51 protein-coding genes (2 of these 51 cut by a window edge) are annotated in these 56,662 nt (G+C 63.4%); 24 read left to right on the top strand and 27 right to left on the bottom strand.

What is annotated here, in order from left to right; genetic code table 11:
* The 5 genes from rpoD to FNZ07_RS06505 all read right to left on the bottom strand — a co-directional run.
* A protein-coding gene (gene rpoD / locus FNZ07_RS06525) for an RNA polymerase sigma factor RpoD (RefSeq protein ID WP_091012696.1) crosses the window boundary here: on the bottom strand, positions 1 to 179 show its 5' end (the start). Its footprint begins 2,230 nt before the window's first position; 179 of the gene's 2,409 nt are visible here — the first part of the coding sequence; its start codon is at positions 177 to 179; its stop codon lies off the left edge, out of view.
* 78 nt (positions 180 to 257) lie between these two features.
* Positions 258 to 2,117 (bottom strand): DNA primase, encoded by a 1,860-nt coding sequence (dnaG, locus tag FNZ07_RS06520; protein ID WP_091012695.1) that lies wholly within the window; start codon positions 2,115 to 2,117, stop codon positions 258 to 260.
* Between the two features lie 70 nt (positions 2,118 to 2,187).
* On the bottom strand, positions 2,188 to 2,634 hold the full coding sequence (locus tag FNZ07_RS06515; protein ID WP_091012692.1) for a GatB/YqeY domain-containing protein: 447 nt from the start codon (positions 2,632 to 2,634) through the stop codon (positions 2,188 to 2,190).
* A gap of 252 nt (positions 2,635 to 2,886) precedes the next feature.
* Positions 2,887 to 3,099, bottom strand: a complete 213-nt coding sequence (gene rpsU, locus FNZ07_RS06510) for a 30S ribosomal protein S21 (protein ID WP_091012690.1) — start codon at positions 3,097 to 3,099, stop codon at positions 2,887 to 2,889.
* 68 nt (positions 3,100 to 3,167) lie between these two features.
* Complete coding sequence (locus FNZ07_RS06505; RefSeq protein WP_091012688.1) at positions 3,168 to 4,385, bottom strand: BaiN/RdsA family NAD(P)/FAD-dependent oxidoreductase; 1,218 nt, start codon at positions 4,383 to 4,385, stop codon at positions 3,168 to 3,170.
* Positions 4,386 to 4,488: 103 nt separating this feature from the next.
* Here FNZ07_RS06505 and tsaD point away from each other — a divergent pair, with 103 nt between their 5' ends.
* On the top strand, positions 4,489 to 5,514 hold the full coding sequence (gene tsaD, locus FNZ07_RS06500; protein ID WP_091012686.1) for a tRNA (adenosine(37)-N6)-threonylcarbamoyltransferase complex transferase subunit TsaD: 1,026 nt from the start codon (positions 4,489 to 4,491) through the stop codon (positions 5,512 to 5,514).
* Positions 5,515 to 5,581: 67 nt separating this feature from the next.
* Here tsaD and folE2 read toward each other — a convergent pair whose 3' ends face one another.
* From folE2 to FNZ07_RS06480, 4 genes are all read right to left on the bottom strand, one after another.
* Positions 5,582 to 6,388: a GTP cyclohydrolase FolE2 gene (folE2, locus tag FNZ07_RS06495; protein WP_091012896.1), complete on the bottom strand. Its 807-nt coding sequence runs from the start codon at positions 6,386 to 6,388 to the stop codon at positions 5,582 to 5,584.
* Positions 6,389 to 6,555: 167 nt separating this feature from the next.
* The gene (dxs, locus tag FNZ07_RS06490; RefSeq protein WP_091012683.1) at positions 6,556 to 8,466 is read right to left on the bottom strand and encodes a 1-deoxy-D-xylulose-5-phosphate synthase; all 1,911 of its coding nucleotides are present in this window, start codon (positions 8,464 to 8,466) and stop codon (positions 6,556 to 6,558) included.
* Between the two features lie 96 nt (positions 8,467 to 8,562).
* Positions 8,563 to 9,444, bottom strand: a complete 882-nt coding sequence (locus tag FNZ07_RS06485; protein ID WP_091012680.1) for a polyprenyl synthetase family protein — start codon at positions 9,442 to 9,444, stop codon at positions 8,563 to 8,565.
* Positions 9,441 to 9,749 (bottom strand): exodeoxyribonuclease VII small subunit, encoded by a 309-nt coding sequence (locus tag FNZ07_RS06480; RefSeq protein ID WP_091012678.1) that lies wholly within the window; start codon positions 9,747 to 9,749, stop codon positions 9,441 to 9,443. The genes FNZ07_RS06485 and FNZ07_RS06480 overlap by 4 nt, the downstream gene beginning before the upstream one ends.
* 290 nt (positions 9,750 to 10,039) lie before the next feature.
* Here FNZ07_RS06480 and FNZ07_RS06475 point away from each other — a divergent pair, with 290 nt between their 5' ends.
* Together FNZ07_RS06475 and FNZ07_RS06470 are read left to right on the top strand one after the other, a co-directional pair.
* Positions 10,040 to 11,149: an aromatic ring-hydroxylating oxygenase subunit alpha gene (locus tag FNZ07_RS06475; RefSeq protein WP_091012676.1), complete on the top strand. Its 1,110-nt coding sequence runs from the start codon at positions 10,040 to 10,042 to the stop codon at positions 11,147 to 11,149.
* A gap of 117 nt (positions 11,150 to 11,266) precedes the next feature.
* Positions 11,267 to 12,136 (top strand): sulfurtransferase, encoded by an 870-nt coding sequence (locus FNZ07_RS06470; RefSeq protein WP_091012674.1) that lies wholly within the window; start codon positions 11,267 to 11,269, stop codon positions 12,134 to 12,136.
* Positions 12,137 to 12,242: 106 nt separating this feature from the next.
* Here FNZ07_RS06470 and FNZ07_RS06465 read toward each other — a convergent pair whose 3' ends face one another.
* The 3 genes from FNZ07_RS06465 to polA all read right to left on the bottom strand — a co-directional run bounded on the left by FNZ07_RS06465 (position 12,243) and on the right by polA (position 17,485).
* The gene (locus tag FNZ07_RS06465; protein WP_091012672.1) at positions 12,243 to 13,115 is read right to left on the bottom strand and encodes a dienelactone hydrolase family protein; all 873 of its coding nucleotides are present in this window, start codon (positions 13,113 to 13,115) and stop codon (positions 12,243 to 12,245) included.
* A gap of 116 nt (positions 13,116 to 13,231) precedes the next feature.
* Entirely contained in the window at positions 13,232 to 14,581 is a 1,350-nt protein-coding gene (locus tag FNZ07_RS06460; protein ID WP_091012670.1) for an NAD(P)/FAD-dependent oxidoreductase, read from the bottom strand.
* Positions 14,582 to 14,731: 150 nt separating this feature from the next.
* A complete protein-coding gene (gene polA, locus FNZ07_RS06455) occupies positions 14,732 to 17,485 on the bottom strand; it encodes a DNA polymerase I (protein ID WP_091012667.1) in 2,754 nt (917 codons plus the stop codon).
* A 1-nt stretch (position 17,486) separates the two neighbouring features.
* On the opposite strand from polA, the gene FNZ07_RS06450 reads away from it, so the two are divergent.
* Entirely contained in the window at positions 17,487 to 18,239 is a 753-nt protein-coding gene (locus FNZ07_RS06450) for an LOG family protein (protein WP_091012665.1), read from the top strand.
* 28 nt (positions 18,240 to 18,267) lie between these two features.
* On the opposite strand, the gene FNZ07_RS06445 is transcribed toward FNZ07_RS06450, so the two are convergent.
* The gene (locus FNZ07_RS06445) at positions 18,268 to 19,149 is read right to left on the bottom strand and encodes a transcriptional regulator GcvA (protein ID WP_091012663.1); all 882 of its coding nucleotides are present in this window, start codon (positions 19,147 to 19,149) and stop codon (positions 18,268 to 18,270) included.
* Positions 19,150 to 19,247: 98 nt separating this feature from the next.
* On the opposite strand from FNZ07_RS06445, the gene FNZ07_RS06440 reads away from it, so the two are divergent.
* Complete coding sequence (locus FNZ07_RS06440) at positions 19,248 to 19,844, top strand: chromate transporter (RefSeq protein WP_091012661.1); 597 nt, start codon at positions 19,248 to 19,250, stop codon at positions 19,842 to 19,844.
* On the top strand, positions 19,841 to 20,371 hold the full coding sequence (locus FNZ07_RS06435; RefSeq protein ID WP_091012658.1) for a chromate transporter: 531 nt from the start codon (positions 19,841 to 19,843) through the stop codon (positions 20,369 to 20,371). The genes FNZ07_RS06440 and FNZ07_RS06435 overlap by 4 nt, the downstream gene beginning before the upstream one ends.
* Positions 20,372 to 20,379: 8 nt before the next feature.
* Here the strand turns inward: FNZ07_RS06435 and FNZ07_RS06430 are convergent, their stop codons facing one another.
* A complete protein-coding gene (locus tag FNZ07_RS06430; RefSeq protein ID WP_372342635.1) occupies positions 20,380 to 21,906 on the bottom strand; it encodes an AMP nucleosidase in 1,527 nt (508 codons plus the stop codon).
* A gap of 186 nt (positions 21,907 to 22,092) precedes the next feature.
* On the opposite strand from FNZ07_RS06430, the gene FNZ07_RS06425 reads away from it, so the two are divergent.
* From FNZ07_RS06425 to FNZ07_RS06400, 6 genes are all read left to right on the top strand, one after another.
* Positions 22,093 to 22,521 carry a hypothetical protein gene (locus FNZ07_RS06425; RefSeq protein WP_091012652.1) on the top strand — a complete coding sequence of 143 codons (429 nt, stop codon included), beginning with the start codon at positions 22,093 to 22,095 and terminating at the stop codon, positions 22,519 to 22,521.
* Positions 22,522 to 22,711: 190 nt separating this feature from the next.
* Complete coding sequence (locus FNZ07_RS06420; protein ID WP_091012649.1) at positions 22,712 to 23,707, top strand: homoserine kinase; 996 nt, start codon at positions 22,712 to 22,714, stop codon at positions 23,705 to 23,707.
* On the top strand, positions 23,698 to 24,480 hold the full coding sequence (locus tag FNZ07_RS06415; protein ID WP_091012647.1) for a BPSS1780 family membrane protein: 783 nt from the start codon (positions 23,698 to 23,700) through the stop codon (positions 24,478 to 24,480). Before FNZ07_RS06420 ends, FNZ07_RS06415 begins: the two co-directional genes overlap by 10 nt.
* A gap of 103 nt (positions 24,481 to 24,583) precedes the next feature.
* Positions 24,584 to 25,036, top strand: coding sequence for a MarR family winged helix-turn-helix transcriptional regulator (locus FNZ07_RS06410; RefSeq protein WP_091012645.1), 453 nt, complete (start codon positions 24,584 to 24,586; stop codon positions 25,034 to 25,036).
* A gap of 163 nt (positions 25,037 to 25,199) precedes the next feature.
* Positions 25,200 to 25,619, top strand: coding sequence for an organic hydroperoxide resistance protein (locus FNZ07_RS06405; protein WP_091012642.1), 420 nt, complete (start codon positions 25,200 to 25,202; stop codon positions 25,617 to 25,619).
* Positions 25,620 to 25,713: 94 nt separating this feature from the next.
* Complete coding sequence (locus tag FNZ07_RS06400) at positions 25,714 to 27,198, top strand: cryptochrome/photolyase family protein (RefSeq protein ID WP_091012640.1); 1,485 nt, start codon at positions 25,714 to 25,716, stop codon at positions 27,196 to 27,198.
* A gap of 19 nt (positions 27,199 to 27,217) precedes the next feature.
* Here FNZ07_RS06400 and FNZ07_RS06395 read toward each other — a convergent pair whose 3' ends face one another.
* Both FNZ07_RS06395 and FNZ07_RS06390 read right to left on the bottom strand, forming a co-directional pair.
* Positions 27,218 to 27,394, bottom strand: a complete 177-nt coding sequence (locus FNZ07_RS06395) for a DUF3563 family protein (protein WP_091012638.1) — start codon at positions 27,392 to 27,394, stop codon at positions 27,218 to 27,220.
* 112 nt (positions 27,395 to 27,506) lie between these two features.
* The gene (locus FNZ07_RS06390) at positions 27,507 to 28,679 is read right to left on the bottom strand and encodes an extracellular catalytic domain type 1 short-chain-length polyhydroxyalkanoate depolymerase (RefSeq protein ID WP_091012637.1); all 1,173 of its coding nucleotides are present in this window, start codon (positions 28,677 to 28,679) and stop codon (positions 27,507 to 27,509) included.
* A gap of 297 nt (positions 28,680 to 28,976) precedes the next feature.
* Between FNZ07_RS06390 and FNZ07_RS06385 the strand changes: the two genes are divergently transcribed.
* The 4 genes from FNZ07_RS06385 to FNZ07_RS06370 all read left to right on the top strand — a co-directional run bounded on the left by FNZ07_RS06385 (position 28,977) and on the right by FNZ07_RS06370 (position 31,982).
* Positions 28,977 to 29,678 carry a phosphatase PAP2 family protein gene (locus tag FNZ07_RS06385; RefSeq protein WP_091012636.1) on the top strand — a complete coding sequence of 234 codons (702 nt, stop codon included), beginning with the start codon at positions 28,977 to 28,979 and terminating at the stop codon, positions 29,676 to 29,678.
* A 127-nt stretch (positions 29,679 to 29,805) separates the two neighbouring features.
* Positions 29,806 to 30,582, top strand: coding sequence for a molybdate ABC transporter substrate-binding protein (gene modA, locus FNZ07_RS06380; protein ID WP_091012891.1), 777 nt, complete (start codon positions 29,806 to 29,808; stop codon positions 30,580 to 30,582).
* A 22-nt stretch (positions 30,583 to 30,604) separates the two neighbouring features.
* Positions 30,605 to 31,279, top strand: coding sequence for a molybdate ABC transporter permease subunit (gene modB, locus FNZ07_RS06375; RefSeq protein ID WP_091012634.1), 675 nt, complete (start codon positions 30,605 to 30,607; stop codon positions 31,277 to 31,279).
* A 1-nt stretch (position 31,280) separates the two neighbouring features.
* Positions 31,281 to 31,982, top strand: coding sequence for an ATP-binding cassette domain-containing protein (locus tag FNZ07_RS06370; protein ID WP_091012632.1), 702 nt, complete (start codon positions 31,281 to 31,283; stop codon positions 31,980 to 31,982).
* A gap of 132 nt (positions 31,983 to 32,114) precedes the next feature.
* On the opposite strand, the gene FNZ07_RS06365 is transcribed toward FNZ07_RS06370, so the two are convergent.
* The gene (locus FNZ07_RS06365; protein WP_091012630.1) at positions 32,115 to 33,776 is read right to left on the bottom strand and encodes a CHAD domain-containing protein; all 1,662 of its coding nucleotides are present in this window, start codon (positions 33,774 to 33,776) and stop codon (positions 32,115 to 32,117) included.
* Positions 33,777 to 33,947: 171 nt separating this feature from the next.
* The gene (locus FNZ07_RS06360) at positions 33,948 to 34,331 is read right to left on the bottom strand and encodes a tautomerase family protein (protein ID WP_091012628.1); all 384 of its coding nucleotides are present in this window, start codon (positions 34,329 to 34,331) and stop codon (positions 33,948 to 33,950) included.
* 100 nt (positions 34,332 to 34,431) lie between these two features.
* Here FNZ07_RS06360 and FNZ07_RS06355 point away from each other — a divergent pair, with 100 nt between their 5' ends.
* Positions 34,432 to 35,283, top strand: coding sequence for a LysR family transcriptional regulator (locus FNZ07_RS06355; protein ID WP_091012625.1), 852 nt, complete (start codon positions 34,432 to 34,434; stop codon positions 35,281 to 35,283).
* A 110-nt stretch (positions 35,284 to 35,393) separates the two neighbouring features.
* On the opposite strand, the gene FNZ07_RS06350 is transcribed toward FNZ07_RS06355, so the two are convergent.
* From FNZ07_RS06350 to FNZ07_RS06330, 5 genes are all read right to left on the bottom strand, one after another.
* Positions 35,394 to 35,861, bottom strand: a complete 468-nt coding sequence (locus FNZ07_RS06350; protein ID WP_143098084.1) for a hypothetical protein — start codon at positions 35,859 to 35,861, stop codon at positions 35,394 to 35,396.
* Between the two features lie 68 nt (positions 35,862 to 35,929).
* Positions 35,930 to 36,445 (bottom strand): HPP family protein, encoded by a 516-nt coding sequence (locus FNZ07_RS06345; RefSeq protein WP_091012619.1) that lies wholly within the window; start codon positions 36,443 to 36,445, stop codon positions 35,930 to 35,932.
* Positions 36,446 to 36,559: 114 nt separating this feature from the next.
* The gene (locus FNZ07_RS06340; protein WP_091012618.1) at positions 36,560 to 37,762 is read right to left on the bottom strand and encodes an NAD-dependent formate dehydrogenase; all 1,203 of its coding nucleotides are present in this window, start codon (positions 37,760 to 37,762) and stop codon (positions 36,560 to 36,562) included.
* A 186-nt stretch (positions 37,763 to 37,948) separates the two neighbouring features.
* Positions 37,949 to 38,866 carry a LysR family transcriptional regulator gene (locus FNZ07_RS06335; protein ID WP_091012616.1) on the bottom strand — a complete coding sequence of 306 codons (918 nt, stop codon included), beginning with the start codon at positions 38,864 to 38,866 and terminating at the stop codon, positions 37,949 to 37,951.
* A 47-nt stretch (positions 38,867 to 38,913) separates the two neighbouring features.
* Positions 38,914 to 39,588, bottom strand: coding sequence for a M24 family metallopeptidase (locus FNZ07_RS06330; protein WP_177228283.1), 675 nt, complete (start codon positions 39,586 to 39,588; stop codon positions 38,914 to 38,916).
* A gap of 187 nt (positions 39,589 to 39,775) precedes the next feature.
* Here FNZ07_RS06330 and FNZ07_RS06325 point away from each other — a divergent pair, with 187 nt between their 5' ends.
* From FNZ07_RS06325 to FNZ07_RS06315, 3 genes are all read left to right on the top strand, one after another.
* Entirely contained in the window at positions 39,776 to 40,249 is a 474-nt protein-coding gene (locus FNZ07_RS06325) for a hypothetical protein (protein ID WP_143098083.1), read from the top strand.
* A gap of 166 nt (positions 40,250 to 40,415) precedes the next feature.
* Positions 40,416 to 40,853, top strand: a complete 438-nt coding sequence (locus tag FNZ07_RS06320; RefSeq protein ID WP_091012611.1) for an MbcA/ParS/Xre antitoxin family protein — start codon at positions 40,416 to 40,418, stop codon at positions 40,851 to 40,853.
* Positions 40,850 to 41,551, top strand: a complete 702-nt coding sequence (locus tag FNZ07_RS06315) for an RES family NAD+ phosphorylase (RefSeq protein ID WP_091012608.1) — start codon at positions 40,850 to 40,852, stop codon at positions 41,549 to 41,551. The genes FNZ07_RS06320 and FNZ07_RS06315 overlap by 4 nt, the downstream gene beginning before the upstream one ends.
* A gap of 15 nt (positions 41,552 to 41,566) precedes the next feature.
* Here FNZ07_RS06315 and FNZ07_RS06310 read toward each other — a convergent pair whose 3' ends face one another.
* The 4 genes from FNZ07_RS06310 to FNZ07_RS06295 all read right to left on the bottom strand — a co-directional run bounded on the left by FNZ07_RS06310 (position 41,567) and on the right by FNZ07_RS06295 (position 46,172).
* Positions 41,567 to 42,298 (bottom strand): metallophosphoesterase, encoded by a 732-nt coding sequence (locus FNZ07_RS06310; RefSeq protein ID WP_407670676.1) that lies wholly within the window; start codon positions 42,296 to 42,298, stop codon positions 41,567 to 41,569.
* 156 nt (positions 42,299 to 42,454) lie between these two features.
* Positions 42,455 to 43,873 carry a cytochrome c gene (locus FNZ07_RS06305; RefSeq protein ID WP_091012604.1) on the bottom strand — a complete coding sequence of 473 codons (1,419 nt, stop codon included), beginning with the start codon at positions 43,871 to 43,873 and terminating at the stop codon, positions 42,455 to 42,457.
* Between the two features lie 22 nt (positions 43,874 to 43,895).
* On the bottom strand, positions 43,896 to 45,497 hold the full coding sequence (locus FNZ07_RS06300; RefSeq protein ID WP_091012601.1) for a GMC family oxidoreductase: 1,602 nt from the start codon (positions 45,495 to 45,497) through the stop codon (positions 43,896 to 43,898).
* Positions 45,498 to 45,590: 93 nt separating this feature from the next.
* Positions 45,591 to 46,172 carry a sugar dehydrogenase complex small subunit gene (locus FNZ07_RS06295; protein WP_091012599.1) on the bottom strand — a complete coding sequence of 194 codons (582 nt, stop codon included), beginning with the start codon at positions 46,170 to 46,172 and terminating at the stop codon, positions 45,591 to 45,593.
* Between the two features lie 289 nt (positions 46,173 to 46,461).
* On the opposite strand from FNZ07_RS06295, the gene FNZ07_RS06290 reads away from it, so the two are divergent.
* The 4 genes from FNZ07_RS06290 to glgB form a co-directional block, all read left to right on the top strand.
* Positions 46,462 to 47,124: a DUF1345 domain-containing protein gene (locus tag FNZ07_RS06290; RefSeq protein WP_091012596.1), complete on the top strand. Its 663-nt coding sequence runs from the start codon at positions 46,462 to 46,464 to the stop codon at positions 47,122 to 47,124.
* 399 nt (positions 47,125 to 47,523) lie between these two features.
* Positions 47,524 to 51,012, top strand: a complete 3,489-nt coding sequence (locus FNZ07_RS06285) for a maltotransferase domain-containing protein (RefSeq protein ID WP_091012594.1) — start codon at positions 47,524 to 47,526, stop codon at positions 51,010 to 51,012.
* The gene (gene treS / locus FNZ07_RS06280; RefSeq protein WP_091012592.1) at positions 51,009 to 54,491 is read left to right on the top strand and encodes a maltose alpha-D-glucosyltransferase; all 3,483 of its coding nucleotides are present in this window, start codon (positions 51,009 to 51,011) and stop codon (positions 54,489 to 54,491) included. Before FNZ07_RS06285 ends, treS begins: the two co-directional genes overlap by 4 nt.
* Positions 54,484 to 56,662 carry the 5' portion of a 1,4-alpha-glucan branching protein GlgB gene (gene glgB / locus FNZ07_RS06275; RefSeq protein WP_091012589.1) on the top strand. The gene runs 47 nt beyond the window's last position, so 2,179 of the gene's 2,226 nt are visible here — the first part of the coding sequence; the start codon lies at positions 54,484 to 54,486; its stop codon lies beyond the right edge, outside the window. Before treS ends, glgB begins: the two co-directional genes overlap by 8 nt.

The following is a 56,662-nucleotide window of genomic DNA, read 5'->3' as shown; positions in this document are numbered from 1 at the left end:
TCCGGTGCCGCTCGCGCGGCAGAAGTGGTCGAGGGTTTCTTCCCCGCAGCAGGCGTAACGCTTGTGGCCGACGCTTTTTTCGCGGGAGTAGCGGGTCTGGCCGATGTGACCTTTCTGGTCGGCTCCTCAGAGCCTTTGCCTGTACCTGTCGCTGTCTTTCCGCCTGTAGTCTTTGCCATTGCAATTCGCCTTTTGCCTTGGAAAACAAACCGCTGAAAACCTTTTATTATAGCACCTCGGTTTCAGCCCCTCTCTGCTTACAGCCCGAGCTGACGTTTCATGTCAGCCCGTTTCTGATTCAATTCCGTCAGTTCCACGAATTCTTCGGGGGTATGTTTCGACTGCCGCGACAGCTGTTCGAGCCGGTCGCAGTACGCGTCGTAACGCATCTTCAGGATCGCCGCCTTCAGTTCCTCGCCCGCCAGCCGCTCGTGCTCGCGGCGCTCTTCAGCAACGGCGGCGTCTTCCGGATCCTTTAGCAACAGATCCCGGACGTTTTCATCATAGTCCAGAATTTCGCGAAAGATTTCCTCGAAGGTGGGGGCGTTTTCCCCATTCCGCAACAGGTCCGAAAGCAACTGGAACTCAGCCGCTTCGCCCAGTGCGCGAGCATGTGTAGCCACTTCCTCGAACAACTCGCCGTGCCGGGTAATGGTCACCAGCGCGTGCTCAGTATCGTCATCGAGTGTCGCAACGATGCGCGGATGCATGACCAGATTGCGCAACGCCCGCTGCTCGATCCCGGTCACGCTGCGGCGGTCCTTACGGGCCGGCGCGCTGCGCGCTGCGGCGGCAATCCGCGCATCGACCTCGCACAACGCCGCCACTTCGTCGAACGGCACGTCGAGCCGGTCCGCGAACATGTGCATGATCTGCGCCCGCAGCGCGTTAGCGGGCAGCGCCTGCAGCAGCGGTTTCGCGTCGAAGAGCGCGCGTGCGCGGCCTTCCGGCTGGTCCAACTCCTTACCCGCCAGCACTTCGTTCAACATGAACTGCGACAGCGGCATCGCCCGTTCGACCTGTTCGGCAAAGCCTTCCGTGCCGAACTCGCGCACATAGCTGTCCGGGTCGTGCTCGGATGGCAGGAACAGAAAGCGGATCGTACGGTTGTCCGCCGCGTGCGGCAAACACGCATCAAGCGCACGCCTTGCAGCGCGCCGCCCCGCCGAATCGCCGTCGAAGCTGAAAATCACCGTCTCGGTCTGGCGCATCAGTTTCTGCACATGAATCGGCGTGCAGGCCGTGCCGAGGGTCGCCACAGCGTTCTGAAAGCCGAGCTGCGCAAGCGCCACCACATCCATGTAGCCTTCGACCACCAGCACATAATGCTGTTCGCGAATCGCAAGCCGCGCCTCGAACAGGCCGTACAGCTCGCTACCCTTGTTAAATAGCGGCGTTTCCGGCGAATTCAAATACTTGGGCTCACCGCCATCCAGCACCCGGCCGCCGAAGCCGATCACCTGGCCCTTCACATTGCGGATCGGGAACATGATCCGCTCGCGGAACCGGTCGTAGCGGCGCGCCTCGCCTTGCGTATCGGCCTTTTCACTGACGATAACGAGCCCCGCTTCGACCAGCGCATCGTCCCGATAGTTGGGGAATGTCGCTTCGAGGCTCTGCCATCCGTCGGGCGCGTAGCCGAGCCCGAAACGGGCCGCGATCTCGCCGGTCAGACCACGCTTCTTGAGGTACTCGATTGCGTTCGGCGCTCCGCGCAACTGCTTGCGGTAGAAGTCGCACGCGACCTGCATCACGTCCGACAACGCCGTCGTCACCGCTTTCGATGCCGCTGGCGCATAGCCAGCGCTACCGCGCGCCAGCGATTCTTCACGCGGCACCGTCAACCCCACCGATTGCGCCAGATCGTTGACCGCTTCGGGAAACGTCAGCCCCGCGTGCTCCATCAGAAAACCGATGGCCGTGCCATGCGCGCCGCACCCGAAGCAGTGATAGAACTGCTTAGTCGGACTAACGGTGAACGAAGGGCTCTTCTCGTTATGAAACGGGCACAGCCCCATGAAATTCGCCCCGCCCTTTTTCAACTGGACGTACTTGCCCACCACGTCGACGATATCGACGCGGTTGAGCAGGTCCTGCAGAAACGAGTGCGGAATCACGTTATACGACGATGCCCTGAAAACAGACAGGCCACGCGGCTCGCCTGAGCCGCATGGCCTGAAAACGGATTTACTTGCTGAGAGCCGCCTTAACCTGCGCGGAGACCGCCGTCATGTCGGCACGGCCGGCCAGCTTCGGCTTTAACACACCCATTACCTTGCCCATGTCCTGCGGGCCGGCGGCACCGGTCTGCGCGACGGCGGCCTGGATTTCGGCAGCGACTTCGTCGGCGGACAGTTGCGCGGGCATATACGCCGACAGCACGACCAGTTCGGCGTTTTCCTTGGCGACGAGATCGTCGCGGCCGGCCGCTTCGAACTGGCTAATCGAATCTTTCCGCTGCTTGATCATCTTGTCGATCACAGCGGTCACGGCTGCGTCGTCGAGCGTGATGCGCTCGTCGACTTCGCGCTGCTTGATCGCGGCCAGCAGCAGGCGGATCGTGCCGAGACGCTCGGTCTCGCGCGCCCGCATGGCCGCTTTCATGTCCTCAGTGATCTGTTCCTTGAGACTCATTGCTCACCTGATGCGTTGGAAGTTGCAAAAAACACGGAAAAGCACCGACAGACACGGAAAGCTTCATGCATCAACACAAAAACCCGCTTGGGAGTGTCCTCAAGCGGGTCGGCGCAATTGCGCGTAGTGGATGCGGCCTTACCATGACGGCCTCGCAGGCCTAGCTGTTCCGCTTGCGGCGCCGTGGGGTGCCGCCGGTTGCCGGTTGGTGGATCCGCCGCCGGAAGCCCGTGGGCTGCGGCAACGCCAGAATCAGTAAAACTTCTTTGGCAGCATCTGGCTGCGCAACCGCTTGAAATGACGCTTCACCGCTGCCGCCTTCTTGCGCTTACGTTCCGCCGTTGGCTTCTCGTAAAACTCGCGCGCCCGAAGTTCGGTCAACAAACCGTTCTTCTCGATCGTGCGCTTGAAACGGCGCATCGCGACTTCGAAGGGTTCGTTCTCTTTTAAGCGGACAGTCGTCATTTTTCAATAACGGAGCTTGGCAAAGATTGACGATTATAGCAGACGTTCTGCACAAAGACACGGTCTCGTCAAGCCCCGCGAACGTGCTCCGCGGCAGCCTGGCCCGCTGCTACGCCGGAAGCCCACGCCCACTGGAAGTTGTAGCCGCCGAGCCAGCCCGTAACGTCGACGGCCTCGCCAATAAAGTACAGCCCGGGCACCCGGGCGCTCATCATCGTCGATGACGACAGCTCCCGCGTATCGACGCCGCCTCGTGTGACTTCGGCCTTGCGGTAGCCTTCGGTGCCGTTCGGCGTGAGCGTCCAGCGCGACAGCGCCTCACCGATACCGCGCAAGGTGCGATCCGGTAGATCGGCCACTCGGGCGTCGGCGGCAACACGGTGGGTCTCCAGCCAGACATGGGCAAGCCGCGCCGGCACCCAGTCGGCCAGCAGGTTGGCGATCTGGCGCTTCGAGCCGGCCTTCGCCTCCAGCAAAGCAGTCTCGGCGTCATGCTCGGGCAGCAAATCCACGTGGATCGGCTCGCCCGGTTGCCAGAAGCTCGAAATCTGCAGCACGCCGGGGCCCGATAGCCCGCGGTGGGTGAGCAGCAGGTCCTCGACGAACTCACCGCCCGTCTTCTTCCCGCCGGTGCTGACCCGGACCTCAAGCGACACGCCCGACAACGCCGCAAACGGCGCCCAGTCGGCTGCGGCGAAAGTCAGCGGGACGAGCGCCGGGCGCGTATCGATCAGCTTGTGGCCAAACTGTTTTGCCAGACGATAGGCAAAGTCGGTGGCGCCGATCTTTGGGATCGAGAGACCACCGGTGGCGATCACCAGTGCGCGGGCGCCAATCTGGCCTGCACCAGTATCGAGCGTGAAGCTGTTGTCCGCGTTGCGCGTGACCTGTTCGACCGCGAGCGGCCGGCGCCATGCGATCCCGCCCGCGTCGCACTCGTTTTTCAGCACATCGATGACGGCATCGCTCGACTGGTCGCAGAACAACTGCCCCTTGTGCTTTTCATGCCATGTGACGTGATGGCGCTTGAGCAGCGCCATGAAATCGCGAGGCGTATAGCGGGCCAGCGCCGAACGGCAAAAATGCGGGTTCGCCGACAGATAATTGGCCGGCCCCGCGTGCAGATTCGTGAAGTTGCAGCGACCGCCGCCCGAAATGCGGATTTTCTCTGCCAGGCGAGGCGCATGGTCGATCAACACGACGCGCTGTCCGAGCTGGCCGGCAACCGCCGCACACATCATGCCCGCCGCGCCTGCGCCGATGACCGCGATATCGAAAGATTCCATGGCGCGCATTGTACCTGCGGCCCTTTTCCCCCACTGCTATACTTTCAGGCTTCTTTCTGACCTTGTAGACGCCCGCTCCGGCGCCCTGCTCCACCCACCGACCATGCTCGTTCTTGGCATCGAAAGCTCCTGCGACGAAACCGGCCTTGCGCTCTACGACACCGAGCGCGGTCTGCTTGCGCACGCGTTGCATTCGCAGATCGCCATGCATCGGGAGTACGGCGGTGTGGTGCCGGAGCTTGCGTCGCGCGATCACATTCGGCGCGCGCTGCCGCTGCTTGAAGAAGTGCTCGCGCAATCGGGTCGGGCGCGCGGCGACATCGATGCAATTGCGTATACGCAAGGACCGGGTCTTGCAGGCGCGCTGCTAGTAGGCGCCAGTATCGCCAACGCGCTCGCGATGGCATGGGACAAGCCGACCGTCGGCATTCATCATCTCGAAGGGCATCTGCTGTCGCCGCTGCTCGTGGACGAACCGCCGCCGTTTCCGTTCGTGGCGCTGCTGGTGTCCGGCGGACACACGCAGTTGATGCGCGTCACCGACGTCGGTGTTTACGAAACGCTCGGCGAAACCCTCGACGACGCCGCCGGCGAAGCCTTCGACAAAACCGCCAAGCTACTCGGCCTCGGCTACCCAGGTGGCCCGGAAGTCTCGCGAATGGCGGAATTCGGCACGCCAGGCGCCGTCGCGCTGCCGCGACCGATGCTGCATTCCGGCGATCTCGACTTCAGCTTCAGCGGCCTCAAGACCGCGGTACTCACTCACGTGAAGAAGCTCGGTACCAACGTCTGCGAACAGGACAAGGCCGATCTCGCGCGCGGTTTCGTCGACGCGACCGTCGATGTCCTCGTAGCGAAGTCGCTTGCAGCGCTCAAGCGCACGCAGCTCAAGCGGCTCGTCGTGGCAGGCGGTGTGGGTGCGAACCGGCAACTGCGCGATGCGTTGTCGGCGGCGGCGAAAAAGCGCGGCTTCGATGTCCACTACCCGGACCTGTCGCTGTGCACCGACAACGGCGCGATGATCGCGCTGGCAGGCGCGCTGCGGTTGCAGCGCTGGCCATCGCAAGCGGGCAAGGACTATGCGTTCACCGTGAAGCCGCGTTGGGATCTGGCGTCGCTCGCACGATAAACACCGCGCAGTAAACAAAAAAGCGGCCGCTATAGCGGCCGCTCTTCCACTAAAACGAACGCTACGACTAGCGCACGCGCTTGTCGTGTTCGATCAGTGCATACGCGCTGTGATTGTGGATCGACTCGAAGTTCTCGGCTTCAAGCACGTACGCGACAATGCGCGCATCCGCGTTCAACCGTTGTGCAACGTCACGCACCAGGTCTTCAACGAACTTCGGATTCTCATAAGCACGCTCGGTCACGAACTTCTCGTCCGGCCGCTTGAGCAGGCCCCACAGTTCGCACGACGCTTCCTCTTCGGCGATACGGATCAGTTCTTCCACTGCTACGTCGCCGGCAAGTTCCGCATCGATCGTCACGTGCGAGCGCTGGTTGTGCGCACCGTACTGCGAGATCTTCTTCGAGCACGGGCACAGGCTCGTCACCGGCACGAGCACCTTGAGAAACACGCGAGTCACGCCATGGCGCGTTTCACCGGTCAGCGTCACTTCGTAATCGAGCAGACTCTGCACACCCGACACGGGCGCCACCTTGCTGACGAAATACGGAAACGACACTTCAATACGCCCTGCTTCGGCCTCGAGCTTTTCGAGCATCGAGGCGAGCATCGTACGAAACGCTGTTGTATCGAGCGGCACGCGATTCTCTTCGAGCAGCGCAACGAAGCGCGACATGTGCGTGCCCTTCTGGTCGGCGGGCAGATGGACGTCGAGGTTCCATGTACCGACAGTAGGCTGCGCTTCGCCCGTTTGCGTGCGGACGGTGACCGGATGTCGCACCGCCTTCACACCGACCCGTTGAATCGGAATCTGGCGCGTATCGAGCGTGCTCTGCACGTCGGGCATCACAAAGGCGGGATTCATCTGGTTCATCTTCATGTCCTCACGAGTCGCGCGGCTATGAACATATAACGGCGCGAACGCCGCTCTATTCCATTGCTCATGCAACGGCAAACGCCGGCACATGCCGGCGCTGCATGATGGGCTGCGCAGCCCATCGATTCAAGTTGGAGTTTGCTATGACCGGGATAGCGAGCGCGTCACGCGACGCGTTTCACCGACTGGCCTGCAACGGCCCCGGCCGCATGATCCTGAAAACGTTCACGGATCGATTTCGCGATGCCTGCGCCGTCGAGGCCGCATTCGGCGAGCAGCTTCGCAGGATCACCGTGATCGATGAAGCGATCGGGGAGGCCCAATTGTAGTACGGGGCGGATAACCCCACTCGTCAGCAGGGCTTCCACGCAGGCCGAACCGGCGCCGCCCATCACGCAGCCTTCTTCGACGGTGACGATCGCATCGTGCGTTTCGGCCAGACGACGAACCAGATCGGCATCGAGCGGCTTCACGAAGCGCATGTTCGCCACCGTCGCATCGAGCTGCTCCGCTGCTGCGAGCGCCGGTGCCACCATCGTGCCGAACGCGAGGATCGCGATGCGCTTGCCGGCCGCCTGCGAGCTCTCGCGACGCACTTCACCCTTGCCGAGCGGAATCGCCGCCATCTGCTTGACGGTCGCCACTCCCGTACCAGCGCCACGCGGATAACGCACGGCACTCGGGTTCGGTTGCTGCAACGCCGTGTACAGCATCTGCCGGCATTCGTTTTCGTCCGATGCAGCCATCACCGTCATGTTCGGAATGCAGCGCAGGAACGCGAGATCGTACGCACCCGCGTGCGTCGCGCCATCCGCACCGACGAGACCCGCGCGATCGATCGCGAAGACCACCGGCAGGTTCTGCAATGCGACGTCGTGAATCAACTGGTCGTAGGCGCGCTGCAGGAACGTCGAATAGATCGCGACGACAGGCTTCATGCCGTCGGCGGCCAGACCGCCTGCAAACGTCACTGCGTGCTGCTCGGCAATGCCGACGTCGAAATAGCGATCCGGGAAACGCTTTTCGAATTCGACCATGCCCGAGCCTTCGCGCATCGCAGGCGTAATGCCGACTACGCGCGCGTCGAGTTCGGCGGCATCGCACAGCCATTCGCCGAACACAGTTGTATAGGTCTTCTTGCTAGGCGCTGTCGAAGGCTTGATGCCTTCAGCCGGATTGAACTTGCCGGGACCGTGGTACAGCACCGGATCGGCTTCGGCGAGCTTGTAGCCCTGACCTTTCTTCGTCACGACGTGCAGGAACTGCGGACCGCGCAGTTCCTTGATGTTCTGCAACGTCGGGATCAGCGAATCGAGATCGTGGCCATCGATCGGGCCGATGTAGTTGAAGCCGAACTCTTCGAACAACGTAGCCGGCATTACCATGCCCTTCGCGTGTTCTTCGAGTTTGCGCGCGAGGTCGAGCATCGGCGGCGCGACGCGCAGCACGCGTTCGACGCCGGCGCGCGCAGCCGCATAGAAGCGACCGGACATCAGACGCGCGAGATGGCGATTCAATGCGCCGACCGGCGGCGAGATCGACATGTCGTTGTCGTTGAGGATTACGAGCAGCGGTACGTCATCAGCGACACCGGCGTTGTTCATCGCCTCGAAGGCCATGCCCGCGGTCATCGCACCATCGCCGATCACGGCAATCGCGTAGCGCTCGTCGTTTTGCAGCTTCGACGCGATCGCCATACCGAGCGCGGCCGAGATCGACGTGCTCGAATGGGCCGTGCCGAACGTGTCGTATTCCGACTCGGTACGACGCGGAAAGCCCGAAATGCCGCCTTGCTGGCGCAGCGAATGCATCTGCTCGCGACGGCCCGTCAGGATCTTGTGCGGATAGGTTTGATGGCCGACGTCCCAGACGATCCGGTCGCGCGGCGTGTCGAACACGTAGTGCAACGCGATCGTCAGCTCGACCGTGCCGAGGTTGGACGACAGATGGCCGCCCGTCTGCGATACGCTGTCGAGCACGAAGGCGCGCAACTCGTCTGCAAGCGGTTGCAACTGGCGGCGATCGAGGCGGCGCAAGGCTGCCGGGTCGTCTATGGTTTTCAGCAAGTCGTACATCGTCGTTCCATTGTAGGAAAACTTGCGTGCCCGCACTTCATTCACGCACACCGTAGCGTGATGTGCGCGGCGGCGAGCTTTCGCGTTGATACTGCTTCAGCTCACCCGGTTTACAACCAGATCGGCAAGCTCGGCCAGACGCTGTGCGCGGGCGCCGAACGGCGCGAGCGCTGCATGTGCATCCGCGCGCAACTGCGCGGCCAGCGCACGCGACGCGTCGAGCCCAATGATCGATACGTAGGTCGGCTTGCCGTCCTTCGCATCCTTTCCTGCGGTCTTGCCGAGCGTCGCGGAATCGGTCGTGACATCGAGGATGTCGTCGACCACCTGAAACGCGAGGCCGACTGCGGCCGAGTATGCATCGAGGGCGCTCATTGCCGCGGCGTCGGGCGCCGTGCCCGCGAGAGCGCCCATGCGGACTGCCGCGCGCAGCAGCGCGCCGGTTTTCTTGCGGTGCATCGTTTCCAGTTGCGGCCGCGTCAGCGTATGGCCGACGCTCGCCAGATCGATGGCCTGACCGCCCGCCATGCCGACCGAGCCGCTCGCGAGCGCCAGTTCGCGCACGAGCGCCGCCTGCTGCGCGGGCGCCAGGACATCAGCCGTCAGCGCAACGAATGCCTGCGACTGCAGCGCATCGCCAACCAGCAGTGCCGTCGCTTCGTCATATTTGACGTGTACCGTGGGCTTGCCGCGGCGCAGTGCGTCGTCGTCCATGCATGGCATGTCATCGTGCACGAGCGAATACACATGGATCATTTCCAGTGCCGCCGATGCCGCTTCGACAGAGGCCGCCTGGGCACCGGTCAACTCGCCCGCTGCGTGACACAGCAACGGACGCACGCGCTTGCCGCCGCCCATCACGGCGTAGCGCATCGCTTCGTGCAGTTGCGCCGGCTCGATGCTCTGTGCCGGCAAATAGTGATCGAGCGCCGTCTCGACACGGTCGAGTACGGCACGCATCCATTCTTCAAAGGTCATAAATCGTCTCCGCTCTCGGCGGCGGTTGTTCCTGCGGGGTTCGTGGACAGCGGCTTCAGCGTCTCGCCATCGAGTACGCGCACTTGCTGTTCCACCTTCTCCAGTTGTTGCTGGCAAAACGCGACAAGCGTCGCGCCGCGCCGGTACGCGCTCAGCGACTCTTCGAGGCTCAGACTGCCGCCTTCCATACGCGCGACCAGTCCTTCCAGTTCCGCGAGCGCTGCCTCGTAATGCTCGGGCAGCGGTGTGCCGTCGACGCCCTGGACAGGCGGAGCAGCGGGGTCTTTCGTTGCGGTCTTCGCCATGAATCGTCGCAAATTTAAAACAAGTCGGACATTCTACGGCAAAAGCGACAATTCCGAGCCGCTCGGGGGCTCACGCCCATTCCACGGGGCTTGCAGAGCGGCGACGTAACATCGGAAGAAAATTCTCCATAAGGGCCGGAAGACCGCGAACTTCCTCGATAATTTTGACCCAAATCAGGGACTTAAGTATCCCCAGGAGGGGGAAACAGGTATAATCGCGGGCTCCCTAAATCAATCGAATCTTCGATGGTTGGGTTGTTCACTGCTTTCACGTCTTCACGGGAGTGGGAATGTCCAATCTGAGCAATGCATTGCAGCTGAGATCTGTTCATAGTCAGTTGCCAGTCACGGCTTACTTTGACGAAGCGCTTCTCAAGCGCGAAATCGACACCCTTTTCAAAAAAGGTCCTCGCTACGTCGGGCACGAACTCATGGTGCCGGACGCGGGGAATTATTTTGCCTTGCCCAGCGAGAAAGAGGGCCGGGTGCTCGTACGCAACCAGCAGTCGCAGGTCGAACTGCTGTCGAACGTGTGCCGCCATCGCCAGGCCATCATGCTCAACGGCCGCGGCCAGACGGAGAATATCGTCTGTCCCCTGCATCGCTGGACGTACGATCTGAACGGCCAGCTCCTCGGCGCACCGCATTTCGCGGACAACCCTTGCCTGAATCTCGGCGCCACGCCGCTGCAGAACTGGCAGGGCTTGCTATTCGAGGCGCAGGGCCGCGATGTCGCCAAAGATCTGTCGCGTCTCGGCACGAAGCAGCATTTCGACTTCTCGAGCTTCATGTTCGATCACGTCGAAGTCCACGAATGCAACTACAACTGGAAGACCTTCATCGAGGTCTATCTGGAGGATTACCACGTCGTTCCGTTCCATCCGGGTCTCGGCAGCTTTGTGTCGTGTGACGACCTGACCTGGGAATTCGGCGACTGGTATAGCGTGCAGACCGTCGGCGTGCATAACGAGCTCGCGCGTCCGGGTAGTCCGACGTACCGCAAGTGGCACGACGAAGTGCTGCGTTTCCGCGGTGGCGAGCCGCCCGAGTTCGGCGCGATCTGGATGGTGTACTACCCGGGCATCATGATCGAGTGGTATCCGCATGTGCTGGTCGTATCGTGGCTGATTCCGCGCGGGCCGCAACACACCACCAACGTGGTCGAGTTCTATTACCCCGAGGAAATCGCGCTGTTCGAACGCGAATTCGTCGAAGCCGAGCGCGCCGCCTATATGGAAACGGCCCGTGAAGACGACGAGATCGCCGAGCGGATGGACGCCGGCCGACGGGCGTTGATGGAGCGTGGCGAATCGCAGGTTGGTCCGTATCAGAGCCCGATGGAAGACGGTATGCAGCACTTCCACGAGTTTTTGCGGCGCGAACTCGGTGCGATCGCCTGAACCACGCGGCACGCAGACTGCATAGAACGACGGAAAGACGGGCTTCGGCCCGTCTTTTTTGTTTAGACTTGGAACAGGGTTCGGCTACGACCGAAACCGCCGTCTCCAGGAGCCGTCATGCCGCACACCCACTACACCACCCTGATCTCCGCAACGAATCTCGCCGAGCGGCTCGCCGCCGCGCCCGGCAGCGTCTTCGTTGCCGATTGCCGCTTCGATCTCGCCGCGCCGGATGCGGGCGAAGCCGCCTACGCCGCCGGTCATCTGCCCGGCGCGCATTATCTGCATCTCGATCGCGATCTTTCCGGGTCGAAAACCGGCGCGAACGGGCGCCATCCTTTGCCCGAGCGCGCGAAGCTCGTCGAAACGCTGGTTGCACAGGGACTGAAGCAGGGCCAGCAGGTTGTCGCTTACGACGCGCAAGGCGGGATGTACGCGGCGCGCCTGTGGTGGTTGCTGCGCTGGCTCGGACATGACGCGGTCGCGCTGCTCGACGGCGGACTGCAAGCCTGGCAGGCCTCCAGCGAGCCGCTGATGCAGGACGCGCCGACTCTGGTCCGCGGCGACTTCAAGGCCGGCGCGCCGCTGGCGGTGACGATCGATGCGCAGGCGGTCGAGCGCAATCTCGGCACACGCGAGCGCATCCTTGTCGACGCGCGAGCTGCCGATCGTTACCGCGGAGAAAACGAAACAATCGATCCAGTGGGCGGTCATATTCCTGGCGCGCTGAACCGCTTCTTCAAGGACAACCTCACCGCGGACGGTCGCTTCAAGTCCGCACACACGCTACGCGAAGAATTCGGCGCGCTGCTGCCCGGCACCGCACCGGAGAAGGTCGTTCTGCAATGCGGCTCGGGCGTCACCGCCTGTCATAACGCGCTCGCCATGGAGATTGCCGGGCTGCACGGGGCCGCGCTTTATTCTGGATCGTGGAGCGAATGGGTCGCCGATACATCGCGGCCAGTTGCGACGGGCGCGGCGCCCTGAGACTACGAGGCCCGCAGATAGCCTTCGAGCTAGCCGAGCAAGCAATAGCGGCAGACGCGACCATCGCGTCATGCCGCTGCACTCAACTCACAGCGCGCGTGCTCGCTCAAGCCACACCGTGCTGTTTAAACCACGCTAGCGCGCGCCGCCAACCGTCTTCGGCATCCGCCTTCTTGTAGCTCGGCCGATAGTCAGCGAAAAACGCGTGGCCCGCGTCGTCATACACGACAAACTGCGAGCCGCGTCCTTCACGCGGACCCTCGGCGATCGCCTGCTTCATCTGCTCGAGTGTGTCCTGCGGAATGCTCGTATCCTGCCGGCCGTAAAGGCCCAGCACCGGTGCGTGCAGATCGGCGACACGATCGATCGGATTGGCCGGCGTCATCGCAGTGTGATCGCCGGCCACGCGCCCGTACCATGCGACACCCGCGCGCACGTTCGGATTGTGTTCCGCATACAGCCATGTGATCCGTCCGCCCCAGCAGAAACCGTTGACACCCACACGCCGCAGATCGCCGCCATGCTCGCCGGCCCATGCTACGGTGGCGTCGAGATCGGCCAGCACCTGCGCATCAGGTACCTTGCTGACGAGCTGCTCGTTGAGCTGCTGAATGGTTGGATAGATCGACGCATCGCCTTCCCGCGTATACAGGTTCGGTGCAATCGCCAGATAACCCGCTTTCGCGAAACGGCGGCAGACGTCGGCGATGTGCTCATGCACGCCGAAAATCTCGTGGACCACGATGATCACGGGCAGATGCGTCTTGCCCTTCGGCTGCGCGCGATAGGCCGGCACGATGATGCCGCCCGAGGTCACGGCGACCTCGCCGGCTTCGAGTCCGTCGCTATCGGTGTGAATGGTCTGTGCCGACACCGGCAGCACGGCGGCGGCAAAACCGCTGCCGAGTGCGGCCTTGATGAAGGTACGGCGATCGAAGGGAACGTGTGGAACGAGGCTATCGACTTCGGGTTTCAGCATGTAGCGCTCCTTGGGTGGAAGGCAACGACGCAACAGCATACCCCCGGCGGCAAACGCGCGCCGTACAGACCGCAGGCAGCGGGCAGCAGCGGTTCTAAAGCCGCCACACGCCACGCTCAGTGCAGTTTGACCCGCGGCAACGTCGTGCGCCGCAGCCAGTGCGCGACCGTATCGAGCACCATCCGCGCGTAACCATGCAGAGCGGCAATATGCAGCCGGTACAGCGACATGTACATGAAACGCGCGAACAGCCCCTCGATCAGCATGCTGCCGCCGATCACCCCGCCCATCAGATTGCCGACCGCGCTGAAGTGCCCAAGCGATACGAGCGAACCGAAATCGCGGTAAGCAAACTGCGGCAAGGCACCACCGTCGACGCGAGCCGCCAGCGCTTTCAGCAGAAAACTCGCCTGCTGGTGCGCGGCCTGTGCGCGCGGCGGCACGTTGCCGTCGGTACCCGCCCACGCGCACGCGGCGCAATCGCCGAGCGCGAAGATGTTGTCGTCGGTTTCGGTCTGCAGCGTATTGCGCACGATGAGCTGGCCCTGCCGGTTCACGGCCAGGCCGTCGAGCTGGCTTAGCACCGCTGGCGCCTTGATGCCCGCGGCCCAGACCGTCAGGTCGGCGCGCACGGTCTTGCCGCTCGCCGTACGCACGAGGCCCGGCGCGACTTCGGACACGGTCTCGCCGGTCATCAGCTTGACGCCGAGTTTGACGAGCAGTTCCGTCGTGGCAGTCGATACGCGCTCGGGCAGCGCCGGCAAAATCCGCGCGCCGGCTTCGATCAGCACGATGCCGATGTCATGCCGCGGATCGAGTTTATGCAAGCCGTACGCCGACAGCACCTGCGCGGTGTTGCGCAACTCGGCAGACAGTTCGACGCCGGTCGCACCGCCACCGACAATCGCCACCTGAATGCGCGGCTCGCTCGAAGCCGATGCGTCCAGCCCCGACTCGACGGGTTCGTGCGCCTGGTATTCGGCGCGGATGCACGCGGCGATCAGACGTTTGCGAAAGCGCTCAGCCTGGTGGACGGTATCGAGCGCGATCGAATACTCGGACGCACCCTGCACGCCGAAGAAATGCGTCGTGCTGCCGATCGCAATAACGAGCGTGTCGTATTCGAGTTCGCGTTGCGGCAACAATTCCGCGCCGTCTTCATCCGCAACCGACGAGAGCGTGATGCGCCGCGCCGCGCGATCGAGCGCGGTCAGTTCGCCCTGCTGAAACTCGAAGCCATGCCAGCGCGCCTGGGCTGCATATTCGAGTTCCTGCGTGAACGGGTCCATGCTGCCTGCCGCGACCTCATGCAGCAACGGCTTCCAGATATGCGTCGGATAGCGGTCGACCAGCATGACCTGCGCACGTGCGTCGCCCTTGTTCTTCTTTGGAGCGTAGCGGTCGCCTAAACGCGTCGCCAGTTCCAGCCCCCCCGCGCCCCCGCCAACGACGATAAAACGATGCATGCGATTCTCCGTATGTCGATCGGTTGTGGGTCGAGACGGCGTGATGCGTGGCTTATGCCGTCGTTATCGATTGTCGGCGACGCCTGCGGCTTCTTGCAAGCCGCAGGTCAACATGTGTGACATACGCATGACTATATGCGTGCACAGGCGTCAATGTGCTTCTTCCCAGTTGTCGCCGGCGCCGACTTCTGCAACGAGCGGCACCTTCAGCGCAGCAACGCCGCACATCAGTTCGGGCAGCCTCTTGCGAACCTCGGCGAGTTCGCTGTCGGGCACTTCGAGTATCAGTTCATCGTGGACCTGCATGATCATCCGCGTACCGACCGGCGATGCGTCGAGCCAGCGCTGCACCGCGATCATCGACAGCTTGATCAGATCGGCGGCCGTGCCCTGCATCGGCGCGTTGATCGCCGCGCGTTCCGCGGCCTGCCGGCGCGGGCCGTTACCACCGTTGATTTCGGGCAACCACAGCCGCCGACCGAACACGGTCTCGACGTAGCCCTTCTCTTTCGCGCTCGCGCGCGTGTCGTCCATGTATTTCGCCACGCCCGGATAGCGCGCGAAATACCGGTCGATATAGAGCTTCGCCGCATCGCGCGTAATGCCGAGATTCGATGCCAGACCAAACGAACTCATTCCGTAGATCAAACCGAAGTTGATCACCTTCGCGATGCGTCGCTGGTCCGAATTCACTTCGAGCGGCGTCACGCCGAACACTTCGGCGGCCGTTGCGCGGTGGATGTCCTCGCCTTGAGCAAACGCACGCAGCAGCGATTCGTCGCCCGAGATGTGCGCCATGATGCGCAGTTCGATCTGCGAGTAGTCGGCGGAAACGAGCTTGTGGCCAGGCGCCGCGATAAAAGCTTCGCGAATGCGCCGGCCTTCTGCCGTGCGCACCGGAATGTTCTGCAGATTCGGATCGTTCGATGCGAGCCGCCCCGTTACCGCCACGGCCTGCGCATAGTTCGTATGCACGCGGCCCGTCTGCGCATTGACCATGCGCGGCAGTTTGTCGGTGTAGGTCGACTTCAGCTTCGAAAGCCCGCGATGTTCGAGTAGCAGCTTCGGTAGCGGATAGTCTTCGGCGAGTTTCTGCAGCACTTCTTCATCGGTGGAAGGCGCGCCGCTCGGCGTCTTCTTCACGACCGGCAATTGCAGCTTCTCGAAGAAGATCTGGCCGATCTGCTTCGGCGAACCGAGATTGAATTCGCCGCCCGCCAGTTCGTACGCTTCGCCTTCGAGCTGCACGAGCCGTGTCGCGATCTCGTTGCTTTGCCGGCGCAGTTTCTCGGCATCGATCAGCACGCCGGCGCGTTCCATCTTGCGCAGCACACGCGACGTCGGAAGCTCGATCTCCCGGTACACGTATTCGAGGCCTTTCTCTGCGGTGACCTGCGGGTACAGCGCGAGATGCAGACGCAGCGTGATGTCGGCGTCTTCCGCGGCGTATTCGGCGGCCTGATCGAGTGCGACTTCATCGAAGCCGATCTGCTGCGCGCCCTTGCCCGCTACTTCCTCGTACTTGATCGTCTTGATGCCGAGATGACGCAGCGCGAGGCTGTCCATGTCGTGCGTGCGATGCGATTCGACCACGTACGACTCGAGCAGCGTGTCGTGCTCGATGCCGTCCATCTCGATGCCGTAGTTAGCGAGCACCTGTTCGTCATACTTCAAATGCTGGCCGACTTTTTTCTTTGTCGGACTCTCTAGCCAGGGCTTCAGCTTCGCGAGCACTTCGTCGCGCGGCAGTTGCACCGGTGCATCGGGTCCGCGATGTGCAACCGGAATATAGGCTGCATAACCCGGTTCCACGGACAACGACAGACCGACGAGTTGCGCGGTCATTGGATCGAGCGAAGTGGTTTCGGTATCGAATGCGGTGAGCTGCGCAGCGTCGATCTTCGCGAACCACGCGTCGAATTGCTCCCACGTCTGCACGGTGTCGTAGTGACGTTCGACGTCGACGGTTTGCGCCGGTGCCACGTCGATTTGCGGCCCTTCGACGACCTCGGCCGTCTCGACTTCACGCAACCATGTCTTGAAGCCGTGCCGCGCGAACACATCGCGCAATTCGGTGCGAGCCTCGGGCCGCGATGCAAGCGACGCTTCAATCGATGCGATGTGCTGCGTCAGATCGCAGGCGGTTTCGACAGTGACGAGCTTTCTCGCCATCGGCAGGAAGTCGAGTGCGCGGCGCAGGTTGTCGCCGACTGCCCCCTTGATTTCATCCGCATGCGCGATGACGCCGTCGAGCGAGTCGTACTGCGCGAGCCACTTCAACGCTGTTTTCGGTCCGCACTTGTCGACGCCCGGCACGTTGTCGACGGTATCGCCGATCAGCGACAGGTAATCGACGATCCGCTCCGGTGGCACGCCGAACTTCGCGAGCACGCCCGCGCGATCAAGCGTTTCGTTCGTCATCGTGTTGATCAACGTGACGCTATCGGTAACGAGTTGCGCGAGGTCTTTGTCGCCGGTGGAGACGATCACCTTCATGCCGAGCTTTTCGGCCTGTGTGCTGAGCGTACCGATCACGTCATCGGCCTCAACGCGATCGATCATCAGCAGCGGCCAGCCCAGCGCGCGCACGGCGACATGGATCGGCTCGATCTGGCGCACCAGATCTTCGGGCATCGACGCGCGGTTGGCCTTGTAATCCGGGTACCAGTCGTCGCGAAACGTCTTGCCCTTCGCATCGAACACGCACGCGCTATACTCTGCAGTGACTTCCTTGCGCATGCGCCGCAGCATGTTGATGATGCCGTACAGCGCGCCGGTCGGTTCGCCGTCCGGTCCACGCAGATCGGGCAATGCGTGGTAGGCCCGGTAGAGATAGCTCGAACCGTCTACCAATAGCAGGGTCTTACCTTCCAGCTTCGCTTCCAGGTACTGTTCTTCAGGCATTATGACTAAGAGAAAAGTGATTCCGAGTCTGCGATCGCTCGCAGATCAAGAGCGCGCGACAGCCAAAAAGGCCCGCGCATCGTGGCAGATGTTCACGATTATGGCAGAGTTTATCGAGGCGACCGAGTACCTCTCGGAGATCCGCCCGGCTGTCAGCATCTACGGTTCAGCGCGACTGAAACCGGACTCGCCCTACTACAAACTCGCCACGCAGATCGCGCGCAAACTGTCCGACGCGGGCTTCGCGGTGATCTCCGGCGGCGGCCCCGGCATCATGGAAGCAGCGAACAAGGGCGCGCATGCGGGCAAGGCCCCTTCGGTCGGTCTGAACATCGAGTTGCCGCACGAGCAATCGGGCAACCAGTGGCAGGACATCTCGCTGCGCTTTCGCCATTTCTTCACGCGCAAGGTGACGTTCGTGAAGAACTCGGATGCCGTGATCGTGATGCCGGGCGGCTTCGGCACGCTCGACGAACTCGCGGAAGTGCTCACGCTGATCCAGACGAAGAAGTCGCGGCACGTACCGATCATTCTGGTCGGCGGCGAGTTCTGGCATGGCCTGCTCGGCTGGTTCAAGGATCAGCTGGTGCCGATGGGCCTGATCAATGCCAACGACATGGACCTGATGCAGGTCATCGACGATCCGGACCAGGTGCTCGAAGCGGTGCTCGCGTTCTACGAAGACCGCGAAGAGCATGAAGACGGCGACGTCCATCCGGGCAAGTCGGACGAAGACCGGATGTTCTACCTGTAACGCGTCTGGCTGGCAGGTCAGTCGCCGCTTACGCGGCATCGGCCTGCGCCTCGAGCCAGCGGCAGAACTGCACGACGAGTGGCGAATCGGCTACTTCGTGCCGCGCCACCCACCAGTAGCCACGCGCATCGAGTCGCGGTCCGGGTAGCGGCACGACGAGCCGTCCGGACGCGAGTTCGTCGGCCAGCATCGGCAGCGGTCCGAGTGCGGCACCGAGTCCATCTATCGCTGCCTGCAATGCCAGATGGAAGTGGTCGAACGACTGCTTCTTGCGGCACTTCGCCTTCACCCCTGCTGCTGCCAGCCAGTTGCGCCACGCATCCGGCCGGGTATCCGAATGCAGCAACACGTGGCGCGCGAGGTCATCGGCCACGACGATCGGCGCGCGCTGCAACAGCGCGGGGCTGCATACCGGAATCTCGTGTTCCTCGAGAAAATGGCCGCTCGCGCAGTTCGGCCAGTGCGCGGGACCGCGCCTGACCGCCACATCGAAACCATCGATCGTCTCCACCGGTGCATCCGACGTCGACAGCCGTAGCTCGACATTGGGCGCCATCCGCTGAAACTGGCTCAAGCGCGGTAGCAGCCACTTCATTGCGAAAGTCGACAGGGCGTTGACGCGCAGCACATGCACGACGCCGGTATCGCGCAGTTGATCCGTCGCGAGCGCAATGCTGTCGAACGCAGCCTGCACGCTCGCGAGATAGCGGCGCCCGTCGTCGGTGAGCCGGACCCGCTTGCCGCGACGATGAAACACCTGCACGCCGACCCATGCTTCGAACGCGGCGACCTGCCGGCTGATTGCACCGTGAGTCACATGCAACTCGTCTGCGGCGGCGGTGAAGCTATCGCACCGGGCCGCGGCCTCGAAGGCACGGAGCGCAGAGAACGGAGGAAGATTGCGAGCCATGCTTGTGATTGTAGATCACAAGCGGATGCCCGAAAAATCGTTTTGCCCGACAACGCTTCGGCGCTACTCTCGACGGTCTGTACCGGACGAACATCACAATGAATCAGCAGCCCACTTCCCCTGACACATCGCTTACACATCGGCCTACGTTGCGCGAAATATTCGGCGGCTTTCTTGGCCTCGGCCTCATCTCGTTTGGCGGTGCGTTGCCGCTTGCGCGACGTGCGGTCGTCGAGCGGCGCCACTGGCTGACCGCCGCCGAATTCACCGATCTGCTCGGGTTGTGCCAGTTTCTGCCGGGCGGCAATGTCATCAACCTGTCGGTTGCGATCGGCATGCGTTTTCGTGGACTGCCTGGCGCGCTTGCAGGGTTGCTCGGGTTGATCGCAGGGCCTTCGCTCGTCGTGATCGGTCTCGGTGTGCTGTATGAGCACACGCAAAATGACCCGCATGTGAAGCACCTGTTCGCCGGGCTCGCGGCAGCCGCGGCTGGTCTGCTCGTCGCGATGGCGGTCAAGATCCTGCTGCCGTTGCGGCACGATCCGGCGGCGGCGATCATCGCCGCGCTCGGGTTCGTCGCCATCGCAATCGTGCGTGTGCCGCTCCTGCCGACCATGCTCGTGCTCACGCCGCTCAGCATGCTTGTCGCCGCACGCGCGCGGAAAATCGCCGAAGCCGGGAAGACGGCACCATGAACGACACACTCGTTTCGCTTGCAATTATCTTTAGCCAGTTGTCACTGCTCGCATTCGGCGGCGGCAATACGATCCTTCCGGAAATGCAGCGGCAGGTGGTGGACGTGCATCACTGGATGCCCGCCAGCGAATTCAGCGCGCTCTTCGCGCTTGCGCAGGCCGCGCCTGGACCGAACCTGATGATCGTGACGCTGGTCGGCTGGCACGTGGCCGGATGGGCCGGCATGCTGGTGACGTCGGTGGCGAAGTTCGGACCGTCGTCGATCGTGACGATTCTCGCGCTGCACGCGTGGGAACGCTTCAAGGACCGGCCGTGGAGAAGCATCGTGCAGAAGGCGCTCGTGCCGGTCACGGCGGGCCTCGTCGGCGCGAGCGCGGCGCTGATCGCGCAGGCTTCCGATACGACGGCGATCGCGTGGGCGATCACCGCCGTGTGCGCGGCACTTGCGCTGAAGACGCGGATTCATCCGCTGTGGTTGCTGGCTGCCGGGAGTTTGATTGGGTTGACGGGGTTTGGGCAGTTTTGAGGGGCGGTTTACTGAAACGCCACTTCCGCAAAACTCCGCAACTTACGGCTATGCAACCGATGCAACCCGTTCGTGCGCAAAATCTCCATCGCCTTCACCCCGATCTGCAGATGCTGATCGACCTGCGCGCGATAGAACTGATCGGCCATGCCAGGCAACTTCAGTTCGCCGTGTAGCGGTTTGTCCGACACGCACAGCAACGTACCGTACGGCACGCGAAAGCGAAAACCATTCGCCGCAATCGTCGCGCTTTCCATATCGAGCGCAACCGCACGGCTTTGCGACAGCCGCTGCACCGGCTCGCGATGATCGCGCAGTTCCCAGTTGCGGTTATCAACGCTCGCCACCGTCCCGGTGCGCATCACGCGCTTCAGTTCGACGCCTTCGAGCTGCGTCACCTGCGCGACCGCACCTTCCAGCGCGACCTGCACTTCGGCGAGCGCCGGAATCGGCACCCATAGCGGCAGGTCATCGTCGAGCACGTGATCCTCACGCACATAGCCGTGCGCAAGCACGTAATCGCCAAGACGCTGCGTATTGCGCAGCCCCGCGCAGTGACCCAGCATGATCCACGCATGCGGACGCAGCACGGCGATGTGATCGGTAATCGTCTTCGCGTTGGACGGCCCGACGCCGATGTTGACCATCGTGATGCCGCTGCCGTCCGCGCGCTTCAGGTGATAGGCAGGCATCTGCGGCAGACGCGGTGGCGGCGTACCCTCGTCGTCCTGCTCGCCGAGATTCGCGTTGTACGTGATCACGTCGCCGGGTTCAACGAACGATGTGTATTCGCTGCGATAGGCACGCAGCTCCGCGTCGTCGGTATGGGCCATCATCTTGCGGCCGAGCGCGACGAACTCGTCGATATAGAACTGGTAGTTCGTGTACAGCACGTAGTTCTGGCAATGCGTCGGCGACGTCGCCGTGTAGTGCTTCAGTCTATGCAGCGAGAAATCCACGCGCGCGGCCGTGAACAGCGCAAGCGGATGCGGCTCGCCGGGCGGCGGTTCATAGGTACCGTTGACGATGCGGTCATCGAGCAGCGCAAGGTCGGGCGTATCGAAGATATCGCGCATCGCGAACAGCCGCTCGCGATCGAGATCGCCTTCCAGATGAATGCCCTCCGCAAACGCGAAGTGAATCGGAATAGGCTGGTCCGATACACCGACCTCAATCGATACATGATGATTCTTCGCCAGCAGTCGCAACTGTTCGCGATAGTAGTTGCCGAACAGATCGGGCCGCGTCACGGTGGTCTCGAACACGCCGGGGCCGGCGACAAAACCATATGAGCGGCGCGAATCGATGTGTGTGTTGACCTCGGTGCGCACCCGCACGAACGGGTAACACGCGCGCACGCGGCGCTCGAATGCCTCGTTGCGCCGGTAGCGGGCAAACGCGTCGCGCAGGTACGACGTATTCGCTTCGTAGATCGCGGAAAGCCGGGTGACGGCGTCGGCGGCGTCGGCGAACGCCTCGGTCGGGAAGGTGTCGGCGGGTGTCTGCACCGCGCGTGATTTGAGTGGATCGTTCATCTTCATTGGCCTCGGTTGATGCGACGACATTACCATGGAACACGCGCCGCGGATGCCCGCGGCAGACCGGACGGGGCGCGGGCTGGTTCCGCGCAACCTGCGCGAAAGCGGCGCAAAATAACCCTTGGTAATCCGTGCCCGGAGCATGGATTTGCTAGAATCTGGGCACCCAATCGGAGAATCGCCATGAAGTCGTTCCTTACCGTCGCCGCGGCAGCCGTTGCAGCGACGCTCGCCTTCGGCGGCGTCGCACTGGCCGCCCAGCCCACCGACGACGCCACGGCTGCCACGAACGCTCAAGCTGCCGCTGCCGACGAAGCGCAATCCGCCAACGAACGCGCCGGCCTGCCGAACCTGAAGGCGATCAACCGTCCGGCAGCCGAAGTCAGCTCGAAGGTCGACATCGACGTGCCGCGCACGCCGAGCTTCTACGAACGCAGTGGCAGCGGCACCGAAATCACCGAATACCGCGACAAAGGCAAACCAGTCGAAATCGACGTGCGTTCGAACTTCGGCACGCGCTACCAGATGAGCGCACCGACCGACACATCGCCTACAGTGCGCGACAACGGCCGCGCAAGCACACGCCTGCCGTCGATCAACCTGCACTATTGATCCCGCATGATGTAACACGATGTCCGCGCGGGACGGCAACGCCGCGCCACAGCATCGCCGCAGTACCGCAATACCAGGACCTACCCAAACCGCACGATTTCGCCCGTGGCTCCCTGCCCGGGCGGTCTCACCCGCCTGCCGCACTGGCCGCCTCGAGCCAGTCCGACCAACCCGATCCGACGCTTCCCGCATGGCTGTCTTCACTGCTGTCACCGAACTGCAACTCGCACAATGGATGCGCCACTACGATCTCGGCGATGTCGTCGGGTTTCGCGGCATTCCGTCGGGCATCGAGAACAGCAACTTCTTTCTGACCACGACGCGCGGCGAATACGTCCTCACGATCTTCGAGAAGCTGACGGCCGGGCAGTTGCCGTTCTATCTCGATCTGATGCGGCATCTGGCCGCACATCGCGTGCCGGTCCCCGATCCGGTTCCACTCGACGACGGCAAGCTGTTCGGCATACTGCACGGCAAGCCGGCCGCGATCGTCAGCAAGCTCGAAGGTAGCCCGGAGCTGGCGCCGGGCGTCGAGCATTGCGTCGAGGTTGGCCAGATGCTTGCGCGCATGCATCTCGCGGGTCGCGATTTTGCGCAGCATCAGCCGAACCTGCGCAGCCTGCCGTGGTGGCAGGAAACCGTGCCCGCCGTGCTGCCGTTTCTGGCCGGCGCACAGCGCGATCTGCTAACCGCCGAACTCGCGCATCAACAGGCATTCTTCGCCTCCGACGATTACGCGGCACTGCCCGCGGGGCCGTGCCATTGCGATCTGTTCCGCGACAACGTGTTGTTCGCGCACGCAGCGCCTGACACCGGCCATGAAGTCCGGCTCGGCGGCTTCTTCGACTTTTATTTCGCCGGCACCGACAAGTGGCTGTTCGACGTCGCAGTTACGGTCAACGACTGGTGCGTCGATCTGGCCACGGGCCGGTTCGACGCGGCCCGCACCGACGCGCTGCTGCGCGCCTATCAAACCGTGCGCCCGTTCACCGCGGCGGAAATCCGGCACTGGGGCGATATGCTACGGGCCGGCGCGTACCGCTTCTGGGTTTCGCGCCTGTATGATTTCCATCTGCCGCGTGCGGCTGAACTGCTGAAACCGCACGACCCAGGCCATTTCGAACGCATTCTGCGCGAGCGCCTGTCCGGCGCTGTACTTCCTGGCATTCATACCTCATGCAACTGATCGAAGTCCCGGCGAAAACCGGCTATGTGTGGTTCCGCCAGGGCATCTGGCTGTTTCGCAAAAATCCGCTCGCTTTTCTCACGCTATGTTTTGCCTACACGCTGGTGATGACGCTGATTGCGCGCGTCCCGTATGTTGGCGGCCTGGTGTTTCTGATCCTCATTCCGGGTGTTTCAGTGGGTTTCATGGCAGGCTGCCGCGATACGATCGCTGGCAAACCGGTGTTTCCGACTATTCTCGTCGACGGCTTTCGTTCGTATGGCAACGCGGCCGCGAAACGCCTGCTCTTACTCGGTGCGCTATTCATTGCTGCGATGACGGCGGTGGCGACCGTTGCAACGTTCGTCGACAGCGGCATGCTGGCCCAACAGATCGCGAGCGCCGAAGACGTGCCCGTGAAAGGCATGCTGACATTCTTCGCGTTCTCCATACCGGTCGCGATGCTGTTCTGGTTCGCGCCGATTCTTTGCGCATGGCACGACATGCCTGTCGCGAAGGCATTTTTCGCCAGCTTCGTCAGTTGCTGGCGCAATCGCAGCGCATTCATCGTGTATGGCGTGCTGTGGATCGTGCTGTTGCTCGCAGTCGTGACTATCCTGGCAATCCTGGTCCAGCAGCTCGGCACAGACGAATCTCTAACGTTCGCGGTCGTGACGACGGTGTCGACGATCTTCACGGCGATGATCTATTGCTCGGTCTACGCGACGTATCGTGGTTGCTTCAGCGTCCCGGCTCCGGACGCGCCCGACCTCCCTTCGGCACCATCGGCCTGATCCACTACGTGCCGGCGCCCGGCACGCTCGTCGCCCTCGCGAAGTTACGGCACAATGGTTAGCGTGCAATTCATTTGTACGCTTTCCACCGACGAGACCCATCATGACCCAGCGCCCCACCCTGCCATTCACGCTCGACGAGCAACTCTGCTTCGCGCTTTATTCGACGTCGCTTGCGATGACGAAGGTGTATAAGCCGCTACTCGACAAGCTCGGGCTCACCTATCCGCAATATCTGGCGATGCTGGTGCTGTGGGAAAGCGATGACCTGACGGTGAAAGACATCGCTGGCCGGTTGAATCTCGATTCGGCCACGGTAACGCCGCTATTGAAGCGCCTCGAGGCTCAAGGTTATATCGAACGCATGCGCGGCACCGAGGACGAGCGCCTCGTCTATATCCGGCTCACCCGTTCCGGCACGACGCTCAAGCGCTCGGCGCGCGAGGTGCCCGCAGAACTATTCTGCGCGGCCCAGCGCACACCCGACTTCCTGATGCGCCTGCGCGACGACCTGACCGCACTGCGCGGCACATTGCACGAGTATCTCGACAAGTAACCCAGCGCAGATTCCACATTGCGAACATGCCACAGAATTTAGTTTGTACACTAACAATTAGTGTACTATTCACTCGTTGCACACATTTTCGATGCCCGACGCGACAGTGGCAACCGCCGGTTATCGCAGCACTCATCCACGCCACGAAACAGGAGCAGCAACCATGAGCGTACTCTACAAGGCAACCGCCACCAGCACCGGCGGCCGCGACGGCCGGGCGGTTTCTTCCGACAAGGCACTCGACGTACAACTGGCCGCCCCGCGCGAACTCGGCGGTAACGGCGCAGCGGGCACGAACCCCGAGCAACTGTTCGCCGCCGGCTATTCGGCATGCTTCCTGAGCGCGATGAAGTTCGTCGCGGGTCAGCATAAGCAAGCGCTGCCGGCCGACACGACCGTCACCGCGGATGTCGGCGTCGGTCCGAACGATAAGGGCGGTTTTGCGCTGGATGTCGAACTGCGGGTATCGCTGCCGGGTCTCGACGAAGCTGCCGCGCGCGAACTGGTCGATACCGCGCACACGGTGTGCCCGTACTCGAACGCCACGCGCAACAACGTCGACGTACGCGTGCGGATCGTCTGAAGCGGCGACCGGCGGCGGGCGGTGTTATCTTCGGCGGCATCGACTGCCGCCTGCCGCGACCGGATGGGCGTGTCTTCTACGTCCATCCGCACACATGACTCGCACCCAACATCTACAGACTGACTTCGATACCGGCCTTGCCTGGTTTCGCCGCGATCTGCGCAGCAGCGATCACGCCGCGCTTTACTACGCGCTCAAGCATTGTCGTCGGGTCTGGTGCGTGTTCGTGTTCGATACGACGATCCTGCAGCCGCTCATCGAGGCATCGCGCAACACGCGCGAGGACCGTCGTGTCGAATTCATCCTGGCATCGCTTGCGGAACTGGACAGCTCACTGCGAGGATACGGTGGTGGTCTGATCGTTTTGCACGGCGATCCGCGGGCAGTCGTGCCGGCGCTCGCAGAACAACTCGCCGTCAATGCGGTCTTTGCCAATCACGACTACGAGCCTGCCGCGATCGAACGCGATGAAGCCGTACGCGAGTCGCTCGCCGACGCACAGCGCGAACTGGTCACGTTCAAGGATCAGGTTATTTTCGAGCGCGACGAGGTTCTGACAGGCCAGCAGAAGCCCTTCTCGGTCTTCACGCCGTACAAGAATGCGTGGCTCAAGAACCTCAGCGCGTTCGACCTGAAACCGTATCCAGTCGACGCATACGCCGATCGTCTCGGCGCGCCGCCGCCGCATCTTGATCACGGTCTACCGACGCTTGCACAACTAGGTTTCACACCCAGCAATTTCGCCGATCTGAAGTTGCCCGCCGGCATGAGCGGCGCCCAACGGCTCCTCGACGATTTCGTGACGCGCATCGACAGTTACGCGGAATGGCGCGATTTCCCGGCGGCGAAGGGCCCGAGCTATCTGTCCGTCCATCTGCGCTTCGGCACAGTGTCGATCCGCACCCTGGCGCGGCTTGCGTACGAGCGGTCGCTACAACCAGACGGTGCGGGTGCCGCAACGTGGCTGTCGGAGCTTATCTGGCGGGAGTTTTACTTCATGGTGCTCGCGTACCATCCGCGGCTCGCGGCCGGCGCGTCGTTCAAGGAGGAATACGCTGCGCTCCGCTGGGAACACGGCCCCGCAGCAGACGCGGCCTTTGCAGCGTGGTGCGAGGGCCGCACGGGCTATCCTTTGATCGACGCGGCGATGCTGCAGCTCAATCAGACGGGCTACATGCATAACCGTCTACGGATGGTGACAGCGAGTTTTCTGGTGAAGGATCTAGGTATCGACTGGCGGCGCGGGGAGCGCTATTTCGCCGAACGGCTGAACGATTTCGACTTCGCGGCGAACAATGGCGGATGGCAATGGGCGGCATCGACAGGTTGCGACGCGCAGCCATGGTTCCGGATTTTCAACCCGGTCACACAGTCGGAGAAATTCGATCCGCAGGGCCGCTTTATCAAGCGCTACCTGCCGCAACTCGAGCACGTACCGCCAAAGCGGATACACGCGCCGTGGCAGGCTGATGCGGGACAGCTAGCGGAGTGGCATGTGGTGCTCGGAAAGCACTATCCACAACCGATTATCGATCACGCCGATGCGCGACAACGCACGCTCGCGCGTTTCGGCAAGTGATCGTATTGCAGCCAATAGCTTAGAACTGGTTCATCCACGACGGATGACGGCTCGACGCTTCACGGTCAAGCTTGCGCATGCGGAATTCCAGATCGTAGAGATCAGTGGCTTCGGACAGGTAGGCATCCTGGCGCTCTTTAGCGGCCACATCGGACGACTTCGTCAGGAACAGAAACAGGCGGCTCAGCAGGTACATGATCAAACCTCAGGGAATGACTAGGGTTATTACCTAGTTAATAACCCTGATTATAGGGGAAACCCTAGTATTTGGCTAGCCCCTGCTTCGAGTGCGACCTCTATCAACGCTTTTAGCGTCCCGCCGGCACGCTGGCCGCCGCGGCGTCCAGCTCGGCCGGGACGCCCGAGCGCCGCTGGTGCTTGAAGAATTCCCACAGCAGCGCGCTCACATCGGGTCCTTTCGATGAATGGAACGGTACCGCGTCGTCGCCGCCGCTCCACGCGTGGGACAGCCCGGCCACGTGGCACAGGCGGATCACGCGGCGGCCGCCGCGCACGTAATCGCGTGTCACGACGCTGGCTTTGCGATCCTCGCGAATCTCGCCGGTTTTCCACGCGCCGTCCGCACCCACGAAGCCGTTCAGCCGCGCAAACTGCAGCGCCAGCTGATCCGCATTGACCGGCGCGACCACCTGGTCGGCGTCGCCATGCACGATGATTGCAGGCATGCCCGGATAGGCCGCGACGTCGACTGCCTGGTCGATCAGTTCGACCGGGTCCTGGCGTGTGCCGCGCCGCATGACATCCATACCGGCGATGCCGGAATGCGCCTCGCCGAGCGCCGGACCGGAATGCAGCGCCACGGCTGCGAAACGCCACGGGTAATGGATTGCGAGCAACGACGCGAGCCCCGCGCCCGCGGAGATGCCGGCCACATAAACCCGTTCGCCGTCGAATCCATGTTCGGCAACGAGTTCGTCCACCAGTGAAGCAACCGCGCGGATTTCCGCGCCGCCTGCGTGATCGCTGGTGTCGTACCAGTGCCAGCAGCGATGCGCATGCACGTGTTTCGACTGTTCGGGATAGACGACGGCAAAGCCGAACCGGTCGGCCAGCAGGTTCATGCGCGTGCCTTCGGCAAATTCATCGATTGATTGCTGGCAGCCGTGCAGCATCACGACGAGCGGCATCGGCGCAAGCGCCCGGCCGGCTGGAATGTACAGGCCGTAGTGAAGGTGGTTGACGAGGCGGCCGGCAGCGGCCGGCGCCGAATGGAACGAGCGCGTCCATGCGCCGCCCGCCCACGCGGCTGCCCGCGGACGAACCCGCGACTCACGCGCCGTGGCCGCCGGTTTCTCGCGCGTTTCCGCGGCTCGTGCCTTCACCGCCGGCCGGGCGACCGGTTTGGGCCGGGCTTGCCGCAGCGGTTTGCGCTTCTTCGAGGCGGACTCGACATACTCGGTCTGCACCGCCAGTAGCCGCTTCAGCCCGCCCAGCCAGAGTTTCGTCAGATTCTTTGCCATCGGGGGCCTCGCAAAAAAGGGCCGATACCCATAGGTTCGCGCCGGGTAATCGACGCCATTGTGCAATGCACAATAACATCAATTTCGCCGCGATGCTGGCATCCTGAAAATGGCGGTTTATGCTCTGTTTCGCGTGGCGGCACACAGTTGGCCGCCCCGCCGAACCAGCAGCCCCGTTTATACTGGCAGGCAGAAAAGATGTTCGACGTGTTGTCTGCCTGACTATGCGGCTCGCGCGTTAATCCTGTATCCGGATCCTTCGACCCGATTCTACGCGGCCTGTGTCGCATCGCTCCCATGCCTGATTTGCCCACCCATCTGTGGTATTCGATCACCAGTCTCGGCGGTGCCGGTCTGACTCTGCCGCTCGCGATCGCCATCGCGCTCTGGCTCGCCGTCGGCTATACATGGCGGATGGCGGCCGGCTGGCTGCTGCTGCTTGGCGTCGCCGTCGTCCTCGTGACGGGCACGAAGCTGGCGTTCCTCGGCTGGGGCGTGGGCGTACGCGTCTGGGACTTCACCGGCCTGAGCGGCCACGCGATGCTGTCGACAGCCGTCTATCCAGTCGCGCTATTCCTGATGCTGTTGCCTACGCGGCCAGCCGTACGGGTGATCGGCGTGGTGCTCGGTCTCGCTGCGGGCGTCGCAGTCGCACTGTCGCGTGTGGTACTCGATGCGCACTCGCCTTCTGAAGCGATTACCGGTTGCCTCGTCGGGGCGTTGACCGCGCTGGTGTTCATCCGCGGGTCCTGGCATGCGGCGCCAGGCAGGCTGTCGGCGGCAGCGGTCGCGTTGAGCCTCGCCATTCTCACGTTCGCGCTGCACGACGTCCGCCTGCCGACCCACCGCTGGGTCACGCATCTCGCGCTGAAGGTGTCCGGCCACGACCGGCCGTTCGTCCGCGCCCGCTGGAAGGCCGGCCATGACAGCCTGCCGGCCGGCACACCAATCTCGCAGACCCGCAACGGCCTGTCGCCGCTCGCTCCCACGCAAGCCTGAACACCCGCCCCCGCTTCATGCGGGTGCCGCTATGCCGATCATCGATGGATCGGAGCGACCGTTGTATCGCCCGCTATATTACGATGGCGCTTTCCACCCACCGACCGGTCCGCCCGGCCTTCGCATCATGTCCCTGTCCCGCCGTCGTCTTCTGCAGCATGCGCTCCTCGCCGTCAGCGCCGTATCGCTCTTTATCAGCGCCAACGCGCGTGCCGACGATCTCGTCGTGTCCGCAGCGGCCAGCCTCACCAATGCGTTCAAGGCGGTGAGCGATGCGTTCGAGCAACAGCATCCCGGTACGAAGGTACTGCTGAATTTCGGTGCATCCGACGTACTGATGCAGCAGATCGCCAAAGGCGCACCCGCCGATGTCTTCGCCTCCGCCGATCAAAAGGCGATGGACAAGGCCGCCGCCGAAAAAGTCATCTTGCCCGCCACGCGCAAGGATTTCGCGGCCAATTCACTGGTCCTGATCGTGCCGTCGGATAGCCGTTTCGCGCCCGCTTCGCTTAACGAACTGACCGCGGCACGCGTGAAACGCGTCGCCTATGGCGACCCGGCGTCGGTACCGGTCGGCCGGTATACGGAAGGCGCGCTGAAAGCGGCGGGCGCGTGGGATGCAGTCAGTGCGAAGGGTGTGCTCGCGGCCAATGTGCGGCAGAGCCTCGACTACGTGTCGCGCGGCGAAGTCGATGCGGGCTTCGTGTTCGGCACCGATGCGGCCGTCATGCCCGATCGCGTGAAAGTCGCGTTGACGGTGCCGACGCAGACGCCGATCACTTACCCGATCGCGCAAGTGGAAGGCAGCAAGCACGCGACGGACGCGCAGGCGTTCATTGCGTTCGTGCTGTCGCCGGAGGGCCAGGCGGTGCTCGGCAAGTACGGCTTCAAGCCGGCTCACTAGACGCCGCCCGTCGCGCTCTGCCATGCAACAGGCCTGGGTTCCACTGCTACTGTCGCTGAAGGTTGCCGGCTGGGCGACCGCGCTCAATCTCGTGTTCGGTGTCGTCGCGGGCTTCGGGCTCGCGCGCTGGCGCTCGGGCGCGCGCGATCTCGTCGATTCACTGCTGACGCTGCCGCTCGTCATGCCGCCCACCGTGCTCGGCTATTACCTGCTCGTGCTGCTCGGCCGGCGCGGCGTGTTTGGCGCGTGGCTCGACCGGCTCGGCATCCAGCTGGTGTTCACGTGGCAGGGCGCGGTGATCGCGTCGATGGTGGTCGCGTTTCCGCTCGTGCTGAAATCGGCGCGCGCCGCCTTCGAGGCGGTCGATCCGCAACTCGAGCGCGCCGCGCGCACGCTCGGTATCACGGAAGCCGGCATCTTCTTTCGTGTGACGCTACCGCTCGCGGCGCGCGGCATTCTCGCCGGCACGCTGCTCGCATTCGCACGCGCGCTCGGCGAGTTCGGCGCGACGCTGATGATCGCCGGTAATCTGCCGGGGCGCACGCAGACGCTGTCGGTTGCGGTCTATGCAGCGGTTCAGGCCGGCGACGACGCCACCGCCAATTTCCTCGTGCTCGTCACATCGGTCACCTGCGTGGTGATCCTCGTGCTGGCAGGTCGGCTCGTGCCGCAACATTCGCTGCTCACGTCCCGCTGACATGCCGCTCGCCGTCGACATCCGCAAAACCCTCGCAAGTGCCGGGCATCGCTTCACGCTCGACATCTCGTTCGCCGCGACCGAACAACGCGTCGTGCTGTTCGGTCCGTCGGGCGCGGGCAAGAGCCTGACGCTGCAGGCGATCGCCGGTTTGCTGCGACCCGATGAAGGATCGATCGTGTTGAACGGCGCGGCGCTGTTCGATAGTGCACGCGGCATCGATCTGAAACCGCAGCAGCGCAAGGTCGCGTATCTGTTTCAGGACTACGCGCTGTTTCCGCATTTGAACGTGCGGCAGAACATCGGTTTTGGTCTGCAGCCGGGTTGGCTGAACCCGCGCGCGCGGTTCGATCATCCGGACGTCGATTACTGGGTGAACGCGCTCGATCTGCAGAGCGTTGCGCGCAATCATCCGGCGCAGTTGTCGGGTGGGCAGAAACAGCGTGTTGCGCTGGCGCGTGCGCTCGTCGCGCGGCCGCAATTACTGCTGCTCGACGAGCCGTTCTCCGCACTCGATTACGCGCTGCGCGAACGCATGCGGCGCGAGCTGTCGGATCTACAGGCGCGCCTCGATATTCCGATGCTGCTGATCACACACGATCCCGACGATGTCGCCGCTTTCGGCGATCAGGTCGTGCAGGTGGGCGACGGACGGGTACGGCCGAACCAGCCGTTCGCGGGGTATGCGCGTAGTAGCGCGTAATGTAAGCCTCGTGCGGGGCCATACGTGGTCAGTTGCACCGGGTCGATCGCGGGTCGATCGCATCGAGAATCGCGCTCGCAGTCCTGAACTGCCGCACATGCTGCGCAACTGATTGCGCACCGACAAGCTGGATCATCGGCCGTCGCGAAGCTTCGGCTTGCCTAGGGTGCGCAACAAACGCTCGCCTTCCTTCGCCGTATAACGCTTCACCGCTTCGCACCAGCCGCGCGCAAAACCCAGTTGATACGCGTCGACTTCGAGCTGTTCCAGGTAGCCGAGCGCAACGACCGCATCGTTGCCGTCGCCTAGCACGCCCTGCATCCGCGACAGTGTTTTCACAACCTCGCCGCGAGTCTGTTTCGTCGTGAGCGATTCGATGAATTCCAGCGTGTAGCGCAGGCGCTTCGCGCGAATGCGTTCTTGATGGCGCGACGCGTCGTCGAGCGTGGTGAGCTTCGGGGTCGCCATCAGTTGCTTGAATGCCTTGCGCACACGCTTGCCTGCGTGCGTGTTCAGCGAATCTGCAGCGACATCGCCTGCGGCCGCGCGACGATCGTCGTGTAGCAGTTCGCCCTGCCATTCGAGCCACGCAAGTGTGAGTTGCGCGTAGCGCGACGAATGCATTCCATCCTGGATGCGCGCGCGCATCGCCAGCCGCTGCACATTGGCTGCGTCGAACGTACCGCTCCAGCGTGCAGCGTCGGTGTCGGCGGCGACTAGCGCGGGCAACGTCGAATCGATGAACACGTCCCAGTCGCGCGCATCGCCGAGCAGGTCGCCGAGCCACTTGAGCCCCGGCGCGATCTGCATCGTCCAGGCATCGTCCTGCCAGTGCCTGAAAAGACGCATCGCGGTTTTCAGGCGGCGCTGCGCGACGCGCATCTGATGGACTGATTCGACGTTTGCGGCATCGCGCACGCTGGCTTCGTTGCCGAACCAGTGTCGCGCAAGATTGCCGCCAATCGCGATCAGTGCATCGCGTTGGGTTGCGGTGCCGGCCAGATCGATCGGTTGTGCGTAGACGGGTTCGAGTTGAGTTTGAAAATTGTCGCGGAATGCGCGGTCGACCGCACTGTCGAGAACCGCAAAGGCGGGCAGCGCGGCAACGATTTCACGAGCGATGGCGAAGAGTGCGCGGCGAGCGGCGTGGGGGGCTTCCGCTGCGTCATGTACATCGGATACGTCGGCTATATCGGCGACAGGAACCGTCAGATGGATCTCCCGAACCGGCGGCGCGCCATCGAAACCCGACGAGTCCAGTACATCGATACGCTCGAACACGACATCGACCGGCAAGCCAGCCTCTGTCGACAAGGGCCGCCACCGCGTCCGGCTGCATTCGAAAGAAACGGTCGGCTCGATCCGGCTCGGGTCCGGCAACACCTTTCTGAACGCTTCAGGCGCGCGATCGAACGATACCTCGTGCAATTCCTGTGCATCGAGTGGTGCCTGAAATGCGGCGTTGCGAATCGTGATGCCGGGCGAATGCGCTTCGCCATGAACCGCGATCACGCGCCGCCCGGCGCCAGACGCCTCGACTGCGAGCCGCCATCCCGCGTCGCCCAGCGCCCTCTTCGCATCGAAGTCGCGCACTGCGATGTGTGCAACGCTGCGCCGCCTGCCCGCGATGCCAGGCAGCGCGGCCAGCGCTTTGACGAGAAGCGCGTCGGTTTGTGCAGCGGCTATATCACCATCCGCGTCACCATCCGCACCATCCGCCGACGCGCGCCCAGCGCACCATTCGCGCGCCGCAGCGCTGGGAATCTCGAGCACGAGTTCGAAAACGCGAGTCATGAACGCTCCGTGTACGACCGTCAAGCGAGCACGCAAACCGCGCACCCGCTATCCGCAAGACAGCCTGTTTATCGTACACGAACCGCCATACGCGGCTCTTTCGTTCCTGCAAACCTGCGTAAGGTAGAAAAACCGTTCGCCCTCACGCGCACGCCGCCGCACAACCACCGCTTACGTCGCGTACTGCGCAATACCGTTACCGAACGACCAGTTCTCCGTCTGCACTTCGACCAGGTTGATGAACACGTCCTCTTTTCGCACGCCCGGGCTCTCCGCGAGTTCGTCGGCGATGCGGCGGTACAGCGCCTTTTTCTGTTCGACGGTGCGGGTATTGCTCACCGTCAACTGGATCAGCACGAGGTTCTCGCTGTGCTCGATACCGAGGTAGCTCGGCTTGAAAAAGAAGCTGTTTTCGTCGTGTTCGCTGACGACCATGAAGATGTCGTCCTCGGGCACGTTGAAGGTGGCGACCAGCGCGCGCTGAATGCCTTCCGACAAAGCCGCCTTGTAGGCAGCGGATTGGCCAGCGCGTATTGCGATACGAGTGAACGGCATGATGACCTCCTTGGGTCAGAACGATTTCTGGTACCCAGAATAAGCCGTATCATCCATTATTAAAAGATATGACTACCTATTTCAATCATTTTCATTGGAAATGATCATGCTCGATCTCGATGCAGTGCGCGCGTTCGTTCTGGTTGCCGATCTGCACAGCTTCACACGCGCGGCGGATGCGCTCGACACTACGCAATCGGCGGTCAGTCTGAAGCTCAAGCGGCTGGAGACACACCTCGGCAAGCAGCTGGTCGAGCGCACGCCGCGCCTCGTCCGGCTGACCGGCGACGGCGATACGTTCCTCGTTGCTGCACGCGATTTGCTGAGTGCTCACGAGCGGGCGCTCGGTGCACTCGCCGTCGAGCGACGCCGGCTGTCGCTCGGGCTCAGCGAGCACGTCACCGGAGCGGGTCTGCCGGCGCTACTCGCGAAGCTCAACGCATACGATCCCGGTCTGTTGATCGAGCTTCATATGGGCCCCTCGGCTGCGCTGCGGACGCAGTTCGACGAGCGGCGGCTCGATGCGGCGATCGTGCGCCATGATCCCGACGATGCGCTGCGTGACGACGCGCAACTGCTGTTCGGCGAAGCGCTCGGCTGGCTTGCCAGTCCGGACTGGTTGCCGCGCCCCGGCGAACCGCTTCCGCTCGCGCTGCTGGCACCACCCTGCAACGTGCGTGCCGTGGCGCTGAAAACGCTGGACGACGCGGGGATCGGATGGCGTGAAGTGTTCATCGGCGGCGGCATGGTCGCGGTTGGCGCAGCGGTCGCAGCGGGCCTCGCGATTTCGCCGCTCGCACGACGTGTGGCGCCGCGCGGTCTGATCGATGTCAGTGCGCGCCTTGGCTTGCCGGCGCTGCCGGAATCGCGTGTGACGCTCTACACGCGGATCCGCGACCCGCGCTCGATCGAAACGCTGAGGCTGGTGGCGAACAGTCTCGCCGTGCAATGAGCTGCGCGTACGGCTCGTTGATTCGAGGTGCGCACAGAGAAAGCGTGCACCCCAGACCGCGACAGTGTGCGGTTAGCTCAATCGTTCGTTTCGAGCGGAATGACTAGAGGCTAGAGAATCGGCGGCTCGGTGCCCGCACGTCCCGCGGCATTCGTTGCCGGTTGCCGGTTCGCAGTCTGCGATGTGTTGCGCTTCATTGGCGCCGCAGCGATTTTTTTCGATCGCACTGTGGCGCGCGACGTTGCGCCCGTCGAGGCAACGGACTGCTTTGTCTTGCGGCTCGCGTGCACCGTTGCCGACGGCACGTGCGCTTTAGCGGTTCGCACGGCTGGCTTCGTGCGCGGCGCCGCGTGTGACGTTGCATGAACCGCCCCACGATGCTTCGTCGTAGCTGTCGCCGTTGTCGTGGGTTTGGCGATCTTGCGCGCCGCACCGCCGGTCCGCTTTGCTGTCTTCGTCGTTTTGGTTGTTTTCACCGCCTCCGGCGGATTCCACACCTCGGCGTACTGCTGCGCCGCCATCGTCACACAGGAAAAACATCCCACCATGACGGCTACCACTACTGCGCGTACCTGCATCTCCTGCCACTCCTGCGTTCGATTTGTTTTGCGGGTCGCGATTATACCCAGCGCCACAAATCCAAACGTCAAGAAATGTCTCGCCGTGGCCAGCGTTCGCCGCGCACTAGCGAATTGAACACGAGCGCGATCAGCAGTAACGACAGCACGCCGGCCAGCACCGGAAACAACAGGAAGGTGCCCGACGCGCCGCCGCCCAGCATGATGACGAGCGGATCGGCGCCCGCGGGCGGATGAACCGTACGCGTGAGTTGCATCAACGCGATGGCCGCGCCCACGGCGAGCGCCATCTGCCAGAGACCAACACCGGCTAGCCAGAACACCGCTAAGCCGACCGTCGATGCAATCAGATGCCCCCACACCAGATTGCGCGGCTGGGCGAACGCGCTGTCGGGCGCGGCAAACAATAAAACGCTCGATGCGCCGAAAGGCGCGATCAGCAGCGGCGCATCGACCAGTCTGCCGAGCAGGCCGGTCAGGCTGATAGCAAGCGCACCGCCGACAAATCCGCAGATTGCCTGCAACACCGGCGTGCGGGATACGGAACGCGTGATGCGTCCCGTCGCTTCGGAAGGATTCTTCATGTTTTGAATGGGCAGGAGCAGACACGCCGCAGGTTTGCGGCGCGTCTGTATCAGGCGTTAGCTGGAAAAAATCGCACCATGAGCGCGACGAAATTGCCAATCGCTCAAGCAGGCTCAGGCAGTCTTGAACCGCGCCGCTTCTTCAGAACCCGACGTCGCATTACCGGCCGAATACGAGTGCGCACCGACACCGGCCAGTTGCCCGCCATCGACGATCAGATACTCGTCGCGAATCGGCTTGCCGCCAAACCAGCACTCCAGAATCTCGCGCGTACCGGCCGCGTAGCGCGTCTGCGCGGACAGCGTCGTACCCGACGTATGCGGCGTCATGCCCTGATGCGGCATCGTGCGCCACGGATGATCGCGCGGCGCAGGCTGCGGGAACCACACGTCGCCCGCATAACCGGCGAGCTGCCCGCTTTCTAGCGCACGCACGATCGCGTCACGGTCGACGATCTTGCCGCGCGCCGTATTGATGATATAAGCGCCGCGCTTCATCTTCGAGATCATCTGCTCATTGAACAGATGCTCCGTTTCCGGATGCAGCGGACAGTTGATCGTCACGACATCGCACACCTTCGCCATCGATTCGACATCCGGGTGCCACGTCGCGCCCAACTCGCGTTCAACCTGCTCCGGCAAACGGTGGCGGTCCGTGTAATGCAGCTTCACGTCGAACGGCTTGAGGCGGCGCAACACCGCCGCGCCGATCCGGCCGGCAGCGACCGTGCCCACATGCATACCTTCGAGGTCATACGCGCGCTCGACACAATCCGCGATATTCCAGCCGCCCTTCTTGACCCATTCGTGCGACGGCAGATAATTTCTGACTTGCGACAGGATCATCATCACGACATGTTCGGCCACGCTGATGCTGTTGCAGTACGTCACTTCGGCAACGGTAATCTTGCGCTCGATCGCAGCGGCCAGATCGACGTGATCGGAGCCGATGCCGGCGGTCAGCGCGAGCTTGAGCTTCGGCGCTTTCGCGATGCGCTCGGCGGTCAGGTAAGCCGGCCAGAACGGCTGCGAGATCACCACTTCAGCATCGGCGAGTTCGCGCTCGAAGACCGAGTTCGGGCCGTCCTTGTCGGAGGTCACAACCAGCGTGTGACCGTGCGATTCGAGAAACGCGCGCAGGCCGAGTTCGCCAGACACGCTGCCGAGCAGCTCGCCCGGTTTGAAATCGATAGCTTCCGGCGTGGGTGCCGTCTGACCGTCGTGATAACGGTTGATCGTCGGGATGTCGTCGCGTGCGTATTTTTTCGGCATGCCACCGACAGGATCGTCATACAGAACACAAAGAACTTTTGCCACGATGTTTCACTCCGCTCTGACTCAGTCGAGATGCGGCATGTGCTCATGCCGGCCGGTCATCCGACTGCAGTACAACCGACAGACCCAGTGTCGGCGTGCGAGGTGCGGTTGGTCCAATCGTTTGGACGGATCGGTTGATAACTGCGCCTTATCAAACTCGCCGCACGAGCGGCTTCGTCGATTTCGTCATGCGTGCGGCAGCAGTGAATCGAATGTGTGTTGCAGGTCGAGTTGCTCGGCCGCTCGCCACATCGCGGCGGCGAGCGCGGGCATCGACGGCTGATTGCGCGCGATCAGGCCGATCTCGCGGGTCAGTTCGGGAAGCAGCAGCGCTGCGTTCACGCCGTCGTGCGCATCGAGCACGCTGAGCAGGCTGTGCGGCAACACGCTGTGCAACCCCGCGTGCTGGACGTGCGAATACAGCGCGAGCAGCGAGTCTGCTTCGAGCACGACGGATGGTTGCACGCCGCCGCGCCGGAACGCAGCGTTGATCACCTGACGGTTCTGCATCGCATTGCTGAGCAGACACAACGGCAGCGCGCCGACCGCGTCCCAGCGATCCACACCGGCGCATACACCTTCACTCGATCCGGCCGGTGACAACAGCACATAACGCTCGTGATACAACGGCAGCACATCGAAGCCCGCCTGCACGCGATCGTCGAGATACGTAAAACCAATATCGAGTTCGTAGTCGTCGAGCTGACGCAGGATCGCATCGGAGCTGAGCGAGCGCAGCGAATAGCGCATCGCCGGATGCGCGTCGCGACACGCGCCGAGCAGCAAGCTCACCACAGGCATCGTGGTCGGTATCACGCCGATGCGCAGCGTGCCGGTCAGACGAACCTGCGCCGCCGACGCGTCCTGGCGCATGTGATCGAGCGCGGCGAGCGTCTGGCGCGCCCACCCGAGCACGCGCTCGCCGTCTTCAGTGAAGCCGAGAAAGCGCCGGCCGCGCCGCACGATCACGAGTCCCAGTTCGGCTTCGAGATTGCGTATCGCCGACGAAAGCGCCGGCTGCGACACATGACACAGCTCGGCGGCGCGCGCGAAATGCTGCTCGCGCGCGAGCGTCACCAGATAGTCGAGCTGACGGATGAACATGGCGCGCTCCGAAGTGCCGCGATCGGACGAGGGTTAAACGCAGGTCTTCACGCGAGCAGGTCTTCGTAGAACGAGCCGAACGGGCGAGTCGGATGGGCGAGCTGGATTTCGAGTATCCACAGGCCCGCCGACGGACACGCTTCGAAATCACCGAGATTGCCGGCCTTGTAGATGGCGTGCGGAAAATCGCTGATACGGTGACCCTTGATGTCGACGTTGAGCCGCCATCCATGCGCTTCGGCGCGCTGCGCCGCATAGCGGTACAGATCTTTGCCACCGGCGCCGGTGGTACGCCAGTGATGCGCGACTTCGTCGAAGACGACCTTCGCGGCGTCCGCGCAGGCCCGCATCTCCGCATCGTCGCCAGTGACGAACGTCGCACCAGCATCGCCTTCGTGACGATCCCAGACCGCACCGAGATCGACGAAGAAAATATCGTCCTCGCCGAGTTGCGGATCGACGGTGGATGCCTGCTTGAACGTCTTCAGTGTGTTCTCGCCGAAGCGGATCAGGATCGGATGCCAGATGCGGTCCATTCCGAGCTCCGCCAGCACTTCCTTGCACCGTGCGACGGCTTCCGATTCGCGCATGCCGGGCCGGATTTCGCGCGCGACGGCTTCGACTGCTTTCCACGTCATATCGCTCGCATAGCGCATCGATGCCACGGAAAATCCGTCACCGACGGCCTGCTTCGATGCGTTGATTGCATCTTGCTGATTCATTGCTTCGCTCACTGCCATGCTCTCCTGCGGCCCATGCCGCGTTGTGCGTTGAGTCTGAATCGTGTCATGAAAACGGCGCTCGCGTGTGGCTCGACGCCTATGCATTCGCAGACCACCGCTAGGGTCATCGTTATATTCTGTCGTATATTACGCTGTGTGTTTCGATGCAGCAGTGCCAGGGGAAGAGATGTCCAACGACCAGAGCCGTCGTTCAGGCGGATTCGCGGGAAAAATCATGCCGTTGCGGCCGACAGGCGACCGTCGCCGGGCCGACTCGATCCGCGATGTCGTCGATGCGTTCACTCGGCTGCGCGGCAGCGTAGCGCGTTTCATGGAGACACTCGCGCGCAGCCGCGGCGTCGAACTGTTCGTGGACATCAAAGGCTCGCAGCCTTTTCCGGTGTTGCTCTCTTCGCTCAGAAGTCAGGCTGAACAGGCAGACTTTCCGCGTCTGTCCGATCTGAACGCGTTCATCGAACGCGCCGCGCTTGCCGAAGCGTTGCGCGACGTCATCTTCCAGTCCCCCGCCGTCGATCAGTCCGCGCTGCGCGAGGCCGCTGCCGCTCTCGACCGGCTCGACGCCGCGTTCATTGCGCTGTGCATCGGGCACGTGCTCGAGCGCTACGCGCAAAGCGGCGCACCGGCTGCCTCGATGGTCTGAAGCGGTCACCAAGCCCCCCGCCCGCCCCTTTGTTTTGCCTGAAGCACGCCCGGTCACCGGGCGGGAACCCGCGCGGGCGGGAATTTCATGACCAATCGGTATACAGACCTTGCATTAATCCACAAATGGACTAATATCACATAGAAGTTCAATTAAGGACTAAATCATGTCATCTGCCGCCCATGCTTCCGCTTCGCGAGAGCCGCAACGCCGGGCTGTCGCGGAACCGTCCGTCGCGGACATGTCCGCTGCGGGCCTGCGCGCGTTTTTCAACATCGCCCGCGACTGGGATCTGAGCGCCGAAGAACAAATCGTGTTGCTCGGTTCGCCGGGCCGGTCGACGTTCTTCAAATGGAAAGCCATGCCGGAAACCGCGCGGCTCGGCCGCGACACGCTCGAGCGGCTGTCGCTGATGCTCGGCATCTATAAGGCACTGCAAATCCTGCTGCCGCAGCCGCACGCCGCCGATGCCTGGGTCAAGCGTCCCAACAGTGCGCCGCCGTTCGGCGGCCGCCGCGCGCTCGACCGCATGCTGGCCGGCAACCTCAGCGACCTGGTCGCGGTGCGCCAGTACCTTGACGCAATGAGAGGCGGCTGGGCGTGACTGAACCGCACTGGCAGGACCGCTGGCGCACGTCGCCGCTCGCATGGTCGCCCGCGTATCGCGTGATCCCGACGCGCTTCCCGGCAGTGAACCTGTTCGACCGCGTCGCCTCGCCCGAAGACTTCGAAGCGCTCTACAAGCTCGAAGAGATGACCAACGACCGCCTGCGCACCGAAGTCGGCGATCTCGATCTGGTGCCGCGCGAGGAACGCCGTTTCGGCAAGGGCTGGGGGCCGATCATGGCCGCCTTGACTCATTTGAATCCGGGCGGTAGCCGCTTTTCGGACGGCACCTATGGGGTGTTCTACTGCGCGCGCTCCAAAGCCACCGCGATTGCGGAAACGCGCTATCACACGGGCCTGTTTCTCGCCGCGACGCAAGAACCGCCGCTGCGGCAGCAAATGCGCCTCTACACCGTGAGCGCGCACGGCAATGTGGTCGATCTGCGCGATGACCCATCGCTCGATCCCGGCGTGCTTTCCCCGGTCGACTATCTGCCCGGCCAGGCACTCGGTCGCGCGGTGCGCATGGCCGGCGCACCGGGCATTGCTTATCCGTCGGTACGCGATCCGGGCGGCGAATGTCTCGCGGCATTCCGCACGGCGGTGCTGCGCGACTGTCATCACGCCGCGTACCTCGAATACAACTGGAACGGCAGTGCCGTCGACGTGGTGTTCGAGCTGAATCAGGTGGGATAAAGAGGAAGTAAGCCGTCAGGGCAGCGCCAGCGCAGCCGCGCCATCCGCACGCGCGGCTTCAACGGAGACCGACCAGCGATGCGGCTTGCGCGCCTCGACAACGGTCAGCTTGCCGCCTGGCCCGAACGCGCCGGTATCGATGAACACCTGCGCGCCGATCTGCTGCAGCTCGCGCATCGGTGTATGGCCGCAATAGGTCAGCGACAGCCCGGGCTGGCCATGCGTGTCGCGATTGCCCGTCGCGAGTGCGCGGCCCCATAACAATTGATGGCGCTGCTCGTCGGAAAAGTGTTCGGCATCGAGTTGCGCATCCGTGCCGAAAAACTCCGCATGCAGCACATTGAAGCGCGTCGCGCCGCTGCCCACCACGCGCACGAGCGGCAGCGTCCTCAGCCTGCGCGCATGCTGCCGCAGGCGCTCCTCCGGCACCGCGGCCGCCCACTCGCCGCCTATGCCATACCACCACTGGCGCTTCAACCGTCCTTCGGCAACCGCGCACAACGTGTCCTCGTGATTGCCGAGCACCGCATGGAACCACGGCTTGTCGAGCAGCGCGAGCGCTTCCTCCGATTGCGTGCCGCGATCGACCAGGTCGCCAACCGAGAACAACCGGTCGCGTGCGGGATCGAAGGCGATTTCGCGCAGCAGGTAGCGCAGCGCATCCACGCAACCATGCAGATCGCCGACGACGTAATCGCGGCCCTGCGCATTGGCCGGGTGGTGCTGAACGACGGGCGCAGCTGAAATGGCGGAAGGAGTGTGCATAGCAACATCATAGTGCGCCGCAAATCGCCCGTATGCGCGCTCGCCATCTTTTCTGCGCCGGGCAGGTTCTTGTAAGCGCTTGCAAGCCTGCGGGCGGCGCATCCGGCAATCGCTACCGGGTACACGCCGCCCGCGGGGTCATTGTTGCTGTGCGCGCAGCTTCGCGATCTGATCGACGGTCACGGTCGACTGCGGATTGCCGAACTGCCTGGTCACATAGTTGGTGATCGCCGCCACCTGGTCGTCGGTTAGCTGATCGCCGAATGCCGGCATCAGCACGTCGGCCTGTTTCGTCGTGCGGTTCACGCCGTGCAGGATCACCATCGCGAGATTGTTTGCGTCGCTGGCGCCTGCCACGCTGTTATGAACCAGCGATGGGTACGCACCCGGCGCACTCGCGCCGACGCCCTGCCCGGTCCAGTTGTGGCAGGTCGCGCAGTTCGCGATAAACAGCTGTGCGCCGTTCACGCTCGTGATGGTCTGGCCGCGCAATGCGGTGACATCGTCGGCGGGCTTGCCCCACTGGTCGCGCGGCCGCGCTTCGCCGCCGCTCACCGGCGGCACGCTGCGCAGGTACGCAACAATCGCGTGCAGGTCCTCGTCGTTCAGATACTGCGTGCTGTCGGTCACCACCTCGGCCATCGGGCCCGCCGCATTGGCACGGCCCGGTGCGACGCCGGTCGACAGATAGCTGACCAGTTCGTCGTCGCTCCAGTTGCCGATGCCGCTGTTCTTGTCCGGCGTGATATTGAACGCGTGCCAGCCGGCCTGCACCGCTCCCGAGAGGCGATCGCTCGACTTCAGCCCCTGCATGAAATTACGCGGCGTATGACATTCCTCGCAGTGCGCGAGCCCCAGCACCAGATACGCCCCGCGATTCAACTCCGCGCTCTGCTTCGGATCCGGCACGAAGCGCCCTTCGGTGAAATTGACGAGATTCCAGAACGTCATCAACCAGCGCTGATTGAACGGAAATTTCAGGTCGTTGCGCGGCGGCGTGTAATGCACGGGCGCAAGCGTATTCAGATACGCGCGAATTGCGAGCACGTCCTGATCGGTAACCCGCGTGTACTCCACATACGGGAACGCCGGGTACAACCGCTCGCCGCTCTTGCCGATGCCCTCGTGCATCGCGCGCAGGAACTCCGCGTCGCTCCACTGGCCGATGCCGGTATCGGGATCGGGCGTGATGTTCGGCGTATAGATCGTGCCGAACGGCGTGGCGATCGGCAGGCCGCCCGCATACGGACGGCTCTTGTCCGCGGTGTGGCACGCGACGCAGTCGCCCGCGCGCGCGAGGTACTCGCCGCGCTTCACGAGGTCGGGGCCGGCCACCGCGACCGCCTGGTCGGACGACGCATCCTGCGCGATCGCCTGGGTGATCGGCAGTTCGTCCTGATGTTGCGATTGAGGGTCGTGCCACGCATGCCAGGCGAGGTACAACGCGAACAGCGAAAAACCCGCTGCCAGCGTCGCAACCCGCAGGCGGCGGCGTTTTACCTGCATCTGCACGGCGACGTCGCCGGCCGGATGCACGCGAGACGTGGATTTCGTCATGGTGGCTCTCCGTCGGGTCCGGTCAGATTTCACGCTTGAGCTTGTCGGCCAGCTTGAGCGCCAGCGCGCCGATCGTCAGCGTGCAGTTCACCGAAGCGGCCGTGGGCATCACGCTGCTGCTGGCGATGAACAGGTTCGAATGATCGTGCGTGCGGCAATCGCTATCGACCACCGAATCGGCCGCGTCGCTGCCCATGATCGTCGTGCCCATGATGTGATTGTTCGGCGCGAAGGTATCGTCGAAAGCCACCTCGGTACCGCCGAACAGCCCCGCGATCTGCGCATACAGTTCGTGCGTGTTGGCGGCGCTCTTTTTCACGTAGTCGTTGATCGAGTAGTAGATCTCGGGCTGCGGAATACCGAGCGCATCCTTGTGATCGGACGAAGGAATGATGCGATTTTGCGGCTCCGCGAGATGCTCGTGAAAACTGTTGATGTTCAACGTACGTGCGGCTCGGTCGCGGATCTGCCGGTCGAGCTCGGCGCCCGTCACACCGTTTTTCAGCAGCGCGGCCGTGACGCTCATCGTCGGCACACCGTTCGACAAATGCAGTTTCTTCGCCGCGTAGTCGGAGCGGAACGCGCCGTCGCGGAAATTGACGATCGAGGTCATTTCCATCGGTCCGCGTCCGGGCCACAACGGCTCGTTGGCAAGGAACGTCACGCCCGTGCCGGGGTGATCCATCAGGTTGCGACCGACCTGGTCGGAACTGTTGCCGATGCCATGTGGAAATTTGTCGGAGGTCGACATCAGCATCAGCTTCGGCGTTTCGATGCCGTTTGCGGCGAGCACGAACAGCTTGCCGGTCACACGTGTGCTGTTACCGTTCGGGTCCTTGTAGTGGACCGCGGTGATGAGCCCTTTGTTGTCCGCCTCGACCTTGTAGACGACCGCTTCGGCGATCAGCTTCGCACCTGCCTGTTCCGCTTTCTCCGCGTGTACGACGCCGTTGTACATCGCGGCAATCGGACAGATCGGCATGCAGTTGTTGTTGCCGCAGCAGGTCGGCCGAGCATCGTACGGCCGGCTGTTGCGCGCGACCGGCTCGGGCACGACCTTGAAGCCCTGCGGGTTCAGTACGTCCATGAAACGCTGGTCCATGTACGACAGCGGCAGCGCATTCATCGGGTACGGTTTCGAGCGCGGCGAGCCGAGGTCCACCTTCGCATCGGGACCGGACACGCCGAGTTGAACTTCGGCCGCGTAGTACCACGGCTCGAGCGTCTCATACGGATACGGCCAGTCGCGGCCCACACCGTATAGCTTCTTCAACTGGAAATCGGACGGCAGTAGACGCCACGTCGCCGCGGCCCAGTGCCATGTCGTGCCTCCAACAAGCCGCACATATTGCGAGTTATACGGATACTCGCCCTTCTGGATCAGGTAGTTGTTCTCCGGCGAATACTCGGGATGCGGCGCGTACGGTGTCGACGGATACGGCGTCGCGAAGTCGGACTTCGCGGGCGAGTTGCGGAAGTTCTCGACGATCTGCCAGCGCGGAATGCGCGGCCCCGCTTCGAGCACGATCACCGACGCGCCGGCCAGCGCCATCTGATGCGCGACGAGACCGCCCGCCACGCCCGAACCGACGACGACGACGTCGGCGGAAGTTGAATTTGCCATTGTTGCCCTCTCCTGCTGGCTTATCGTTGCTTGCTGAGGTACGCCGTCACGTTCGCCCCAGGCGGCGCACGGCGTGCGAGAGACCGATGCCGTTCAGACACTGGCGGGCTTCTGGGTCCAGTAGAACGGCACGTCGCGGCAATACGACGGGATCGTGAGGACATCCTTCACGGGTTCGAACATCAGGGCTCGCTCATAGGCGACCACCTGCACGTGCGGCATGTCGCCGACGAGTCCGAGGTACCACGCGCGCATGATCGCGCCGATGGTTTTTGCGAGCGCCGGCTGGTCGGTCTGCAAGGCCTGCGTCACGGTATCGGACGGCACGCCCGCGTGACCCTGCAGCCAGGTGTTGAGCGACCCGACGTTCTGCGTGAACTGGCTGTCGGATTTCGCGAGCGCATCGTAGATGCGTTTGCTGAGTACGGGATCGAACGTGGTGTGGCCGGTGAGCCGCTGCGACAAGGCGAGGAATGCGTCGAGGCCGCCGCCCGCAGGCGCATCGGCGAATGCGGGGGAGATGCCGAAGAAGCCGGCTCCGACCTGCACGCCAGGGCGGCCGGCAACCGCGAAAGCGAGCGCCGCGCCTGTCGCGCACGCGCCGAGCATCCATGCCCTGCGGCTGGCGGAATGCGTCGCCGCGTGGCGCGCATCGTTCTCTCTAGCATCTGTCATGGGGGCTCCAGATGATGTTGTATTGTGTCGACCGGTGCTGCACTCACGGCATGCCGCCATGAAAACCGCACCGGCGGTCCGCCCCAAACCAGGTCTTGCTGTGCCGCTATCGCGGTCTCTGTTATATCGTTGCTGCGTACCCACGCCAGCCAGTGTTGCCCAGGCCTTCGAAAGCTCCATGCAAGGCGGCGTGCAAAAAACTATAGCCTCCGCGCAAGGTTTCCACAAATCGCCCGGACCCCGCGAGTAGAATCGCCGCAGCCGGTCCCGCAGCTTTCCTTTCTATCACATGCCCATGAACCTCTATCCGCAAGTGCTCCGCAACCGGCCGCGCATGATGATCGCACTGGCCGTCGGCATCGTCGCTGCGCTGCTCGTGCCGTCGTCGCTGAAACCGATGGTGCGCGTGCTGATCGCGTGGGATGTCACAGTATGGACGTATCTGGTGCTCATGTGGATTCACATGGCCGGTGCGCATCACGACCAGGTGCGCGAATTCGCCATGCGCGACGACGAAAACGCCGGCGTGGTGCTGGTCGTGATCTGCGTCGCGACGGTGGCAAGCATTGCGGCGATCATCCTCGAGCTTTCGGCCGCGAAGGGTAGCAGCAGCGCCTCGAGCGTGCTGCACTCGCTGCTCACCGGTCTCACGCTGATCGGCGCGTGGTTCCTGATCCCGACCATCTTCACGATGCACTACGCGCGGCTCTACTACAGCTCGGGCACGAACGAAACCGCGTTGCAGTTCCCCGATAGCGCGCTCGAGCCGAACTACTGGGACTTCCTGTACTACTCGTTCACGATCGCGGTTGCGTCGCAAACATCGGATGTCGTCCTGCGCTCGCGCTCGATCCGGCGCGCCACGCTCGCGCAATCGATCCTGTCGTTCTATTTCAATGTCGCGGTGCTCGGTCTGTGCGTCAACATCGCTGCGGGGCTGCTCGGTTCGTGAAGGCCGCATGAAGACCACATGACATTCGCAATCCGCGGCCTGTAAAACTCGCCCGCGCGGCGCCGGTTTTACCCACCTCGCTCATCGCACCCCCGGGCGACCATCGTGTTACCCGGCCGCAACCGCTGGCACAGGGTTTGCTGCGGTGCATCCATCCACCGCTCGGGCATTGCGCGGGACATCATCGCTATCGCACTGCCCGCTGCGGACGAGATCGCACGTTGCCGGATACCTTCGCACACGACAGCGTGCCGATCTTTGCGCTACATTGACTAACAGGTGCTCGCGCTAGCCGCTCGCCGCGCGCCCCACGTCATCCGGCTCTGGAAGCCCAATGGGCGGCTGTGATCGCACCTCGCGTGCATCCACGCCGCAGCAGGACGAATCTGGAAACGATCGATGGAAGCTGCTCACGCGTATGCGCCACGGATCTACTTTGTCCACGCTCCCCTCATCGGGCCGCTTGCCGCGTGGCCCGCGCAGTTCGCCCACGCGGCGGCGCTCGGGTTCGATCATCTGCTGATCGGCGGGCTGTTCCAGCCGGGCCGCTCCGGACATGCGTTCGTTACTGCCGATCACGCGCGGCTGCACCCCGTATTTGCCACCGAGCGCCCAGCCGCCGAAGGTCTACGCACACTCGCCGCCGAGGCTCGCGCCCACGGCCTGACGCTGCTCGCCGATCTCGCCGTCGACCGCGTCGCCATTGATAGCGCAGTGTACGCAGCGCATCCCGACTGGTTCCAGCCGCTCGACAGCGAGGCAGCGCGCCTCGATCCGCGCCACGCGCATCGCGATGACAGCGTCGCGTTGTTCGACTTCGCGCGCGACTTCACGCGCAACGATCTGAATGAAGCACCGCTCGTCGACTGGTGGACCCAGACGCTGCTTGCGCTTGCCGACGCGGGTCTCGGCGGCTTTCGTTTCGATTCGCCGCATCGCGTGCCGCGTGCGGTCTGGCAACGGCTGCGCGCCGCAGTCCGCGCGCGGTACCCGGCGCTGCGCTTTCTCGCTGCCACGCCCGGTCTCACACGTACCGATCTCGCCGCGCTCGAAGGCGCGGGCTTCGACAGCGTGTTTTCGTCGGTGCGCTGGTGGGACTTCCGCGCTGCATGGATGACCGACGAGCACGCGGCACTGGTGCCGCTCGGCGGGCCTATCGCCTTCCCCGAAGCGCCATACGACACGCGGCTCGCAGCAGAATTCGCCGGCCGTGACGACGTGGCGCTCGTCGAGCGTGCGTATCGCCGCGCGCTAAATCTCGCCGTCGCGACCGGCACCGGCTGGCTCATGCCGATGGGCTTCGAATACGGTATCGACGAGCCGCTGTCGCTGACCGCGCCGGCGTCGCCTGCGTCACCTGGACATGCGGCGCAGTACGTGGCGCATGCGCGCTTCGATCTGTGCAAGACGATCGCCACGGCCAACGCGTTGCAACGCGACACCTGGCCGCTCAATGCGTCCGGCGAACTGCGCGTGCTGAGCGGCCCAGGCGCCCCTGTCGCGGCGCTGCTGCGCGGCGACACACGCGATCTGCGCAGCGCTAGCGACGCCGTCCTCGTCGTCGTCAATCCCGATCTCACCACATCGGTGCATGTCGAGCCCGCTCGCTTTCTCGACGGCGTGCCAGGCAATTTCACGCGCTTCCAGTCCATCGATACCCCAGCGCGCCACGCACCATTGCCGCTCGGTGCGTTCACGCTCGCGCCGGGCGCCTGTCGGCTATTCGCTGCAATCGCCGAGGCACCGGTGCAGCTCGCACCGCCCGTTGATACAGGCCGCGGCAAGGACAGCGGCAAGAAAACCGTGAACGATGCGCTGACAGCGCCGCGCGTCGTGATCGAAAGCGTGTCGCCCGCGGTGGATGGCGGGCGTTTCCCGGTGAAGCGGGTGGTTGGCGAACGCGTCGAAATTCGCGCGGCGATTTTCGCCGAAGGTCACGACAAGATTGCCGCCGTGGTGCACTGGCGCGCCGTGGGCGGCCCCGGCTGGTACGTGGAGCCAATGACAGTCGCGGCACCCGCCGGCATGGACATGTGGCACGCGCACATCCCACTCGAGCGGCTCGGGCGGCACGAATTCAGAGTAGTCGCATGGCGCGACGACTTCGCTTCGCTAGTCGACCATGTGCAGAAGAAACTCAACGTGGGTCAGCCGGTCGATCTCGAACTCGATGAAGCGAAGCAGTTGTTCGAACGGGTACTCGCGTACCGGGAAACACTGCTGACCGCCTCCTACAGAGGACCAGCCACCGCACAGTACGCCCCCTTCGTCGCACAGTTCGCGCAGGCCGACACGGCCAGACGCCAGGAGATCCTGTTCGCGCCCGAGACGGCCCGTCTGATCGCCACTTCCGGCTACCAGCCGTTTCTCAGCCACGACCCCGTCGTCTACCCGCTCGACGCCGAACGCACCGCCGCCCGCTTTGCCAGCTGGTACGAAATCTTCCCGCGCTCGATGAGCGACGACGAGCAGCGTCACGGCACATTCGCCGACGTGATCGCCAAGCTGCCGCGCATCCGCGACATGGGCTTCGACGTGCTGTATTTCCCGCCGATCCACCCGATCGGTATGGCGAACCGCAAAGGTCGCAACAACACGCTGACCGCGCAACCGGGCGACGTCGGCAGTCCGTATGCGATCGGTGGTGCCGAAGGCGGGCATACGGCCGTGCATCCGGAACTCGGTACGCTCGCCGACTTTCATGCGCTGCTCGGCGCCGCGCGCGAGCACGGCCTCGAAATCGCGCTCGACTTCGCGATCCAGTGTTCGCCCGATCATCCGTGGCTGAAAGAGCATCCGACGTGGTTCGCGTGGCGCCCCGACGGCACGCTGCGCTACGCGGAGAACCCGCCGAAGAAGTATCAGGACATCGTCAACCCCGATTTCTACGCCGACGATGCAAAACCCGATCTATGGCTCGCGTTGCGCGACGTGATCCTGTTCTGGATCGAAGCGGGCGTACGCATCTTCCGCGTCGACAACCCGCATACGAAGCCGCTGCCATTCTGGGAGTGGATGATCGCCGACGTGCGTGGGCGTTACCCAGACACGATCTTCCTCGCGGAAGCGTTCACGCGGCCGCGCATGATGTACCGCCTCGCAAAGCTCGGTTTCTCGCAGTCGTACACGTACTTCACGTGGCGCGAATCGAAGCGCGATTTCATCGAATACCTGAGCGAACTCACGCAGACCGAGCCGCGCGACTTCTACCGGCCGAACTTCTTCGTCAATACGCCGGACATCAACCCGCGGCATCTGCAGTCGTCGGGGCGTGCGGGTTTTCAGATCCGCGCGGCGCTGGCCGCCACGTTGTCGGGGTTATGGGGCGTGTATAGCGGCTTCGAGTTGTGCGAAGCCGCCGCACTACCCAACAGCGAGGAATATCTCGACTCCGAGAAGTATCAGTTGCGCGCGTGGGACTGGAACCGGCCCGGCAATATCGTCACCGACATCACGGCGCTGAACCGCATCCGTCGTGCGAACCCAGCGCTCCATTCGCATCTCGGCGTCACGTTCCTGCCTGCGCATAACGATCACATCCTGTTCTTCGAAAAAGCCACCGAAGCGCGCGACAACGTGCTCGTCGTCGCAATCAATCTCGATCCGTTCAATGAGCAAGGTGCGGACGTCGAGCTATCGCAGGCAACGTTCGAGCGCTGGCGGCTGGACGATCACGGCGCGCTGGAAGTCACCGACGAAATCAGCGGCGCACGTTTCGAATGGCATGGCCGCTGGCAACACGTGCGCCTCGACCCGGGAGCGCGACCGTTTGCGATCTGGCGCATCGCGCCCGCAGGCGGACTGCCGCCTGCCGAACCCGATGCTTCAGGTGCACCCACTCGCCCGCACGCCGCGGACTTCGACTCTCCGAACGAAGGTGCGCAATGACCCGCGAACCACGCGACGATCTTTCCGTCGGGCTGCCCGATGACGACAGCGACATTGGCAGCGACAACGGCAGCGCCGTCGGCACGACAACCCACGGCAGCACAGCCGGCGGCAACGCAAAGCCACGCACCGCGCGCCGCGGCAAACCCTCGCCGCTGTCCGACGATCCGCTCTGGTACAAGGACGCGATCATCTACCAGGTACACGTAAAGTCGTTCTTCGATGCGAACAACGACGGCGTCGGCGATTTTCCCGGTCTGCTCGCGAAGCTCGACTACATCGCGGAACTGGGCGTCAACGTGGTCTGGCTGCTGCCGTTCTATCCGTCGCCGCGCCGCGACGACGGTTACGACATCGCCGACTATCGCGGCGTGCATCCGGACTACGGTCAGCTCGCCGACGTGCGCCACTTCATCCAGGAAGCGCATGCGCGCGGCATCCGCGTGATCACCGAGCTGGTCATCAACCATACGTCGGACCAGCATCCGTGGTTCCAGCGCGCACGGCGCGCCAAACCCGGCTCGAATTACCGCAACTACTACGTGTGGTCCGATACCGACAAGAAGTACGAAGAGACCCGCATCATCTTCATCGATACCGAGCCGTCGAACTGGACCTACGACCCGGTAGCAGGCGCGTACTACTGGCATCGCTTCTATTCGCACCAGCCCGATCTGAACTTCGACAACCCCGCCGTGCTGCGCGAGGTGCTACAGGTGATGCGCTTCTGGCTCGATATGGGTATCGACGGACTGCGGCTCGACGCGGTGCCGTATCTGGTCGAACGCGAAGGCACGAACAACGAGAACCTGCCGGAAACACATGCGGTACTGAAGAAGATCCGCGCGACAATCGATGCCGAGTATCCGAACCGCATGCTGCTCGCCGAAGCGAACCAGTGGCCGGAAGACGTGCAGGAGTATTTCGGCAACGAAGACGAATGCCACATGGCGTTCCACTTTCCGCTAATGCCGCGCATCTACATGGCGATCGCGAGCGAGGACCGCTTCCCGATCATCGACATCATGAAGCAGACGCCGGATCTGCTACCCACCTGCCAGTGGGCGATCTTCCTGCGCAATCACGATGAACTGACGCTCGAAATGGTCACCGATTCCGAGCGCGACTACCTGTGGAACACCTATGCAAGCGACCGTCGCGCGCGCCTGAATCTCGGCATCCGCCGCCGGCTCGCCCCGCTGATGGAGCGCGACCGCCGCCGCATCGAGCTGATCAACTCGCTGCTGCTGTCGATGCCCGGCACGCCGGTCATCTACTACGGCGACGAACTCGGGATGGGCGACAACATCCACCTCGGCGACCGCGACGGTGTGCGTACGCCGATGCAGTGGTCGTCGGATCGCAACGGCGGTTTCTCGCGCGCCGATCCCGAGCAGCTCGTGTTGCCGCCGGTGATGGGCGCGCTGTACGGCTTCGATGCGGTCAATGTCGAAGCGCAGAGTCGCGATCCGCATTCGCTGCTGAACTGGACCCGGCGCATGCTTGCCACGCGCCGCGCGAAACACTCGTTTGGGCGCGGCAGCATCCGCTTCCTGCGACCGGACAATCGCAAGATTCTCGCGTATGTGCGCGAAATGCCCGGCGAAGCGCCAATCCTCTGTGTCGCCAATCTGTCGCGCGCGCCGCAGGCGGTCGAACTCGACCTGTCCGAATTCGCCGGCGCGGTGCCGATCGAGATGACCGCAGATTCGGTGTTCCCCGCGATCGGCCAGCTCACCTATCTGCTGACGTTCCCGCCGTACGGCTTCCTGTGGTTCCTGCTCTGCGAAGGCGGCGCGCGGCCCACGTGGAGCCAGCCGGCCTCCGAGCCGCTGCCCGAATTCGTCACCATCGTGATCCGCGAAGGTCAGGCTGGGCCAACACCGGAAAACGTGCGGCTGCTCGAATCCGAGGTACTGCCTTCGTGGTTGAGCCGGCGCCGCTGGTTTGCATCGAAGGACCAGAAGCTGAACGCCGTGCGCCTTGCCGCGCTCACAACCATTCCGAACGGCGGCTTCGCATTCACCGAGATCGAGGCGGACGTCGGCGATCACACCGAGCGCTATGTCGTGCCGATCGCGATCTCGTGGGGCGCCGATACTACGACGCCGCTCTTCATGCAGCTCGCGCTTGCTCGCGTGCGCCGCAACCGTACGATTGGTCACCTGACCGATGCGTTCTCGCTGCCGCTGTTCGCGCATGGCGTGCTGCGCAAATTGCGCGAGCGCGCGGTTGTGCCGACCGTGCAGAAAAGCGAAATCTGCTTTGTACCGACCGACCGCTTCGATGAACTCACGCTCGAAGAGCGACCCGAGATTCGCTGGCTCGCGGCCGAGCAAAGCAACAGCTCGCTCGTGATCGCCGACGTCGCCGTGCTGAAGCTTGTGCGGCGGCTGCTGGACGGTGTGCATCCCGAAGCGGAGATGAGCCGCTATCTGACCCAGCTCGGCTACGCGAACACCGCGCCGCTCTACGGCGAAGTGGTACGTGTCGATCCGGCCGGTGTACCGCACACGCTTGCCATCCTGCAAGGCTTCATCGACAACCAGGGCGATGCGTGGAACTGGGCGCTCGACTATCTGCGCCGCGCGATCGACGAACTCGCGCACGTCGGCGATTCGCACGACCAGGCGCCGGATCGCACGCACGACGAAGAGGACGCGACAGCCGGCTACAGTGCGCTGGCCGGTGTCATCGGCAAACGGCTCGGCGAACTGCACGTCGCACTCGCGTCGCCGTGCGACGACCCCGCGTTCGCGCCCGAGCCCGCGGATGCCGCGCAGATCCGCGCGTGGATCGACGGTACACAGTCGATGCTCGCTTCGGCGCTCGACGTGCTCGCAAGACAGCTCAACCACCTGAACGACGACACGCTCGATCTCGCGCGCGCCCTGCTCGATCGCCGTGCCGCACTGAGCGACGCGGTCGGGCGTCTGGTGAGCGCCGATGCGGGCGCGTTACGCACACGCATCCACGGCGACTTTCATCTGGGCCAGGTGCTGGTCGCGCAGGGCGATGCGTTCCTGATCGACTTCGAGGGCGAGCCAGCCCGCACGCTTGCCGAGCGGCGTATGAAGTCGAGCCCGTTGCGCGACGTGGCCGGGCTGTTGCGCTCGCTGTCGTATGCAAGCGCCGCCGCGCAATCGACCACGGAAAGCGCGCCGCAACAGACCGCCGAGCGCAAGCGCGCGCTGTTCGAGCGCTTCCGCGCCAGTGCCGCCGAACGTTTTCTCGACGAATACCGCATCGCCGTCGCAGCAGCCGCGCAGCCGCTAGTCGCCGCGACGAGCGAGCAAGCGCTGCTCGATCTGTTCCTGATCGAGAAAGCGGCCTACGAAATCCGCTACGAAGCGGCCAACCGGCCGACCTGGATCGGCTTACCGGTGCGCGGACTCGCGGCACTGGCAAGCCGCCTGCTCGGCGAGCCCCTGCATGCACCCGATGCGGCACCATCCGTGTCCGAAGGCGACCATGACTGACCATAACGATCGACAGACTGCAGCAGGTCTGCCTGCCATCGACATCGACGCACTCGTCGAAGCGCGCCACCCCGATCCGTTTGCACAGCTCGGGCCGCATCGCACAGAAGCGGGCACTGTCGTAGTGCGCGCGCTGCTGCCGAATGCGGCAGGTGTGAGCGTCGTCGCGCGCGATGACGGCAAACTGCTCGGCGAGTTGCAGTCGCTGCATCCTGGCGGTCTCTTTGCCGGCGTGATCGAAAGCGATGTGCCGTACAAGCTGCGTATCGACTGGCATGGCACGGTGCAGGAGGTCGAAGACGCTTATGCATTTCCGCCAGTGCTGCCTGACGAACCATTGCGGCGTGTCGCACAGGGCGATCCGTATGCGGTGCTCGAATGTCTGGGCTCGCGACCGCTCGTTGTCGACGGTGTGCCCGGCGTGCGCTTCGCGGTATGGGCACCGAATGCGCGACGTGTGTCGGTGGTGGGCGATTTCAATGCCTGGGACGGACGACGTCATCCGATGCGCGTTCGTCACGAGGCCGGTGTGTGGGAGCTGTTCGTACCGCGCATCGGTGCGGGTGCGCGCTACAAGTACGAGATCCTCGCGCGCGACGGCCATGCGTTACCACTGAAGGCAGATCCGTGTGCGATGCAGACCGAACGGCCACCCGCGACTGCATCGGTGGTGGCGGATGTCGATGCGATCGAACGTTTCGCGTGGACCGATAGCGTGTGGATGCAATCGCGTGGCGAGCGCCAGACCGAAAACCAACCGTTGTCGATCTACGAAGTCCACGCGGAGTCGTGGCTACGCGTCGATGAAGGCGGCCAGCGCAATCTCGACTGGGACGAACTCGCAGACCGGCTGATTCCCTATGTGAAGGAAATGGGTTTCACCCATGTCGAGTTCATGCCGATCGCCGAGCATCCGTTCGGCGGTTCGTGGGGTTATCAGCCGCTGTCGCAGTTCGCGCCGTCCGCGCGTTTCGGCGCGCCGCAGCGCTTCGCGCATTTTGTCGATCGCGCGCACGAAGCGGGGCTCGGCGTGATCCTCGACTGGGTGCCCGCGCATTTTCCCAACGATGCGCACGGTCTGGTCGAGTTCGACGGTACGCCGCTTTACGAGCACACCGATCCGCGCGAGGGTTATCACCCGGACTGGAACACGATGATCTACAACCTCGGCCGCAACGAGGTGAGCGCATTTCTGATCGCTTCGGCGTTGGCGTGGCTGAGGCGCTATCACGTCGATGGACTGCGTGTCGACGCGGTGGCCTCGATGTTGTATCGCGACTATTCGCGTGCGGCCGGCGAGTGGGTGCCGAATATCTACGGCGGCCGCGAGAATCTCGAATCGATTGCGTTTCTTAAGCGGCTGAATCATGAGGTCGCTTATGTGCCAGAGGTGCGTGGTGCGATCACGATCGCCGAGGAATCGACTGCGTGGCCCGGTGTGACCGCGCGCATCGAGGACGGCGGCCTCGGCTTCCAGTTCAAGTGGAACATGGGCTGGATGCACGACACGCTGCACTACCTGCACGAAGATCCGATCCATCGCCGCTACCATCATCACAACATGACGTTCGGCATGGTGTACGCGTATTCCGAACGCTTCGTGTTGCCGCTTTCACACGACGAAGTCGTACACGGCAAAGGCTCGCTGCTCGGCAAGATGCCCGGCGACCGCTGGCAGCGCTTCGCGAATCTGCGTGCGTATTTCGGGTTCATGTGGGCACATCCGGGCAAGAAGCTGATGTTCATGGGCGGCGAATTCGCCCAGATGGCGGAGTTCGATCACGACGCCTCGCCGCACTGGCATCTGCTTGACGATCCGCTCCATCACGGTGTGCAGAAACTCGTGCGCGACCTGAACCGGCTATATGCGGAAGAACCGGCGCTGCATGCGCTCGATAGTGATCCTGCCGGCTTCGGCTGGCTGATCGGCGACGACGCCGACAACAGCGTGTTCGCGTTTCGTCGCACCGACGGGCGTGGGCGCGAAGTCATCGCGATCAGCAACTTCACACCGGTGCCACGCATCGGCTATCGGCTCGGCATGCCGCGCGCGGGACGCTGGGTCGAGGTGCTGAACACCGATGCGAGCTTCTACGGCGGCTCGAACGTCGGCAATGGCGGGTTGATTCACACGGAGGACATTGCAAGTCACGGCAGGCCGCAATCGGCTG

Source organism: Paraburkholderia megapolitana, assembly GCF_007556815.1.
GTDB lineage: Bacteria > Pseudomonadota > Gammaproteobacteria > Burkholderiales > Burkholderiaceae > Paraburkholderia > Paraburkholderia megapolitana.
This window is presented reverse-complemented; position numbering and strand designations above follow the sequence as displayed.

Excerpts from the sequence above, each read along its gene's own strand:
- FNZ07_RS06515 (WP_091012692.1), bottom strand. The coding sequence starts at position 2,634 with ATGAGTCTCAAGGAACAGATCACTGAGGACATGAAAGCGGCCATGCGG.
- rpsU (WP_091012690.1), bottom strand. The coding sequence starts at position 3,099 with ATGACGACTGTCCGCTTAAAAGAGAACGAACCCTTCGAAGTCGCGATG.
- FNZ07_RS06505 (WP_091012688.1), bottom strand. The coding sequence starts at position 4,385 with ATGGAATCTTTCGATATCGCGGTCATCGGCGCAGGCGCGGCGGGCATG.
- tsaD (WP_091012686.1), top strand. The coding sequence starts at position 4,489 with ATGCTCGTTCTTGGCATCGAAAGCTCCTGCGACGAAACCGGCCTTGCG.
- folE2 (WP_091012896.1), bottom strand. The coding sequence starts at position 6,388 with ATGAACCAGATGAATCCCGCCTTTGTGATGCCCGACGTGCAGAGCACG.
- dxs (WP_091012683.1), bottom strand. The coding sequence starts at position 8,466 with ATGTACGACTTGCTGAAAACCATAGACGACCCGGCAGCCTTGCGCCGC.
- FNZ07_RS06485 (WP_091012680.1), bottom strand. The coding sequence starts at position 9,444 with ATGACCTTTGAAGAATGGATGCGTGCCGTACTCGACCGTGTCGAGACG.
- FNZ07_RS06480 (WP_091012678.1), bottom strand. The coding sequence starts at position 9,749 with ATGGCGAAGACCGCAACGAAAGACCCCGCTGCTCCGCCTGTCCAGGGC.
- FNZ07_RS06475 (WP_091012676.1), top strand. The coding sequence starts at position 10,040 with ATGTCCAATCTGAGCAATGCATTGCAGCTGAGATCTGTTCATAGTCAG.
- FNZ07_RS06470 (WP_091012674.1), top strand. The coding sequence starts at position 11,267 with ATGCCGCACACCCACTACACCACCCTGATCTCCGCAACGAATCTCGCC.
- FNZ07_RS06465 (WP_091012672.1), bottom strand. The coding sequence starts at position 13,115 with ATGCTGAAACCCGAAGTCGATAGCCTCGTTCCACACGTTCCCTTCGAT.
- FNZ07_RS06460 (WP_091012670.1), bottom strand. The coding sequence starts at position 14,581 with ATGCATCGTTTTATCGTCGTTGGCGGGGGCGCGGGGGGGCTGGAACTG.
- polA (WP_091012667.1), bottom strand. The coding sequence starts at position 17,485 with ATGCCTGAAGAACAGTACCTGGAAGCGAAGCTGGAAGGTAAGACCCTG.
- FNZ07_RS06450 (WP_091012665.1), top strand. The coding sequence starts at position 17,487 with ATGACTAAGAGAAAAGTGATTCCGAGTCTGCGATCGCTCGCAGATCAA.
- FNZ07_RS06445 (WP_091012663.1), bottom strand. The coding sequence starts at position 19,149 with ATGGCTCGCAATCTTCCTCCGTTCTCTGCGCTCCGTGCCTTCGAGGCC.
- FNZ07_RS06440 (WP_091012661.1), top strand. The coding sequence starts at position 19,248 with ATGAATCAGCAGCCCACTTCCCCTGACACATCGCTTACACATCGGCCT.
- FNZ07_RS06435 (WP_091012658.1), top strand. The coding sequence starts at position 19,841 with ATGAACGACACACTCGTTTCGCTTGCAATTATCTTTAGCCAGTTGTCA.
- FNZ07_RS06430 (WP_372342635.1), bottom strand. The coding sequence starts at position 21,906 with ATGAACGATCCACTCAAATCACGCGCGGTGCAGACACCCGCCGACACC.
- FNZ07_RS06425 (WP_091012652.1), top strand. The coding sequence starts at position 22,093 with ATGAAGTCGTTCCTTACCGTCGCCGCGGCAGCCGTTGCAGCGACGCTC.
- FNZ07_RS06420 (WP_091012649.1), top strand. The coding sequence starts at position 22,712 with ATGGCTGTCTTCACTGCTGTCACCGAACTGCAACTCGCACAATGGATG.
- FNZ07_RS06415 (WP_091012647.1), top strand. The coding sequence starts at position 23,698 with ATGCAACTGATCGAAGTCCCGGCGAAAACCGGCTATGTGTGGTTCCGC.
- FNZ07_RS06410 (WP_091012645.1), top strand. The coding sequence starts at position 24,584 with ATGACCCAGCGCCCCACCCTGCCATTCACGCTCGACGAGCAACTCTGC.
- FNZ07_RS06405 (WP_091012642.1), top strand. The coding sequence starts at position 25,200 with ATGAGCGTACTCTACAAGGCAACCGCCACCAGCACCGGCGGCCGCGAC.
- FNZ07_RS06400 (WP_091012640.1), top strand. The coding sequence starts at position 25,714 with ATGACTCGCACCCAACATCTACAGACTGACTTCGATACCGGCCTTGCC.
- FNZ07_RS06395 (WP_091012638.1), bottom strand. The coding sequence starts at position 27,394 with ATGTACCTGCTGAGCCGCCTGTTTCTGTTCCTGACGAAGTCGTCCGAT.
- FNZ07_RS06390 (WP_091012637.1), bottom strand. The coding sequence starts at position 28,679 with ATGGCAAAGAATCTGACGAAACTCTGGCTGGGCGGGCTGAAGCGGCTA.
- FNZ07_RS06385 (WP_091012636.1), top strand. The coding sequence starts at position 28,977 with ATGCCTGATTTGCCCACCCATCTGTGGTATTCGATCACCAGTCTCGGC.
- modA (WP_091012891.1), top strand. The coding sequence starts at position 29,806 with ATGTCCCTGTCCCGCCGTCGTCTTCTGCAGCATGCGCTCCTCGCCGTC.
- modB (WP_091012634.1), top strand. The coding sequence starts at position 30,605 with ATGCAACAGGCCTGGGTTCCACTGCTACTGTCGCTGAAGGTTGCCGGC.
- FNZ07_RS06370 (WP_091012632.1), top strand. The coding sequence starts at position 31,281 with ATGCCGCTCGCCGTCGACATCCGCAAAACCCTCGCAAGTGCCGGGCAT.
- FNZ07_RS06365 (WP_091012630.1), bottom strand. The coding sequence starts at position 33,776 with ATGACTCGCGTTTTCGAACTCGTGCTCGAGATTCCCAGCGCTGCGGCG.
- FNZ07_RS06360 (WP_091012628.1), bottom strand. The coding sequence starts at position 34,331 with ATGCCGTTCACTCGTATCGCAATACGCGCTGGCCAATCCGCTGCCTAC.
- FNZ07_RS06355 (WP_091012625.1), top strand. The coding sequence starts at position 34,432 with ATGATCATGCTCGATCTCGATGCAGTGCGCGCGTTCGTTCTGGTTGCC.
- FNZ07_RS06350 (WP_143098084.1), bottom strand. The coding sequence starts at position 35,861 with ATGCAGGTACGCGCAGTAGTGGTAGCCGTCATGGTGGGATGTTTTTCC.
- FNZ07_RS06345 (WP_091012619.1), bottom strand. The coding sequence starts at position 36,445 with ATGAAGAATCCTTCCGAAGCGACGGGACGCATCACGCGTTCCGTATCC.
- FNZ07_RS06335 (WP_091012616.1), bottom strand. The coding sequence starts at position 38,866 with ATGTTCATCCGTCAGCTCGACTATCTGGTGACGCTCGCGCGCGAGCAG.
- FNZ07_RS06330 (WP_177228283.1), bottom strand. The coding sequence starts at position 39,588 with ATGAATCAGCAAGATGCAATCAACGCATCGAAGCAGGCCGTCGGTGAC.
- FNZ07_RS06325 (WP_143098083.1), top strand. The coding sequence starts at position 39,776 with ATGTCCAACGACCAGAGCCGTCGTTCAGGCGGATTCGCGGGAAAAATC.
- FNZ07_RS06320 (WP_091012611.1), top strand. The coding sequence starts at position 40,416 with ATGTCATCTGCCGCCCATGCTTCCGCTTCGCGAGAGCCGCAACGCCGG.
- FNZ07_RS06305 (WP_091012604.1), bottom strand. The coding sequence starts at position 43,873 with ATGACGAAATCCACGTCTCGCGTGCATCCGGCCGGCGACGTCGCCGTG.
- FNZ07_RS06300 (WP_091012601.1), bottom strand. The coding sequence starts at position 45,497 with ATGGCAAATTCAACTTCCGCCGACGTCGTCGTCGTCGGTTCGGGCGTG.
- FNZ07_RS06295 (WP_091012599.1), bottom strand. The coding sequence starts at position 46,172 with ATGACAGATGCTAGAGAGAACGATGCGCGCCACGCGGCGACGCATTCC.
- FNZ07_RS06290 (WP_091012596.1), top strand. The coding sequence starts at position 46,462 with ATGCCCATGAACCTCTATCCGCAAGTGCTCCGCAACCGGCCGCGCATG.
- FNZ07_RS06285 (WP_091012594.1), top strand. The coding sequence starts at position 47,524 with ATGGAAGCTGCTCACGCGTATGCGCCACGGATCTACTTTGTCCACGCT.
- treS (WP_091012592.1), top strand. The coding sequence starts at position 51,009 with ATGACCCGCGAACCACGCGACGATCTTTCCGTCGGGCTGCCCGATGAC.